This is a genomic window from Microcystis sp. M144S2 (assembly GCF_020246065.1).
In the GTDB taxonomy this organism is placed as follows: Bacteria; Cyanobacteriota; Cyanobacteriia; order Cyanobacteriales; family Microcystaceae; genus Microcystis; species Microcystis ichthyoblabe_A.
Map to the genome: position 1 here is coordinate 1 of NZ_JADBTR010000017.1, position 51,250 is coordinate 51,250.

Consider the following 51,250-nt stretch of genomic DNA (forward strand, 5'->3'; position numbering starts at 1 on the left):
GTCAATAGGAACATAAGCTCCACCGACTTTAAGAATAGCCAATAATCCCACAATCATGTCTAAGGAACGCTCTAGACAAATCCCCACTAATTCATCTGGTTTTACTCCTAATTTCCGCAAATAATGGGCTAATTGATTAGCTCGACAATTTAATTCATTGTAGGTTAATTTTTGCTCTGAACATACCACTGCTACCGCGTCGGGTGTGCGTTTTACCTGTTCCTCAAATAACTGATGAATACACTTATACTCAGGATAGTCAACTTGAGTATTATTCCACTCAATTAATAACTGATTAGTCTCGCTTTCTGTCAATAGGGGTAATTGGGAAATCCGCGCTTGAGGATTGGCTACAATTCCCCCTAATAAGTTGAGAAAATGCCCTGATAATCGCTCAATAGTGCTACTCTCAAACAAATCAGTATTATATTCCCAGACACCTTTTAAGCCATCATCGGTGTTAACCATAGCTAAGGTTAAATCAAATTTAGCTGTAGTATTTTCCGGTGGCAAATCTGTCACCGTTAATCCCGTCATTGCAATCTCAGACTTAGGTGTATTTTGCAGGACAAAAGCGACTTGAAATAGGGGAGTATGGCTCAAATCCCGTTCTGGTTGCAACGCTTCGACTAACATTTCAAAGGGTAAGTCTTGATGCGCGTAAGCATCCATTGTCACTTCCCGAACACGGGTTAATAACTGACTAAAACTCGGATTATCTGATAAATCCGTCCGCATCACTAAAGTATTAACAAAGAAGCCGATTAAACCCTCAATTTCGCCGCGATTCCGGTTAGCGATAGGAGTTCCTACCAAAATATCACTCGACCCTGTATAACGATACAATAAAGCATCAAAAGCAGCCAACAGCGTCATAAATAATGTCACCCCTTGTTGGCGACTCAATTCAGTCAAAGCTTGGCTAAGTTTGGGGGAAAGGGAAAATTCTTGCTGAGTACCGACAAAGCTTTGCACCGCAGGCCGAGGGTGGTCTGTGGGAAGCGATAATAAAGGGGGTGCAGCTGTTAGTTGATTTTGCCAGTAATTTAATTGAGTTTGCAGGACATCCCCTTGTAACCATTGTTTTTGCCAGAGTGCAAAATCTGCATACTGAATCGGTAAAGGAGCTAAATTTGCGGGATGATTTTGAGTGTAAGCATTATATAAGCTGGTCAGTTCGTGAATAAATACTTCGATTGACCAACCATCACTAATAATGTGGTGCATACACACTAATAAGAAATGTTCCGTCTCCGATAGCACCACTAAAGTGATTCTGATTAAGGATTCTTTGGCTAAATCAAAGGGTTGAGTGGCTTGTTTTTGCTTTAATTGCTGTGTTTTTTCTGCTTGCTCCTGGATGGGTAAATCTTGTAAATCAACGACCGATATTGTCTCCCTTGTTGTTTGAATAACCTGAGTCGGTTGTCCATCAATCGTGACAAAATTAGTCCGTAATACTTCATGGCGATCACAGATTTCTCGTAAACTTTGTTCTAAGGCCTTTTGATTGAGGTTGCCTCGGAAATGCAACCCCATCGGTATATTGTATAAAGCGCTATTTGGTTGCAATTGATCTAAAAACCATAAACGCTGTTGAGCAAAAGATAGAGGTAGTTCTGTATCCTTAGTTCTCGGTAAAATCGGGGGGACTGTTAGAGTGAGATTTTGCTGCTGTAATTGTCCAATAAGATGCGCTAATTCGGCTACCGTAGCTGCACCAAATAAACTCCGCAAAGGTAGTTCTATTTTAAATAAACTCCGAATCCGAGAAACTAATTGAGTTGCGAGGAGAGAATGGCCGCCAATTTCAAAGAAATTATCATAAATTCCCACTTGCTCTACTTTGAGTATTTCTGTCCAAATTTGCACCAACATCTCTTCAATTCCATTGCGTGGTGCTACATATTGATCCCGGCGATTTCCTATTTTATCTGGTGCGGGTAAAGCGCGACGATCTACCTTACGATTAGTAGTAAGGGGTAAAGATTCCAGAAAAACAAAAGCTTGAGGAACCATATACAAAGGCAATTTACTGGACAGAAACTGACGCAGTTCACTAATCATCGGTATGCGTTCGTAATGAGCTACTATGTAGGCGACTAAATATTTATCCCCCGGGGTATCTTCCCGAATAATCACACAAGATGTTTGTACATCAATATTTTGGTTAAGTACCGCTTCAATTTCTCCTAACTCAATACGGAATCCGCGAATTTTAACCTGATTGTCAATCCGTCCAAAACATTCAATATTACCATCGGGTAAATAACGCGCTAAATCTCCCGTTTTATACAAATGATTGAACGGTGAATGAGCAAAGGGATTGTCAATAAATTTTTCAGCAGTCAATTCGGGCCGATTCAGATAACCCCGCGCTAAACGAACACCGCATAAATGCAATTCTCCCTTAACTCCAATGGGTACGGGTTGCAGATTTTGATCCAAGATGTATGCTTTTGTGTTAGCAATGGGACGACCAATCAGCACCGAATTGATTTTTTCTGACTGATAATCTAGCAAGTCATGAACTATGGCAGTTACAGACGCTTCTGTGGGGCCATAAACGTTGATACATTGAACCCGTTTTCCGACCATTTGTCGCCAAATATTGACGGTTTCTGGTAACACTGCATCCCCTCCCACGGCCACAACCCGCAGACTGGATGGTACAGTAGCTAATGATTGGGAAACGGCGATTGCCCATTCATGCCAATAGGCAGGGGTAATATTTAAAACGGTGAGGCTTTCTTGTTCAATAAAATCGGCAAAATCAGTCAAAGTTGGGAACATTTGCCCTGGTCTTAAAACCACTGTGCCACCTTTTAACCAAGTGGGGAAAATTTCTTCGGCGGCGACATCAAAACCAAAGGAAGCAAACTGTAAAACGCGATCAGATTCTGTTAAACCGAATACTTCACTAATGCCCCAACTATGATTAACTAAGGCCGCGTGAGTTAACATCACTCCTTTAGGTTTACCGGTTGAACCAGATGTATATAATAGGCATAGTAGATTTTCTGGTGCTACTTCACTGAAGGGATTTTCTGGACTTTGAACTGTCAAAATCTCGGCTAATTTATCTAAGACAATTACCCCCACATCTTCTACTGGCAAAGAATCGAGTAAACTTTCTTGAGTTAGCAGTAGAGAAATTTGGGCATCTTCTGCCATATAAGTCAACCGTTGCTGGGGATAATCTGGATCTAAAGGTATATAGGCTCCTCCAGCTTTGAGAACTGCCAATAATCCGACAATAACTAACAGCGACCGCTCTAGATAAATACCAACTAAAACTTCTGAATTTACTCCCAAAAATTGGAGATAATGGGCTAATTGATTCGCCTGAATATTTAAGTCTTGATAGGTTAATTCTTGACCTTCAAAGACCACTGCTACTGCAGCCGGTGTTCGTGCTGCTTGTTCTTCAAATAAATGATGAATACACTGATGGAAAGGATATGCTTTTTCGGTAGCATTCCAGTCTTCTAATAATTCTTTTGCCTCTACTTCGGTTAATAATGGTAGTTGGAAAATTGGCTGCTGCGGGTTAACAACCAATGCTTTTAGCAAGGTGATGAAATTCCCTGTTAATCGCTCAATGGTGCTGCGATCAAATAAATCGGTATTATATTCCCATACCCCTTTTAATTCTGCACCTGTATTCTCCATCGCCAGGGTTAGATCAAATTTGGCCGTCTCATTTTCTGTGGTGAGGGGAGTGGCGGTTAATCCTGTTAGTTCTAAGGGAGACGGGGGACTATTTTGCAGCAGAAAATCCACTTGAAATAAAGGCGCGTGACTTAAATCTCGTTCAGGTTGTAGGACTTCTACTAACATTTCAAAGGGCAAATCCTGATGAGCATAGGCATCCATTGCCATTTCCCGTACTCGACCCAATAACTGATTAAAATTGGGCTTACCTGACAAGTCAATTCGCAGAACCAAAGTATTGACAAAAAAGCCGATTAAACCTTCAAGTTCACCGCGATTACGGTTAGCAATGGGAGTACCAATTAAGATGTCTTCCTGTTCTGTATAACGGTAAAGTAAGACAGCATAAGCGGTTAACAGGGTCATAAATAAGGTGACACCCTGTTCCTGGGTTAATTGGGTCAGTTTTTCGGTTAATTCCCAAGAAAGGCTAAAGGGTAAATGTCCCCCAGCAAAACTTTGTTGATTGGGTCGAGGTCTATCTGTTGGTAAAGATAGGAGGGCTGGTGCGCCGGCTAACTGTTTTTGCCAGTAGTCTAGTTGCTGTTGCAATACCTCTCCCTGCAGCCATTGTCTTTGCCAAAGGGTAAAATCTCCATACTGGATAGATAGGGGATTTAGAGGCGAAGATAAACCCTGAATATAGGCATTATAGAGGGCGGTTAGTTCCTGAAGAAATACCCCCATTGACCAGCCATCACTGACAATGTGGTGCATACAGACTAATAAGAGATGTTCCGTTTCAGATAACACCACTAAAGTGATTCTGATTAAGGGTTCACCGGCTAAGTCAAAGGGTTGAATCGCTTGATTTTGTGCTAACTCTTGAGACGCAATTACTTTTTCACTACCAGATAAATGCTGTAAATCCACAACCGTAACTGTCCAGGTTCGTGCTTGTATAACCTGGGTAGGGATACCATCAACAGTAATAAAGTTGGTGCGTAAAGCTTCGTGGCGATCGCAAATTTCTTCTAAACTCTGGATTAAGATTTCTGAGTTTAAAGTTCCCTCTAAACGCAAGGCTAGGGGGATATTATAAAAAGAACTATTCGACTCAAATTCAGCCAAAAACCAAAGACGAGTCTGAGCAAAAGATAGGGGTAATTCTGCTGTTTTGTCCCTGGGTAAAATCGGCAGTTCAGTTAGTTGTTCTCCTTCGGAAATCCGTTGTATTTCCTGGGCTAATTCGGCGATTGTCGGTGCAACAAATAACTCGCGTAAGGGCATTTCTACCTGAAAAGCCTCACGGATGCGCGAAATTAGTTGCGTTGCTAATAATGAATGTCCACCCAACTCAAAGAAGTTGTCGTGAATTCCCACCTGTGCAACTTTTAGCACTTTTGCCCAAATCGAGGATAATATCTCCTCAATGGGGTTACGCGGCGCGATATACTGCTCTTGGCTTTGGAATTCGGGGGACGGTAAAGCACGATGATCGATCTTACCATTGGGCGTTAAGGGTAGGGATTCCAAAATGACAAAGGCACTAGGAATCATATACTCTGGTAACTTGGCTTTCAGGAATTGCCGCAGTTCAGTAACATTAAGCGAATTTTCCTCTTTTGGGGCGGAAATAATCTCTATTTGGGGAATAATATAGGCGACTAAACGTTTCTGATTTGTCTCATCTTCTTGGGCAATAACAACAGCCGTTTTTACCCCACTGTGCTGACTAAGAACGGTTTCAATTTCTCCCAATTCAATGCGGAAACCGCGAATTTTTACTTGATTGTCAATCCGTCCTAAATACTCAATATTGCCATCGGGTAAATACCGACATAAATCTCCCGTTTTATATAATTTTGACGGCTCATTGCCCCCCTTATTAAGGGGGGTTGGGGGGATCACTTCATCCTTCTCAAAAGAATTAGGGATAAATTTTTCTTGGGTTAATTCGGGACGATTGAGATAACCCCGGGCTAACCTGACACCGCCAATATGTAATTCTCCAGCTACCCCCACAGGAACAGGTTGTAAGAAAGCATCAAGAATATAAACCTGAGTATTACTGATGGGTCGCCCAATGGGAACATTGGTTATAGTTGGTGAAGTAAATTGGTATAAAGTCGTCGAAATGGTTGCTTCCGTTGGTCCGTAAGCATTTAATAGTCGAGGAAGAGGGGAATATTGACCCGTAATTGTTTGCCATTGCTGGATCTTTGCGGGTTGAATGGCTTCCCCACCAATGACAATTAGTTTAATATTTGAGAGAATTCGCAGATTATCAAGGGTTAATTCAGCGGCTAATTGATGCCAATAGGCAGTAGGAAAACTTAAAACCGTTAATTGCCATTTTTGACAACATTGCCAAAAATACTCACTAGAGCGCAACATCTCTTCTGTTCGCAATACCAAGGTCGCACCCGATAACAAACTAACAAAGATTTCTTCAACGGAAGGATCAAAGCAGATAGAAGAAAATTGCAGAATTTGATCCTCTGAGGTAATACCATACTCTCGAATAGTAGTCAGGATATAGTTGACTACTGAGCGATGTTCAATCATTACCCCTTTGGGTTGACCTGTTGAGCCAGAGGTGTAGATAATATAGGCTAAATTGTGCTGCTCAACTGCTACCAAAGGGTTAACTGTACTCTGTTTGGCAATTGTTGACCAGTCTTGGTCTAAACAGATGGTTGTTCCTTGAAATGCTGGTAATTGTTCCAGAAGTTGTGATTGAGTCAGGAGAATACTAAGTTGAGTATCTTCAAGAATATAGGTAATTCGCTCTTTTGGATAATTAATATCTAAAGGAACGTAAGCTCCCCCTGCTTTAAGTATTCCCAGGATTCCGATAATCATCTCTAGGGAACGTTCAACAAAAATCCCGACTAAACTCTCGGATTTTACCCCTAAAGATTGTAGGTAATGGGCTAACTGATTAGCCTTACAGTTTAACTCCTCGTAGGTTAAAAATTCATCTTCTAGTCTAACAGCGATCGCCTGTGGATTCTGTTTTACTTGTCGTTCAAACAACTGATGCAGACACAAATCATTTTTGTAGTCAATTTTAGTCTGATTCCAATCAAATAATAACTGATTAGTCTCGCTTTTTGTTAGTAAAGGTAATTGACCAATTACTTGTTCTGGATTAGCAATGATCCCAGTTAATAGGTTAACAAAATGCTCTGATAGTCGCTCAATTGTGCTTTTATCAAACAGATCTGTATTATATTCCCAAATCGCAGTTAATCCAGCTTCTTTTACCTGTATAGATAAACTTAAGTCAAACTTAGCTGTCTTAAATTCTAAAGGCTGACGAGTGGCTTTTATTCCTTCTAAATCTATGCTATCTACAATTTCATTATCTAAACCAAACATCACCTGAAATAAAGGAGTATAACTCATATTTCTTTCAGGTTGTAGGGCCTCTACTAACATCTCAAAAGGTAAATCTTGATGGTCGTAAGCATCCGTTGCTGTTTCTCGTACCTGTTTTAATAACTCGCTAAAACTGGGATTTCCTGCTAAATCTGTTCTTAAGACTAAGGTATTGACAAAAAAGCCGATTAACCCAGCTAATTCGCTACGAGTACGGTTAGCGATGGGAGTACCGACTAAAATGTCTGTTTGTCCTGTGTAACGATAGAGTAAAACCTTAAATGCGGTCAAGAGGGTCATAAATAAGGTGACACCTTTTTCCCGACTCAGCTTATTTAAGCCTTGACTAAGTTCTGGAGAAAGGATACATTTTATGCGATCTCCCTGAAAACTTTGTTCTAGAGGACGGGGATAATCGGTAGGTAGATGTAATAAAGCGGGTGCTGCTGCTAACTGTTTTTGCCAGTAATTTAACTGATTTTGTCGGATTTCTCCCTGCAAATATTCCCTTTGCCAAATTGCAAAATCTGCGTACTGGATTGGTAACTCTTGTAAAAGAGGTTCTAAACCTTTAGTATAGGCATTATAAAGGGTTGTCAATTCCTGAATAAATACCCCCATTGACCAACCATCAGAGACAATATGGTGCAGACAAATCAGCAAAAAATGTTCTGTGTCTGATAACTTGAGTAGGGTGGCTCTAATTAGGGAGTCATTGGCTAAATCAAAAGGTTGATGGCTGCCAATTTCTAGCCATTTTTTTATTTCCTGCTCTTCTCGATATTTTGGGCTGTCTTTCCCATTGACAAGCGTTAATTGCCAATTACTTTCTGGTTTAATTACTTGTACAGGATTTCCCTCAATAGTGGCGAAATTTGTGCGGAGGGACTCATGGCGCTGAATAATTTCTTGTAGGCTTTTTTCGAGGACATCTACCTGGAGATTTCCTGCTAAATGCAAGGCCAGGGAAATATTATAAAAGGGACTGTTTGGTTCTAATTGATCTAAGAACCATAAACGCTGTTGGGCATAAGATAGGGGTAATTCTTCAAAATTCATTTTCTTTTTCTTGGTAAAATTGCTGGAACGATGGTATCGGATTTTTCCTGTTTTAACTGTTCAATCCCTTGGGCTAATTCTGCTAGTGTGGCCGAGTTGAATAACTGACGTAGGGGAAGTTCAACTTTCAAGCGATCACGTATCTGTGCTACTAATTTAGTGGCTAGTAGGGAATGGCCTCCCAGTTCAAAGAAGTTATCATTTATACCCACTTTCTCGACTTTTAGCACTTCTGACCAAACAGTTACTAATATATCCTCGATCGGGGTACGCGGAGCAACATATTTGTCTGATGGTTCACTACTAGATTCTGGTGGGGGTAAAGCACGACGATCTATTTTTCCATTAGCAGTAAGGGGTAAGGCATCTAAAATAACGAAAGCATTAGGTATCATGTAACCGGGTAATTGAGCTTTCAGGAATTGCCGTATTTCGTTAATGGTAATCGTTTTTTCCGATTGTGGCACAATGTAGGCCACAAGACGTTTATCTCCTGTGGTATCATCCCTCACTATTACTACTGTTTCCCAAATCTGGGGATGAGATGCTAATAATGCTTCGATTTCCCCCAACTCAATCCGAAAACCCCGAATCTTAACCTGATTGTCAATGCGTCCTAAATATTCTAATTCTCCCTTGGGTAAATAACGGGCTAAATCTCCCGTTTTATATAATTTTGACGGCTCATTGCCCCCCTTATTAAGGGGGTTTGGGGGGATCACTTCATCCTTCTCAAAAGGACTAGAAATAAACCTTTCTGTTGTTAATTCAGGACGATTGAGATAACCTTTTGTTACTCCTGCACCTCCCACATACATCTCCCCGGGTACACCAACCGGTACAAGTTGTAAATGTTGGTCTAGTAAATATACCTGTAAGTCGGGAATGGGACGACCAATCACACTAGCTGTACTATCCAAGTCGGTCATACTTAATGGTCGATAGGTGACATGAACGGTAGTTTCTGTAATTCCGTACATATTAATTAATTGGGGGCATTGGTCGCCATGGCGCTGAAACCAAGGTTGTAAGCTGTTAATTTCTAAAGCTTCTCCTCCAAAAATAACTAAACGTAAGCTTAAATCGTTATCTGTTGTCGATGAACGATCCCCCCTAAGCCCCCTTGATAAGGGGGGAAAACTTCCTTTTAAGGATTCTTCAGCTTGAATTAACTGACGGAAAGCGGTAGGAGTTTGATTAAGAATTGTTACTTTTTCTTGACATAATAGCTGATAAAATGCTTCGGGGGAACGAGTTATTAAGTAGGGGACAACTACCAAGCGTCCACCATATAACAAAGCTCCCCACATTTCCCACACCGAAAAGTCAAAAGCGTAGGAATGAAATAGAGTCCAGACATCTTGACTACTAAAATTATACCAAGCATCTGTAGCGGCAAATAATCGCACGACATTGGAGTGATTGACTAACACCCCTTTCGGTTTACCTGTGGAACCGGAAGTGTAAATAACATAAGCTAAGTTATCTGGAGTGACGGTGTTTTCTGGATTTGAATGGCTGTTTTCAGCAATTTTTTCCCAGTCGGCATCTAAGCAAATAATCGAAGCTTGATGTTGGGGTAGAGTTTCTCCTAGCTTTTGTTGCGTTAACAGCACTGATAATTGAGCATCTTCTAACATGAAGCTTAACCGTTCAATCGGATATTCTGGGTCAAGAGGAACATAAGCACCACCCGCTTTTAATATCCCCAATAACCCCACAATCATCTCTAAAGAACGCTCAAGACAAATCCCCACTAATTGATCAGGTTTTACTCCCAAAGATTGCAAATAATGGGCTAACTGATTAGCTCGATGATTTAACTCATTATAGGTTAATTTTTCACCTTTAAATACTACAGCTACAGCATCAGGAGTCCGTTTTACCTGCTCTTCAAATAACTGATGAATACACTGAGTATAACTGTATGGTGTATCAGTATTATTCCATTCTACTAACAGTTGATGACGCTCTTTTTTTGTTAGTAATGGCAAGGTTCCTACCGACTCTTGCGGATTAGTAACAATTGTCTCTAATAATGTCTGAAAATGACCAGTCATGCGAGCAATTGTATTTTGATCAAATAAATCTTTATTATATTGCCAAAATCCTTGGAGAGAGTTGCCTTCTTCTGTATTTGTTTCCCACATTTGTAAGGTGAGATCAAACTTGGCGTTAACATTATCTAGAGGTAGATGCGATATTTTTAACTCAGGATTTTCTAATTCCTCCATTGCCACATTTTGTAAAACAAACATCACCTGAAACAAAGGACTGTGACTAAGACTGCGCTCTATTTGCAAAGTTTCGATAATCTGCTCAAAAGGAACGTCTTGGTTAGCATAAGCATTCGTACAAACAGAACGCACTTGTCTTAATAATTCTTCAAAACTGGGATTACCTTCTAAGCGAGTTCGCATCACTAGGGTATTCACAAAAAAGCCAATTAATCCTTCTAATTCTTGATAGTTGCGATTGGCAATCGGTGTTCCTACCAGAATATCATCTTGACCACTATAGCGGAATAATAGAGTAACATAAGCCGCCATCAACGTCATAAATAGGGTAGTTGCTGATTTGTGGCTGAGTTCTTTTAGAGATGCTGTCAGTTTGGCATCTAACTGGAAGGAAAAACATCCACCTCGGAAAGTTTGCACAGAGGGACGGGGTCTGTCCGTAGGTAATTCTAGCAAAGGAGGGGCTGCGGCTAACTGTTGTTTCCAGTAATTAATTTGGTTTTGGATGGTGATAAAACCTTGAGTTTCTCCTTGTAACCATTGTCGTTGCCAAATTGTAAAATCGGCATATTGAATCGGCAATTCTGAGAGAACAGAACCATCATCAAGCAAAAATCCTTGATATAAACTTGACAATTCTTTGAGCAATACTCCCATTGACCAACCATCACTAATAATGTGGTGCATGGTCAATAACAAAGCTGATGATTCTGATTTAAGTTGCACTAAGGTGACTCTTAGCAATATTCCCGTAGTCAGGTCAAAAGGTTGTAATTGATCCTCAGTTGCTAAAAGTTGTAATTGTTGTGACTGTTCTTGTCCTGATAATCCTTGTAGGTCCACAACCGAAATTTTCAGAGTTGCGCGGGGAGCAATTACCTGTACTGGAGTTTCTGCTACTTCCTTAAAATTAGTGCGTAGAATTTCGTGACGACGGACAATTTCGTTAAGACTAAGTTCTAAAATTTCTATATTTATGCGTCCCTGAAGATGAACCGCTTTAAACATATTGTAAAAAGAGCTGTCTGGTTCTAATTGCGCTAAAATCCATAGTCGCTGTTGAGCAAAAGAAACCGGGAAAGTCTGAGGTTCGGCGGGATTTTTTCGACTAATTTGAGGAATATTATTGTTATTTTTCGGATAGCCAAAAGACTCTGCTAGTTGCCAAGTTACATTACCTAAAAAGTCAGTGTTGTAGTAATCTTTCCATTGCTCAATGGTGTTAGGATTAATGCTTTGATGTTGATGAAATTTTACATCTCCTAGCATTCTAGATTCGGCATAAATACCGTCAGTCATGCGATGCTTTTTCTCTTGGTAGGGTTGCAGCATATCAGGATTAAATTCTACTCCTAAAAACTGACATAAACTCTCTAGGGTTTTCTGTGGCTGCTTAACGATGTCTTCAAATTTAACTTGATACTGACGTTGGGGAGAAACTTGTTGTAGAAATTCGCAGATATTTTGATGGCTAATCAGCCAAATGAGTTCGGCAAGTTCTCGATCATTGAAAGGATTTTGATAGGGAAATATTTGCTCAATTTTAGCTTCTTCATAAGAGTGAATCATTCCTAAAGGATGACGCACCAGATGAATATATAGAGGGTTATCAAAATTTATTTCTGCTCGTTTTAGAGTTTCTAAATCTAGAGAATAGGATGGAGTTTTATCCACTAAGATTTTATCTCCCAACCATCCCTGTAGAAGACGGTAAAACTGTTTGCTAGTCAGATTTTTCTCTTCTAATTCTTCCATAATTGCGATCGCTTTTTCAGCATTACACCCCTTAATTTCCATGATGGTGCGAACTGTTCCTTCCATCCAGAATTTGTAACGGCCAGAAAATTTCGCCTTTCTTTCCCTAAGAATATTAAACCCTAGTAGCTCCAATTCTGGAGGTGCAAAAAGCTGTGGATTTCCTCCTAAGATAACGCGGAGTAAGGTGGAACCGCTACGATAAGGAGAAAGGATAAATATAGCTGGTGGATTTTTGCTATTGTCATCATCTATTGGGCTGCTAAGAGCAGGAATTAGGGAGCGCATTTGTAACACTTTAGCTTCAGCAATGCGCTCCTGTGGTAGGTTGTTAATTTCGGTTCTTTCTTTACCTAGTATTTTGGTAACTGCTTTTGGATAATGTTCCTCTATATATCCGGCTAATTCCTTAACAGTCTTTCTGTCAAATAAAACAATAAAGTGAATAATTTCGTTTAGTTGTGCTTGCAGTTTATTAATTAGAATTGCTCCCCGAATTGAATCACCACCAAGCTCAAAAAAATCGTCATCTCTCCCCACTCTGTCAAGTTTAAGGACTTCTGCGAATAGAGAAGCAATCACTTTTTCTAGAGGAGTACGAGGAGCAATAAATTCTGTGTCTAACTGAGTCCGTTGACGCTGGTTTTGAGAATTAATTGTTCGCAGAATTAGTTGAGCATCATATAAGTTATTTCCAATCTCTTCAAAAAACTCTGATCGGATAATTCTCTTAACTGTTTTAGATGAATTTTTAGTAGCTATTTTATGTTCATCACCGAGAGGAGTGAAATTAACTTTAGACGCAATATAACTAGGAAAATTAAATAAATATCTCTCCTCTTTTTCCTGCTGAAATTCTTGACCAACAGTCCTTAAAAAATCCCAAATTGGTTGATTTTTGGGGGTAGGTTTATAAATAAGTTTGAGTTGTTCTAACCCTTTTTGTTGAGCAATTGTACCCAAATAAGCTAACATTTTATGTTCTACACCGCGACCCAATACTCGACAACTGAGCAAAAATGTATCGACAATCAGGGATTTTTCTTGAGCAGTAAATAATAGCAAACCAACTAAACCATAATCCCCAAAACGATCTTTTACTTTAACCACTCGACAGTCTAATTCCCCTAGACCACAAAGTTTTTGAATTTGGGATTCTGAGCGTCGGATAGTTGTTAAGTTAAATTGGTTAGTACGTTGAGTAAGTTGGGCAACTCGCGTCAATTCCTCCGTTTGCATCGGGGAAATCTCTATTTCTAAGTTGAGTTGGCCGAGAAAATCCTCAAAAGAAAGGGAATATTTTTGTAAATTCTGACGCTGAATATTCTGTTGATAAAGATTAGTTCTTTGTCGGTCTTCTTGAGTGGTTTTGAGTTGATCAAAAGCCCAAATATGTTCTAAAAATTTTGGAATATGATCGCAATTTTCAGGAAGTTGTAATGTCAAAACTTCTGGACAGTTTGCTCTAACTTCCGCACACTCAACCGGATTATCATCAATAAAAATAAAGCTATCTAATCCTAGTTGTAATTCCTCCGCTAAGGATTGCAAATTCTGAGATTTTTCTTGCCAGTTAATGCGCCAATTTACTAAATGATTTTCCTTAAGCAACATATCGGGATGTCTTTCAAAAATGGCAAAGACATCCTCTGGTTGATTCTTACTAGATAAACAGATTAACTTTCCTGCTGCTTGCTGTGCGATGATAAATTCTTGTAAAGCTCGAAATGGAGCATCAATTTTCACTCCCTTAACTCCATCTTCTCCACAAACCCCATGCCATAATGTATTGTCGCAGTCAAGGACAATCACTTTGTAAGGAGAGTTTATCAAGGCTAAGATTTTTCGCGCTAATATTGTCCCCAAAGCCGCAAAAAAAGCCAAGGTATAGGGAATATTTCCTAGTTCTTCTCCATAAGGATCATAATACTCTTGTACAGGATAAGTCTTGAGTAATGCTTGACTTTTAATTAGATATATGCTAGGGATATTCTGGAGATCACGGTCTAATTGTTCTTGTAATTTCTCATGTAAACTATTGAACGTTGTATCATGGGTTGGAGAGGGGGGACAGACACAGACTAAATAGGGAATTGGTGAGCGCATTGTCGCCGTTTTCAAGGCATTACCAAAGTCTCTAAGGGTTTGCTCTAAGGTCAATTCGGCCTTGTTTTTACTTCCTTCCCAGTCTTCAAACCTAACCAGAATCACATTAACCCCATTTTGATTAGTCGCTAAAAGACTAGCAGGATTGAGTAATTCTTGAAAGACTTGATTGTACTGAGCAAATTCTATTGAATAAGGAAATCCTATTTTTTTGAGCCAATATGACAGGGAATCCTCCACTGGTTCACTGGTAAATGTAGCTGTAATAACGATTTTATGATTAGCAAGTGCTTTCATTATTGGCATGGGTTACTCTGTTGGCAGCGACAATACGAAGTCTATCTGATTTTATCTTCAAACGGTTTTCCTAGTTAATCCAATATATCAAAATTTATAGCCAAATTTCTCTATATCTCTGCTAAAGTATTTTGCGATAATCTCAATAGTATCATCATCGTAATATTCACGGTAGTTGCCATGTTTTGAGGAATTAATATGAGGTAAAGTCGCATTTATACCAAGTTTTTCACATAGGACACTGAAGTCGTTATTAAGATTTTCAAAACGGCAGATAAAATCTACTAAAATTTTCCCTTCATGATCTGTAATCCAATCCAACTGAGGCATAAACATTTTAGGGATGTCATAATACAAAGGATCTTTATTCCCGTAGGTCAACTTAACCCACTCTTTAAATTTTATTGGTTTTGTCCTTAAATTTGTCTGATTGGTTTCAACACGATAATGAAAGTGAGAAATAACTTTGTCCCAAGGATTTCTAACACTTGTAAATTTATATACTCGCTCCCACCTTTGTTTGCCCATTTCGTCAATTTTTTCTAAAGCAGTTTTATGCTCAAAAGGTAAATTTAGAGATTTCTCAATACTTCTGCCACCTGTCTTATTAATATGAATAAAGACAACATTGCCAAAATAGCGTTGGCGCAAAAGTTTAACTTGTTCACCGACATAATAGGGAATATATAGTATATCTGTAAACTCTATTTTCTGATTAGCAAAGGCTGGTATTACTGGCATGGGTTAGTCTGTTAAAGGCGACAGAAAGACAAAGTTGAGAAAAGCAAAAAAAGAAGCTAAGGCGAGCAAGTCAGACAAGCAGGTCATAGCCGTCCCTTGTGTCCTGACATCCTATCATAGGAAAGGAAATTTGTCATGGAAGAGAAAAGAAAATTTGTCATGGTCAACGAAATTCGGTAATATGTGGTAGTCTGAGAAGCGCTCACTAGCTTTAGCTATCAAAACAACGGTTACTTGTAGTAAGATAACGAGGGTTAAAAAAGCAGTAGCAGGGGGGCTGAGAAAGCCATCGCTCTATGCTGACAGATAAAGCGACGGGAGTATGTTACCACAACTCAAGCACAATAACCTTAAAATTGTCGGGGAGCTTTATATTTTCGCCAATTGCCTTCTACTCCGCCAATCCAGCCAAAATCTAAAATCATTCCAGCAAAATGTCCACAACTCAAATATAAATGCTATATGTCCGCCAAAGTCCCTCAAGATCGATCGACGACTAATATTATCTCCGATGTCAGCAAATTTTGGCACAGTGTCAAGCTGATCGCTGCTCCCTATTGGTATCCTACCGAGTCGGGGGGAAGGACTTTTGCCGATGTGATTCAAGCTTGGGCAATGCTCATCCTACTAATCGGGGTAATCCTAGTAGTTGTGGGATTAAATGCCTTCAATAGCTTTGTTAGTAATTACTTAGTTGATGTCATTCTTGAAAAAAGTGATTTTGATAAATTTGTCAAAACTTTGGTAGTTTTTGCGGTTGGACTGCTCTTTATCACCCTTTTGGTTGGCTTGCTTAAATTTCTCAGGAAAAGAATCGCCCTGGATTGGTATGCTTGGCTCAATGACTGGATTCTCAACAAATATTTGCATAATCGCGCCTATTACAGAATTAATTTTAAATCCGATATCGACAACCCAGATCAGCGTTTATCCCAGGAAATTGAGCCGATTACCAGTAAAGCTCTCTCCTTTTTTGCCGTTGCCCTAGAAAATGTCCTAGATATGATCACTTTTTTAGTGATTCTCTGGTCAATTTCTTCCTCTGTCGCCATTATTTTAGTCGTTTGGACAATTCTCGGTAACGTCATTGCTATCTATTTTAACCAAGCTTTAAATAAAATTACTCAAGAAGAATTAGAACTTAAGGCTAACTACAATTATGCTCTAACCCACATTCGTAATCATGCGGAGTCAATCGCTTTCTTTGAGGGAGAAAATCAGGAATTAAATATTATTCAGCGGCGATTTAATAAACTCTTAGACAGCGCTAAACGTAAAATTGATTGGGAGAGAGGCACAGAAATTTTTAGTCGGGGCTATCAGGCGGCAATTCAAGTATTTACTTTTGTCATTTTGGGTCCTTTGTATATCAATAGTGAGGGCATTAGTTTCGGACAGGTCGGGCAAGCCTGTTTAGCGGCTAATTTGTTTGCTACGGCGCTGGCGGAATTAATTAGTGAATTTGGCACTTCGGCACAATTTAGCAGTTATGTTGAACGTCTATCGCAATTTTCCCAAGCCTTAGAAGAAGTCATTAAACAACCAGAAAATTTAAGCACGATTACAACTATCGAAGAAACCCAATTTTCCTTTGAAGATGTCACCTTGCAAACTCCCGATTATGAACAGGTAATTGTCGAAAACCTCTCCCTTTCTGTTCAGCCTGGACAAGGTTTATTAATTGTCGGGCCGAGTGGTCGGGGTAAAAGTTCTTTGCTACGCGCTATCGCCGGTTTATGGAATGCAGGAACCGGCCGATTAGTGCGTCCCCCCCTAGAAGAAGTATTGTTTCTGCCCCAACGTCCCTATATAATATTAGGAACCTTGCGAGAACAGTTACTTTATCCCAATCGCAATCAAGAAACCAATGAGATAAAATTAAGGGAAGTTTTGCAAGAAGTCAATCTCCAAAATTTACTAAATCGAGTCGATAGCTTTGATACAGAAGAGCCTTGGGAAAACATTTTGTCCCTGGGAGAACAACAACGTTTGGCTTTTGCCAGGGTCTTAATTACCCGTCCCAGTTTTACTATCCTCGATGAAGCCACAAGTGCTTTGGACTTAAACAATGAGGAAAATTTATATCGGCAATTGCAGAAAACTCACACAACTTTTATTAGTGTCGGACATCGGGAAAGTCTCTTTAACTATCATCAATGGGTTTTAGAACTCTCTAGTAATTCCCATTGGCAACTGCTTACAGTAGAGGAATATCGCCGACAAAAAGTGAAAGAAATTATTAATATTTCTGTCGATAATTCTCAAGATAGGCTCGAAGATTTAGCGAATCAGGAAACCGAAGTCAATCCTAAAATCAATTCTGCCGGGGAACCCCCCCCCGAATCGCCAACGACAACAATCTTAACAGAAGTCGAAGAGGGACTTTCCCATGCACAAATGAAGGAATTAAGCGACTATTCCCTTAGTAGCATCAGAAGCAAAGCCAGTCAGGGAAAATCAATTACGGGGAAAGATGGACTGACCTATCGCTATGACAAAGACCCTAAAATCTTAAAATGGCTAAGAGTTTAGCCGATGAGAGACCGGTCAAAAAACAACGTTAAACCATTACACCAACTTAGCTACCCAAAAAATGAATCAAACCCTGGTCAATCAACAACAGTTGTTCCAAGAAATCGTCCAAGATATCGAGCAAAATAAAATTGCAATTGCGGCGAAAAAACTGCGTCAACAGGAAGCAGATGGCTGTGAAATTCCGGCTCAGTGGCTGTGGAAAACAGCAGAGGCTTTAGAAACCAACGACTGGAGCATTTTATCAGAAGATTTCATTAATCTGAATTTTATCGGTAAAAATGGTTATTTTCTCATGATTGCTCCCTATCGCATCAATCGTCAGGGAGAACGACAACTCACTTTGAGTGCGATTTACGGAAAAATTCACCAAAATAGTCAACCTTCTATCGAACAACTAGAAAGCTTGACTCGTGAAAAATTTGGCAGTCTAAGACAACCGATTCCTAGAAATTTATCCTTTACTGAAATTGCCAGTTGTGGCACGATTAAAGGTGAAAAGGGGGAGGCTTTTATCGTTCCCCATAGGTGGACTTTTCCCAATAGTGTTCAGGGGCCAGCTTTAAATAATGCCAGTGAGCAAAAAAGACGCTTTTCTGGCTCTAGCTACGAATGTATCCGAAAAATTTTTGAGCCAGAAACGGCCGATTTGCTATTAGGACCCCTGGAGGATCAAATTAATGGTGAACGCTATCGTCATCTCGATACCCAATTCCATGAAGCGGGTCATGCTAGTGGGTTAGGATTTGACTTAAAACTCAAAAATAAACTGTTTCAAAACTATACCTATGCCGGAGTCGAGGAGTGGCGCTCAGATAGTTTAGGCTTTGAATTTGCCGACTGTGCTTTACCTGCCGAAGAAGCGGGAAAATTAGTCGCTGTTAATTTCTGCATTCGCTTTGGTTTAGATGCTCACCGTTTAGGGGGTTTAGAAAAAGATGTGGATGTCCATGCTAGTTTGATCAGTTTGGAATATCTCTTGCAAAATGATGCCATTTATCTCACAAAAAATGGTCAATTGGCCCTGCGTAATGTCAGTTATCCAGGCTTACTAAAAGCGGTGGAAATGCACCGAACAAAAGCCTTATCTCTAACGCGAAGGGAGTTAAATCTAAATAGTCCAACAGGTCTTTTTGCTCTGTATAAAGTAGAGATTCATCCCGCAACCCAATTAATTTTTCAGGGACTAATTGTAGAGCGCTGCCGAGGAATTTGGTTAGAGTTACAATAAGTACCTAGGGTTTGCTGATGACCAGCCCGGGGAGGGATGTCAGGCAGCCATGAGCATCCCACCAAAGCCTATTGATGGCGATAGGGATTGGGGTCAACTCCTCTGAGTTTCTGGCCCCAGCAAGTGCCGGCTCTGGAATATTAGTCGTTGACTCCTAAGTAGCTGTTTGCAATTAAATAGAAGATAGGTTTTGCACTCGATCCCCCCTGCCCCCCTTAATAAGGGGGGTGCCGACAGGCGGGGGGAGCTTAGAGTTTTTTACGCCCATCTACTTACACATTTATTTATATATATCGCTAGACAACTAAAATGTGTTAAACTAGGCGGTAGCATTCCCTCTTTTTCCCCCAGTCGATGACAAAACCAATGGCTGAACAACGCTCTGTACTAAAATTTAATGGCATCGATGATCACATGGATCTATCCCACGGATTTCTCGATATTGATCAGAGTATTACCATTACATTTTGGGCAAAAGGGGAAAATAATTTAGCTACAGAAACGACTCTTTTAGAAGCTGTTAATCGGGAAAATAACCGCGTTCTACACATTACCCTGCCTTGGGGCGATCCCGTGAAACCTGCTATTTTTTGGGATGCGGGAAATGAAGAAGGTTTTGATCGAATTGAAAAAAAAGTCAAGCTTAAGGATTATAGTGATTGGACTCATTGGGCCTTTGTCAAAAATGCGACCACAGGCCGAATGTTGATCTATCGCAATGGGATCATTTGGCATCGTGGCAACGGTCATAACCGTGCCTTAACGGGGATTGAAAAAATCATCTTGGGAGCCTCTGTTAATCTCTCCCATTATTGGCAAGGTTGTCTCGCCGAATTTTCTCTTTGGAATCAAGCGCGTAGCCAAGAAGAAATCCAAAAAACGATGTATCAATCTCCCGGGGTTGATGACCTTGGCCTAGTCACTTATTTATCACTCAATGGCAATGCAGAGGATCAAACAAGTTATAGCAATCATGGTATTCTTTATGGGACAACCTGGCAACTAGATAGTCTTCCCTCTAAACCGACCTCGATCCCTAAATCAAAAACTCAGACTAGCAGTAAAGCTAGAAGGAGTGCGAAAAGGATAACAATGGTCAACGCAATTTTTAACTCCCTTGAAGAAGAAGAAGTGGTTGAACAGGATGCTCCAGCAGAAAATCAAGAACCTTCCCGCGAAGATAATTCAGAATCAATTATAATTGCCGAAGAAGCGGCTCTTGCCAGCAATGAAATTGAGGAGATTACTGAAACTGCAATTTCTCAACCGGATATCCTCACTTATTCAAGCCAGAAAAAACGGTTAATTATTTGTTGTGATGGTTCTTGGGAAGACTCTACCAGTGCCTATCCCACCAATGTGGTTAAATTCGCCGAATCTATTAAGTATATTGCCGAGGATCAAACCCCCCAAATCGTCTTTTTGTCAGGTTCTGGCACCCCCGAAGATAACGAATTTATTAAAAGTTTAGGGAATGAAACTTTTGGCTGGGGCCTTGATCGGATGATTCAAGATGCCTATCGTTTTCTCGTCCTTAACTACAATCCCACAACCGAGGATGAAATTTATTTGTTAGGTTTTAGTCGAGGAGCATATATCGTTCGTTGTTTGGCTAGTTTTATCGATAAATGTGGAATCCTAAAACGCTCTAAGATTAAAGAAATTCCCCTAGCTTATCAACTCTATCGAGACCACACCGTTAGTTCCGATAGTGCCAAAGCTCAACAATTCCGTGCCGCTAATGCTAAAAAAATTGAGACAGAAAAGGAAGATTTTCAAGATCGTATTCCAGTTAAGATGTTAGGTTGTTGGGATACAGTTGGTAGTTTTGGTATTCCTGATTTAACTCCTTGGTTTCCCCTGGCTAAGTTTTATCATAAAAAATATGAATTTAGTAATACAAAATTAAGTCCGATTATCCAGAATGCTTTTCATGCTGTTGCCATTGATGAAAAACGGAAAAACTTTCCTTCCACTCCGATAAAAGCCAATCCAGAAAATCCCGAACAAGTTGTTAAAGAAGTTTTATTTGTGGGTGAACATACCTGTCTAGGTGGTGGCAAAAAAGAATATCAAGGACTTTCCGATTACCCCTTACAATGGATGATTAATCAAGCCAAAAAATTGGGATTAGAGTTTGACTCAACCACCTCTGAATCCGAGGAATTCCAAATTAAACCAGACCCGACCATCAAGTTCGATAATACGGTTAAGGGATTATTGGGAGGTGAGCAATGGCGATATTTCAATACAAAAGTTGTCACTGTTCATCACAGTGTGGTAAAACGATTAAAGGCTTTTTCCGATTATCGTCCCAAAAGTCTTGAACCTTTTCTTCAAGCTTTACTTGACGACGATCAACAGACAGATTAACCTTGCTTTAGAATTAAACTAATCCTTCGCTAGAAATTTGAGGTGATTTTTATGGAACTCGATAACATTATCAAAAAAGTGGCAGGTACTTATTTAGCTTCGGCTATTATTGCTGTCATCGTGCTAATTCTGACCCTCGGACAACCCTTTGTAGTTTTTCTGGGTATTGGAGCGATGGGGTTGGTTACTGTCCTAGGAGATGCGATTGCTCAGTACGGAATTGAAGCAGTTCTGAATGCTTTTTACGCCGAGCGAAGTAAACAAGAATCCCTGGAAACACTTTTGTCTGAAATTGATGCTTTACCTCTGACTGATGACCTGAAATTAAAAACTAAAAAATACTTGACTGACCATCAAGAACAGACAGTAAAACAGGAAGAAACGGTAACTGAGCCAACTCCTGAAAGTCCTCAAACAGTTGTTATTGAAAATGAACCAGTTATTGAAAATGAACCAGTTATTGAAAATGAACCAGTTATTGAAAATGAACCAGTTATTGAAAATGAACCAGTTATTGTTGAAGTTGAAAATGTTTAATTAGGTATTGCTCCCTCTTGCAAGAGATGGGAGCAGCGAATGATTATTGCTAAGTAATGAGGAATTTTTTGGTCTAAGATAGCTATGCTAAATAGGAACTCTCAACATCTGATGACCTATAAAAAAATTGCCATTTATGAGCAAAGCTATCAACTTCCTGTTTTTAAAAATAGATACTTAAAAAATTTTCAGAAAATCATCAAGGAACGTCGGAAATTGATTCAAGAAGGAGTTCGCTACCATTACTATTTTGGTAAGATTATTAAACGAAAAGAAAAAATTACTCAACAAGAAATCTTGATCGAGACTCAGTTATTAATTAAAGACTATAATTTATTAATTAATGGACTAGAAATCTATCAAGACGGATATTATCGTTTTTTACTCCAACTCAGTGACAATCTCAAAATTTTATTTTCCCAAAAATATCAAGAATTAAAAATCTTAGACTACGAGAGAATAAAGTTAGAAATTAAAAATAATAATAATCAAAATATTCTCGATCAACTCAAGCTAGAAAAACAGGAAAATTTTCGGGCAATTTTGCTACTGGGAAAAACATCTTTTTTGATGTTGAGAAAAACTAAATTACTAGGGGAAGGAGTTCAGAAATTAGCCGAGGATACTCAAAAGCAGAAAAAAATTGTGCAAGCAATTATTCAAGAACTCAAAATTTATGAGGAATTAAATCATTATCAACTCAAATCTCAACGAGTTCGCCAAGAAATTGCTGATCTTGCCCAAAATGCGATTAATTTTGAAAACTACTTACAGGACTATTTTGCTCCTTTTCAATTATTAATAGAAGAAGTGATTAAGGTGGATGAAGAATTTTATGCAACAGTTGGAGAAATTAAGTATTTGGTAGATAATATTTTTCCACCTCAGCCTGCTATCTTAGAAACGTCAGATTCAGCAATAAATTCTGAGTTTTTGCTGAATTTTCTGGCGACTGGTTACGAGAAAGAAGCAAGGTTAAAAGATGCTTTTTCTTCTGATCAATTTAATGATTACTTATTCAATGAAAGTGAATGGTCAGCACAATTTATTTCCCTAGAAAAAACCATCAATAAATTATCTCATTATTTAGCAGAACAAGAGGTTTGTCAAAAAGACACTATTCTAAAAACTCCCCTAGAAATAGTTGTCTCTCAATTCACTCAAAACAATATTGACAAATCTTCTAGTTCCAAAAATCCCCAGACTTCCCCAAATATCTTAACTCAAGAATCGACGGATCTTGATTATAATCAATTACAAGATTTGCTAAGAAAGCAACAGTGGCAAGCGGCTGATCGCCAAACGACTAAACTACTATTGAAAATTTTGGGTAGGACCTACTGGAATGAGGTTTATCCTCAAGATATTGCTCAATTACCTTGTTCGGAACTGAAAAAAATTGATCAACTTTGGCTGCATTATAGTAATGGTCATTTCGGGTTTAGTATTCAGCAGGCCATTTTCTCTAGTCTCGGTGGTTTAGTGGATTATGAAACCCAAAAGAAACTTGGCGATCGCCTAGGTTGGCGGCAGCAGGGTCAATGGCTCAATTATGAGCAACTAAACTTTCAATTAGAGCCGAATTCTCCCCTCGGTCATTTACCGGTTCATTGGTTGATTTTTGAAGAAAATCTTTGTTATCCATCGGCCGAGGTTGCTGACAATCAAAACTCCGTGGCTTTCTGGAGAGTTGGCAATTGGTTATTGTGGCAACTTCACCTCGTTTTCAGCAAAATTCAAGCCTGTGGAATTATTCCTCTGTCTGACTTTTAAAGCCATTATCCTATTAAAAACTGATTTGCTATCACTACCAATTTCTTGACCGATAGTTAATACTAAATCTGGTTATTAAAGACTGATTATTTATTCCCCTTTTTGCATGAGTGCATGAGTAGAAAACGGGTTTCTCCGAGAAACCCGTTTTCTGTGCGTTACTCAACGGATTTAGTATTAACTCTTAATCAGAAAAATATCGGCAAAAAATCCCCCCTTTGATCACGAAGAAAAGGAGGGAAAAGCTCTTAAGTACCTGGCGGTTTAGGCCATCCATTCCGTATGGAAAAACTCACCTCTGGGTTTATCGGTACGTTCATAGGTATGAGCGCCAAAATAATCCCGTTGTGCTTGGGTGAGATTTTGCGGTAAATTGGCCCGACGATAACTATCAAAATAGTCCAAAGAAGAACTAAAAGCTGGGACGGGAATTCCCAACTTATTAGCCAAGACTAACACCTCACGCCATGCTTCTTGGCGATCGAGGATACTTTGCTTAAATTCCGGCGCTAACAACAAATTCGGCAGGCCCGGATTTTCCGCAAAAGCTTTGCGAATTTTATCCAAGAAACCGGCCCGAATAATACAGCCGCCCTTCCAGATACGGGCTGATTCCGGCAGACTGATATTATAGTTAAACTCCTGAGAAGCTTTAGCGATTAAAGCCATACCTTGGGCATAGGAACACATTTTCGAGCAGTAAAGAGCATCACGCACCTTATCCACAAATAGTGCCGCATCCCCCGGATAGGTTTCCCCCGGTCCGGGTAACTCTTTTGAGGCTGCCACCCGTTCATCCTTATAAGCGGACATCACGCGAGCATTAACCGCAGCATAAATGGTCGGAATTGGCACCCCCAACTCCAAGGAACTTAACACTGTCCAGCGTCCTGTTCCCTTTTGTCCCGCCGAATCCAAGATTAAATCTACCAGATGATGGCCGGTTTCCGGGTCAACATACTTAAAGATATCGGCGGTAATTTCAATTAAATAAGAATTAAGCTCATCGGTGCGGTTCCACTCGGCGAAAGTTTCCTGTAACTGCTGATTGCTTAGTCCTAGACCATTTTTCAGCACATCGTAGGCTTCCGCAATTAACTGCATATCGCCGTACTCGATGCCATTGTGAACCATTTTCACATAATGGCCCGCCCCCCCGGATCCCACATAGGTGACACAGGGACCATCATCGACTTGGGCGGCAATTTTGGTTAAAATCGGCTCTAATTCCCGATAGGCGAACTCTGTACCCCCCGGCATCAGGGAAGGACCGTGCAGAGCGCCTTCTTCGCCACCACTGACTCCCATGCCGACAAAACCGAGTTTAGTGGTCGATTCTAGGTCCCGGGTGCGTCTTTCCGTGTCCTCGTAGAGGGAGTTACCGCCATCGATAATCATATCTCCTTCTTCGAGAAGGGGTTTTAATTGTTCAATCACGGCATCCACCGGCGGGCCAGCTTTTACCATGACCAGGATTTTGCGGGGACGCTCTAAAATTTGGACGAATTCTTCTAAACTATAGGCCGCCTTGACATCTTTGCCGACGGCGCGAGTTTCCATAAATTCTTTAGTTTTGCTGGCGGTGCGATTGTAAACAGCTATAGGAAAACCCCGACTCTCCACATTGAGAGCGAGATTTTCTCCCATGACAGCTAGTCCGATAACACCGAAGGTACGTTTAGTCATAGAAATTCAGTCTCGGCTGATGCGTTCTTCCTCCCCTTTTAGCGCCTACTTTCCCTAGGATAGCTAAACTTTCCCTATTTCTTAAGCCTTGACTAATCAGTGATCAGTGATCAGTAATCAGTAATCAGTAATCAGTGATCAGATTTGGGTTTTCAGTGACTGGCATTGAGTGAGGAGTGTGACAGCGTTTCTCCTCAAGATGAAGTGTAACCTAAGTAGATAGGTATTAAAAACTTTCAGATCCCCCCGCCTATCGGCACCCCCCTTATCAAGGGGGGCAGGGGGGATCGAACCTAAAATCCATTTTTAATTTAATTATAACCAGCTACTTAATTTGCTATCACCCCCTGACGACTGGCTACTGTTGCCCGTTCCCTCAAACCAGAGACTTCCTACCTCACCATTAAGATAACTGCTATAAATGGCATTCACTGATGACTGAAAAACCCCCAAGCGTAGAAAAATTAATGCTAATGTTAAATTAAATTAAGAAAATCCCCATTATTCCTCGGCTTATATGCAGTTAACTTGGCTTGATAGTAATTCTTGGTTAATCGAAATCGGGGGAAAACGCCTGCTTCTCGACCCTTGGTTGGTAGGTTCCCTGACTTTTGGTAATTTAACTTGGCTATTTGAGGGCAAAAAAACCGCTAATCATGCCATTCCCCAAAATATCGATCTGATTCTTCTCTCCCAAGGTTTGGAAGATCACGCCCATCCTCCTACTTTACAGGTACTCGATCGCCAAATTCCCGTGGTAGCTTCTCCAAATGCCGAAAAAGTGGTTCGAGCGCTCAATTATACCCATCGCATTTCTTTAACCCACGGCTCTAGTTATATCTTTGACAATGCGATCGAAATTACTGCCGTCCCCGGTTCTCCAGTCGGGCCGACACTGGTGGAAAATGGTTATGTTATCAAGGAATTAGCGACAAATCAGAGTATCTACTACGAACCCCACGGTTATCATTCTCCTAGCCTCGATTCTCTCGGTAAAATTGATGTTATTATCACTCCTTTGATTGACTTAAAAATACCTTTCCTCGGACCGGTAATCAAAGGACAAGAAAGCGCCTTGGCAGTCTGTCAACGCTTGCAGCCCGAATATATTATTTCTACGGCTGCCGGTGGTGATATCGAGTTTAAAGGTTTATTGATGGCGGTGTTAAGTGCCGAGGGTAGTCCCGAATCTTTTCAAGAATTATTAACATCCCATGCCTTACCGACAAAAGTAATCGATCCTCGCCCTTGGCAACCTTTTACAGTGGAATTAGGCGAATGCGTCCCTGGTTTGAGCTAATCTGAGTTAAGGGAAGAATAGAAAAAAGTCAAAACTTTCTTCCCGATTTTTATCTAAAAAAGTAGAATTTTTGTTATATCTTTGCTGGCTACAGATAACATTAATTGTTTAAAAAAACTGGCTCTCTTGCATATTGGATGTAAAATGGGTAAAACCCCACACCCCACACCCTGCCCCCAGGAAAAACTTTTTCAGCAAACCCTAATTAAAAGTGGCTCTTCTTTACTAAATTTTCTATGAATCAGTTGCCCTTATTTTCTCAATCAAAATCAGTACGAGACTTTTATCAACCTGATGCCGAAATAATTCTTTATCAAGGAGATAGCAATAATTTTATCAAGACTATACCAGATAATTCTGTGAGCTTGATTATTACTTCTCCTCCCTACAATTTAGGAAAAGACTACGAAAAAAAAATCTCTTTGGATACTTATCTGGAAACCCAAACCAAAATTCTGCGAGAATTCTCTAGAATCTTGCAAGATAATGGCAGTATTTGCTGGCAGGTGGGAAATTTCGTTCAAGAGGGAGAAGTTTATCCTTTAGATATTTTTTATTATCAGCTATTTAAACAAATGGGCTTCTTTTTAAGAAATAGAATTGTCTGGCATTTTGGCCATGGACTACATACCTCTAAAAGATTTTCTGGCAGGTATGAAACTATTTTGTGGTTGACAAAAACCGATAAATATATCTTTAATCTTGATCCAGTGAGAATCCCCGCTAAATACCCTGGTAAGCGCCATTTTAAAGGTAAAAATATCGGTAAACCCTCTGGTAATCCTTTAGGAAAAAATCCCAGCGATGTTTGGGAGTTTTTAGCACAAGAATGGGATGAGTTACTATGGGATATTCCTAACGTTAAATCTAATCATCCAGAGAAAACTATTCATCCTTGTCAATATCCAATCGAATTAGTAGAAAGATGTGTTTTAGCCTTGACAAATGAGGGGGATTGGGTTTTTGATCCCTTTGCCGGGGTTGGAACTTCTCTGATTGCTAGTATTATGCACAATCGTCGAGTGATGGGGAGTGAAAAAGAAGCAGAATATGTGAAAATTGCCAGGGAAAGAATCGCCGCTTATTTGCAAGGAAATCTCAAAATTCGTCCTTTAGGAAAACCTATTCATCAGCCTAATGGTAAGGAAAAAGTTGCTCAAATTCCCGAAGAATGGCACAATAATATATAGGAAGTCATACTAAATCTCCCCCCCAGGTAGATGGATTCATGAATCCATCTACTATGCTTTGATACTAAATCCGGTTATTAAAAACTGATTATTTATTCCCCCTGTTGCCTCTTGCCTTTTGCCTGTCCTTATAAGTAGCCTATGCTCAACGGATTTAGTATAACCCATCCTGCAATGATTGATAAGTTTTTTTGTCACCATTTTTAGAGAAAACTTTGCAGAATTGTGGCGGTTTCTTGACCAGTTTTTTCCCAACTAAAAAGCTCGGCGCGTTGGCGACTCAGGGATTTTAATTTAAGACGCAATTGGTTATTTTTAGCGATTTGCTGCATTGCCTCCCTCATCTCATCGATACTATAGGGATTAATTAAAATTGCCGCCTCTCCTGTGACTTCTGGGAGAGAGGAAAGATTAGAAGTAATGACAGGAGTTCCACAGGCGATTGCTTCTAGTACAGGTAATCCGAAACCTTCCCAAAGGGAGGGATAAACTAAAGCAGTTGCTTGGTTTAAAAGTTGCGGCAATTCTTCATAGGAAACATAGTTTAAAAATTGCACTCGTTGAGAGATTGATAATGCTTCTACCTGTTGCTGTAGAGCAGGGGTAAAACGGGGGTCAAATTGACCGACAATTAATAATTGATATTCGGAATCGATTTGGGAAAAAGCAGTAATTAAACGACCGAGATTTTTATGAGTATCATAACGACCAAGATAGAGAAAATAGGGACGAGTCGCCAGATTTAGCGGACGAAAATTATCAGCATCATATCCAGAAAGAATCACGGTTATTTTGTCAAGGGGTATGTTAAAAAACTTATTAATATCGGCGGCAGTTGCTTGGGAAACAGCGATAATATGTGTGGCTTTTTTTAGGACTTGGGGTAAATAGTATTTATTATAAAAAGTTAAAGGAGAAAATTTCGGAAATCGCAGGGGAATTAAATCATGAACTGTGACAATATAGCGGCAATTTCCATAAATAGGTGCTTCGGGAATGGGGGTAAATAGCAGGGAAGACTTTAATTGTTGATAGGTTTGATAGAGTTTGGTTTCTGTCCAAATTAAGCGCCTAATATTGCCTTTAGTTCCCTGCTCTTGGGTGAGGTTTGCCGAGACAGGATAGGTGTTAAAATCTGGGTAACTATTAGAAGTGATTAGGGTAGGATTTAAGTTGGCTAATTGGGGAATGAGATTTTTAGTATAGGTAGTCAATCCAGTATATTTAGTACCGAGAAAAGCGAGATTGATTAATAATTGTTCATTTTTATTCATAGATATTAGCTAGTTAAGTAGGTAGGTGTTAAAAGTTGTCAGACACCCCCCTTATCAAGGGGGGATTAAGGGGTGATCAGCACCCCCCTTATCAAGGGGGGATTAAGGGGAGATCCATCTTAAATTTAATTATAACTACTTACTTATTATAAAAGAGAACGATAAGCTTTTATAGTAGCTTGTGCAGTTTTTTGCCAAGAGAATTTTGCCGCTTGTTTTTTTCCTTTAGTGATTAATTCTTGACGGAGAGAGGTATCACTAATAACTTGATAAATTGCTGCGGCAATTTCCAGGAGATTATCGGGATTAATTAATATTGCCGAATCCCCAGTGACTTCGGGTAAGGATGCAGTATTAGCAGTTACCACAGGACAACCTAAAGTCATCGCTTCTAAAACTGGTAATCCAAAACCTTCATAAAAGGAAGGATAGACAAAAACATCAGCTTTTTGATAATAATCCGCAACTAAGTCATCAGCAAGATAATCAAGATGTTGGATACTATCTCGAAAGGGAGACTGAGATATTTTCTCAAAAATTGGTTGATACTTCCATCCTTTTTTGCCAATCAGAATCAGATTATGGTCTAATTTATACCTGTCCTTGAGATAGTTAAAAGCATCGATAAGATTAATAATATTTTTTCGTGGTTCTAGGGTACTAACAAAGAGTAAATAGGGTTTAGTGATGGTTAGAGATGAGGGATAATTGGGGAGAGAAGAATAACGACTTGCGAGGGGAGTAACAAAAATTTTCTCTGGGGTTACATCTAAATATTCAATAATATCTCGTTTGGTACTTGCGGAGTTAGCAATAACTAAATCTGTCCATTGTAGAGATTGTTTAATGCGTTGGGTGTAGGTTTTGACAATCCCCGTGACAAACTCAGGATATTTAATAAAAGTAACATCATGAATAGTCATAACTTGACGACTCTGACGACAAGGATACACCACATGATCCAATCCGTGGAGAATATCGGGAGAATCAAGAAAGTTTTCTAGATAGGGAATTAGAGGATTAGGAAATCTGGTTAAAATATTGCTAAGACTGACGGGAATTGGTAAACATTTAACCTCTGGATAGGATTGCAGTTTTTCAGGGATAGAAAGATTACCCCGCAGCCAGTTTTTTACCGATGGTTGAAAACAGAGTGACAGGGAAAAGTTTTCTTGGTTTTGTAATTTAGCTAATTCGGCAATCAGGTGATAAGCATATAATCCAATTCCACTAGGATTTTGTCTTATCGGTGTACCATCAACTAAAATTTTAAGCATTTGCGGTTAGATGAGATTGACGGGATAGGTATTTTTAAAATTACAGATTCAATTGTCAATCTTGTTCGGTTAGGACAAGATTAAAATCGGCAATAGTTAATCTTACCCTATAGCGATCCTAAATGGCAGCCTTTTTTGGCTAGGTTACAGCCAATACTTAATTTATCGGGCAATTTTTTCGATTATTGTCCCCTCACCCACCCTACTACTATGATTGTCAACGGGTACTTATCAGCTATGAATCTCCTTGACGAAAAACACTGTAATTAGTTATAATCATGGAAGAATGGCTTCCTCGTACTTGTGGTGATCGGAGATTTCTCAAAAGTTATCTCAGGGATGGCTTAGTCCCCTACAGAACAAGCAAGATCGGGTAATGCCGAAAAATCTTGATTAACTAATGTTTTCACTATGTTTAATCGCTTAGTATCTTTTAAATCCTTAGAAGGCCATGAAGGTGAGGTTAAATGTCTAACTTTTTCCCAAGATGGTAAACTTTTGGCTAGTGCCGGAGATGATGGGAATATTCTAATCTGGGAATGGAGAAAAAATCAGAAGTTTTCTTTAACTAAAAAAATTGATGAAGTTTTTGAAGATGATATCAATAAAATATTTGGAGATCTAGAGGAGGGGATTAGCAATATATTTGGAAATAAGGGTGAAATCGCTATACCTAAAATTAATGATATGTTCTCAAAACCTCCTCAAGTAAAGGTTTCGGAGATTGATGATATATTTTCAAGACATAGACATAAAAGAATCAATTCTGTTGCTTTTAGTCCCTGTCAAGGATTTTTGGTCAGTGGAGGAGATGATCAAACCCTAAGAATTTGGTCACTGGAAACTAAAAAATTAATCTCTACCTTAACGGGACACCAAGACAAAGTTACAGCAGTAGCTGTTCATCCCGATGGGCAAATTATTGCTAGTGGCAGTGAAGATAAAACGGTGAAAATATGGTCAGTAAAAACTGGAGAAATTCTTTCTACTTTACAAGGTCATAGCGATAAAGTTCTAACAGTTAAATTTAGTCAAAATGGTCAACTTTTAGCCAGTGGTGGCGGCGAAAATGACAAAACGGTAATTATCTGGAATCTGGGAGAAAAGAGCAGTATTACCTTAAAAGGTCATTCCGATTGGTTTGGAGGTATTTTATCGGTAGATTTCGGCAGTAATAACAAATTTTTAGCCAGTGGCAGCAAAGACAAAACTATTAAAATCTGGGATATTAAAAGAGGTACAGAGGTAAAAACTCTCAGCGAACATAGTGATCATATCAATTCAGTTAGTGTTAGTCCTAATAATCAACTATTAGCCAGTGGTAGTGATGATAAAAGCTTAAAATTATGGGATTTAAAAGCAGGAAAAGCGATTATTTCTATTCCCCATCCCCAGAAAATCTATTCCGTTTGTTTTAGTCCCGATGGTAATTATATCGCCACGGCCTGCCAAGACAAAATCGTGAGAGTTTATGCCACTTCCGAACTACAATCTTTAGCAAGTTGAGCAATCTTTGAGCGGGTGCATCTCATTTTTGTAAATCTACTAAGTTGGGATTTTTAAAGGGAAACTATCTGCCAAAATTGATCGTTACTTCCGATTTTATTCCTCAATCCAAGCTTTTGGGGGGTTCTACCCCCCAAACCCCCCGTCGGGGGACGAAGCGCCTCCCCCGAACCCCCTGCGCATGAGCTTTTCGGTGGGATGCTTACACGCGGCTGCTGATATATTTGTAATAATTTAAGAGTCACTGATAATTGCTGATTGTCGATATTTCTGCAAATGTGATAGTCAATCCGGTTATTAAAACTGATTATTTATTCCCCTTTGCATGAGTGCCTCTTGCATGAGTGCCTCTCCTCGTAACTAGCCTGTACTCAACGGATTTAGTATAATTATCCACTAGAGATCGCTGCTGGTCTGTTCCTCTCGGAAGTAAAGCTGATATAATTGACAGCTAGGCTGGGCTAGGTCGCCTTTTAACTGAATTAAACCCATACTTTCCAGTTTATAGGCAGTAATCGGTTCTAATCGCACTCCCTTATCGGAAGAATTAACCACTTCCCCCATCGCTGTCAATAATTCCGGCTGTTTTTGCAGATTATCCCAGTGATGACGCAAGTGTGCCGCATAAATTCCCCCTTGGGTAGCAGCATTAGGGAGAATATTTTTTTCCCCGCGCACCCGCGCTTCCAGGGCCAAACGGCTAAGATAGGGATGACCAGCAACTAGAGTGATTAAATCCCCGATAAAACGCTGATTATCGTCATTTTTAGGCAATCCGTAGCTACTAGCCAAGTTTTCCAGTTGTTCGAGGTTAAAACCGGGTAATTTAATCGCACGGCCGACATTAAAGGGAGATTGATTAGCGTCCAATTGAATATAGATTTCCGTGGAATTAGCAATCGCTAACCGCAAATTCTGCCAGATTTCCAAATTATTAGCTTCTTCGTGCCAACAGCGCAAAAGCGGCAGAAAATCCCTAGCGATGTCGGGATACTCGAAAATTCTGTCTAAATTATCTAGGGCCAAAAAGAGCGGCCCGTTAATCTGTTCCAAAAGATAGGACTGAAAATAGGTTTGACAACTGATTAAACTGCCAAATAGTTCCTCATCCCAATATTCATCTAATTGCGGCTTTAAACCCAATTCTCGGCTAACATTTGCCGAAAACCAGCGACAAAATCGGTCCAAACTGGCAAACATCGCCTTTTCTGCCACTTGACAATTAATATAAACTGTGCTATGTCCCCAACTATCTGCTTGAGCGAGCAGATGTTTAAGGAGAGAAGTTTTACCGGTCTTTTCGGGGGATTTAATGTGAATGAGTGACCCCGGGCGATTAATTTCTTGATAACAGTCGCTTTCGACGGGAGGGCGGCTAATATAAGTATCTATGACTGATTTTTCTGCTAGTATCGGGGTGGGGTGATTTTTCCATTCAGGATATTTGATATCTTTGAACCATTCTCGGAGGATTTGGAACTTACCCGGCCCTTTACTACCTAATTCTAGTTCGGGACAACCATTATCTTTATCTGCCGAGAAATAGCTATAGATTTTAGTCATTTGTTTTTTATAGGTTTCATGGCTGGCGGCCTCGGCCATTTCCCAAATTTCCTCATCCGGTTTGCGCCAATTTTCGTAGGCAAAACGAACTAAAAAAATCTCCTTTAATTTGCCTTGAACACCGTATTCTCTAGCTAGATGTTTAAGAAACTCGTCCCATCCCTGTGGTTTCATTGGGTTCTACTTTATTCTACTTATATTCCCTTTTTTTCCATGTTAACCCCTTTTTCCCTCTTGGCAATGGGACTGACATCCGAGCGGAAAAGCCCTATGGTAAAAATAGGTCAATTACCTGATGGTGTCTAAGGGAGTAAAAGCCATGAAAATCTCGTTAACCTTGTTTGTTGTGGTCTCCTTGCTGTTAGGTTCTCTTCCTCACACTTTAGCGGTTAATAGTCAAGATAACCATTTTGACCATTCCTCTTGGCCGCTAAGTTTACAAAACCGTGACTGTAAGGGTGATAAGGACGATAATTGCAATTAGTCCTGATTATCTCGGTTAAGGTTGTTAGTCTATATCCCCCACCGATGAAAAAATCGTGGTCGGGATTTTTTTTTATCGAAAATTTTGGTTTTAAAATCCCGACTTTTAAGGATGGCTTTGTCATTTTATTTTTTCATGTTTCTGAACGATGGAATTGTTATTTGTCGTCGATACCATAGACGGGAAGAGTTGCTTACAGATATAGCCAAGGCATAGTTTGGCGAGTCAAGACACGAATTGCGTATTTCAACTGTTCGGAACGACTATTATAGTCTTTTCCCCCAAAATGTCCCGCAATACCAGAAAATTTCGGTTCAACGGGAAACCTTTTACAAACATTAGCCGATTGTGATGCTAAATTAATAGCTTGATAATATTGATGTTCACTGTAAAAACACCCCTGCTGATGATTTTTGTGCATCGGCTGCAGGTAGCTTTCATAAAAGCATTTGCTAAAGACAAGAAAACGAGTATCTGCATAGGAAGGATTATTTTGTTTGTTCTGTAATTGTTGCCAAATCGGCCATTTAAAATCACATAAACACTCAAAGGGACTTTTAACCCTCTCTAAAATATCGGTCATATTGAGAAGGTAAATTCTCCCAGTTATCTTGGCAATATAAGAAGACTCTTTGACCAGTGCTGATTTTAAAATTCCCTGCTCTATTAATAGGGTTTCGCCGTAACCTTTGCCAAAATTACGAGGAAAATCATTGGCATCTAGTGAAATAAATTCAATTTGTTTGTTATGGGGATTTTCTTGAGTCGTTTCCTGCAATCGATCAAGAGGCCAACCAGAATTTTCCACAAATAGTATTTTTTTGATACGAGGATGAAAATTAATATAATACTTCAGGGAATTATAGTAATCTTCCTGTCTTTGATCGGGAACATTTGGATAGGCTTTCGGCATACCTTTAATATTAATTGTTGCTGTTAAAAGTAAAACTAATTCCTGCTCTATATTTAACCAACCAGCTTGAAAACTTGTTCGTGATCCATTCATAAGCTATTGTCTGTATTGATTGTCTAATTATTGAACCATTTGTTCAGAGTGTGCTGCCATTATCTAGAAAATGAGGATTGATTGAGCGACTATAGATAATGCAAACCGTAGTTAGCTTATCATCGTAACTAACCGACCAGAATAATTTCTAGATTCAAGACCAATTATCTCAAGAAGTCGCCTGTAATTCCTCTAAACGTGCTAAAACTTCGGCGCTGTGAATGGCAGGATTTACCCCTAAATAAATCTCTTTTAAAATCCCCTGCGGATCGATAAGATAGGTATGACGCAGGGAAACATAACCCATCCAAGAACCATAGGCTTTACTAACATCTCCGGTAGTATCTGCCAGTAAGGGAAATTTTAACCCCTCCGAGTCACAAAATTCCGCATGAGAATCGACATCATCGGCACTTACCCCTAAAACTTGCGTATTTTTAGCCATATATTTCGGCAAATCCTGCTGAAAACGCCGCGCTTCTAGGGTACAGCCGGGGGTAAAATCCTTGGGATAAAAATACAAAACTACCCATTTACCCCGATAGTCCGATAGGGAAATATTCCCTTCTCCCGTGTTAGTCGGTAGGCTAAAATCGGGTGCCGGTTGATTTAAAGGGGGTTGGGGGCCACCTAAAGCGTTAGCATCGGGAATCAAGGCAAAAAATGCCAGAATTACTGCAATTAAAAAACTCAACAGTTGACGACGAGACATAATCAGTTATCAGTTATCAGTTATCAGTTTCTTGGTGTGATAAGTTTAACCTAATACGGGAGCGATCGATCTTTGTGTCCTTTCCCTCGTTCCTGTCACACTGGGAAAATCAACTGTCACTCTAGCTTAATATTCTTTACATAACTTGACAAGGAAAGGGCGAGGTAAAGAGGGAAAATAGATCGAGCTTGTCTTCATCTGCCTAACGATCATGTCTATTGTCACCCTTAACCCCCTTCAATCCCATCAAGATTTAGTCATCGATCCAGCCAAAATCACGGGATTACGGGGAAAAATCACCATCCCAGGCGATAAATCTATATCCCATCGCTCCCTGATGTTAGGAGCGATCGCCGAAGGAGAAACCGTTATTCATGGGTTATTATTGGGCGAAGATCCCCGCAGTACCGCTAGTTGTTTTCGTGCCATGGGTGTGGAAATTTCCCAACTCAACAGCGAGAAAGTGATCGTCAAAGGTAGGGGTTTAGGCAATCTTCAGGAACCCTTAGAAATCCTCGACGCGGGCAATTCCGGCACGACGATCCGCTTAATGTTAGGATTATTGGCCGGTCATCAGGACCGTTTTTTTGTCGTTACCGGTGATGCTTCCCTGCGATTGCGTCCCATGTCCAGGGTGGTGAAACCCCTCAAGGAAATGGGGGCGCAAATTTGGGGCAGAAAAGCCAATTCTTTGGCTCCTTTAGCCGTTTCTGGGGAATCTCTGCAACCGATCCACTACTATTCTCCCGTCGCTTCTGCACAGGTGAAATCCTGTCTTCTCCTCGCAGGACTGTTAACGGAGGGGAAAACTACGATCACGGAACCCGCTTTATCTCGCGATCACAGTGAACGGATGCTGCGCGCTTTTGGGGCAAATATTGAGGTGGATGGGGAGACTAATAGCGTCACGGTGACGGGTTATCCCACTTTAACCGGACAAACGGTGATCGTACCGGGAGATATCAGTTCGGCAGCTTTTTGGTTGGTAGCGGGGGCAATCGTGCCTAATTCTGAGTTATTAATCGAAAATGTGGGAATAAACCCGACTAGAACTGGAGTTTTACAGGTTTTACAGGTAATGGGGGCAGATATCACCCTCGAAAATCAACGGGTGGTGACGGGGGAACCGGTGGCGGATCTGCGGGTGAAATCCAGTCCACTACAGGCAACCACGATCGCTGGTGAGATTATACCCCGTCTGATCGATGAAATTCCCATTCTGGCAGTAGCGGCGGTTTTTGCCCAAGGAACGACAATTATTAAGGATGCCGAGGAATTACGGGTGAAAGAAAGCGATCGCCTGACGGTGATGGCCACCCAACTCGATCGCCTAGGGGCAAAAGTAAGGGAATTACCCGATGGTTTAGAGATTACCGGCGGTACGGGCCTAGTCGGCACGGAAGTGGACAGTTTTACCGATCATCGCATTGCCATGAGTCTAGCGATCGCTGCCCTCAATTCCCGTCAACCCACCACTATCCATCGCGCTGAAGCAGCTGGCATTTCCTACCCCGATTTTGTTGGCACCTTACAGCAAATTTGTCAAGAGTAGAAATATTAAGTTTTTCTGCGAGTGGGCGAGGAGTAACTGGTACAATTGCAGGATAAATCACAGAGTAGTAGGCCGCCTGTGTGATAATCAAGTTCATCGATCAAAATAGCGGAAAATAGAAGCGTCCCTCATTCAAATTTCCCTGAAAAATATCTCCCCATCTACCCCACTCCCGTCTTCTATTCCCCACCGATAATGGAAATCATTGCCCAATTAGAGAAAGTTTCCTATATTTATCCCGAATCCTCCAATCTAGTGCTTAAAAATATCTCTTTAGCAATTCATCGAGGAGAATTTTTAGGTATTATCGGGCCCACAGGTGCGGGAAAAACTACTCTCTGTTTAACTCTTAACGGTATTGTCCCCCAATTCTACGGAGGGCGTTTTTTTGGTTATGCAACAGTAGCCGGTTTAGATACTTTAACCCATCCCGTTAGCACCCTGGCCCGCTATGTGGGGGCAGTATTTGAAGATCCCGAAACGCAACTTTTAGCCACTTCGATAGAAAATGAAATCGCTTTTACCTTAGAAAATTTACGGCTACCGCGAGAGGAAATTAAAGCGCGCATTCCCAAAGTTTTAGCGGCAGTCCGGTTAGAGGGAATGGAAAAAAAATCGCCGGGGGAATTATCAGGAGGACAAAAACAACGATTAGCGATCGCCGCCGCTCTCGCAGTTCAGCCCGCTTTGTTAATTCTCGATGAACCCACCTCCCAACTGGATCCGGTAGGCTCTCAGGAAGTTTTCGCCACCATTAAGGAATTAAATCGCCATCTCGGTGTCACTATTGTCATGGTCTCCCACGCGGCCGAGGAAATGGCCGAATATGCCGATCGCCTGGTACTATTAAGGGAAGGTGCGATCGAAGCCATGGGAACCCCAGCAGAGATCTACTCCCAAGTACAACTTTTACATGAAAATGCCCTGCGTCCCCCGCAAGTGGCCACTACTTTTGCCTTGATCGAGCAGAAAATCGGGGCGATTGAGTCCATTCCTGTCACCCTAGACCGCGGTTTTGCCCGTTTAAACGAGCTTAAATCCTTTTATCATCAAATAACACCAAACCCTCCCTTATCGTCGGTTTCTGACCCCTTAAACCCCCTACTGAGCGTTAAAAATCTCTGCCATACCTATCCTGATGGTACTACCGCTTTGCGGGATGTGTCCCTCGATATTGCCGAAGGGGAATATCTGCTGATTATCGGTCAAAATGGCGCGGGAAAAAGCACTTTAGTCAAGCATTTTCTCAATCTTCTCTCGGCAACCACCGGTCAAGTTATGATTGACGGACGTTCGATCACTAGCTTTTCTGTTAGTGATTTAGCTCGTTCGATCGGTTATGTAGCCCAAAATCCCGATAATCAGATTTTTAACACCACTGTGGAGAAAGAAGTATCATTTGCCCTGACTAATCTCGGTTATTCTCCAGAAATCGTCACCCAACGCACGGAAGCAAGTCTAGAAGCCATGGGATTGCTAGAATATCGATCCTATCATCCTCTCTCCTTACCGAAAGGCGATCGAGCGCGGGTAGTGATTGCGGCAATTTTAGCCATGGAACCGCGTATAGTTGTTTTCGATGAACCCACCACCGGCCAAGATTACCAAGGAGCTAAGGCAATTTTAGAGGTGAGTCGTCAATTACACCAGATGGGCAAAACCGTGATTGTGATCACCCATCACCTCTATTTAATGCCAGAATACGCCGAAAGAGTAATTATTATGGGTCAAGGAACTATCCTTTTAGATGCCCCAATCCGGCAAGCTTATCATCAAACCGATCTCTTAGCCAAAACCTATCTAACTCCACCCCAGGCAGTTTTATTAGCACAAAAATTAGGACAACTTTCCGGTTATCCTAATTCTCTTTTAACTCCCCAGGAAATTGCCGATTGTTTTCAGAGGATTTAGCCGTGAGGCTATTTAGGGTTTGCGGCAAAAAGTTATTCGTGGGGACAGGGTGTGGGCTTCGGCCGTGAGCTCAGCGTTCGACCGAGCTCACGCCGAGGTCCGAACGGGTGTGGGGTGTGGGCTTCGGCCGTGAGCTCAGCCGAACGGGTGTAGGGTTTTACCGATTTTCACCTGGTCAATTACCTAATTTTCAGGGAAAAAGTCCCTGAATTTTCCCCCCGATCACTCCCATCTCTGGTACTTTTTGATTGATAAAAAGTCTAAAAGTTTTACCCAGCAAGGTTTTTAGATTTATTCAGCAACCCCTATTTAACTGTTTCTAAAATCAACTTCGATCGCTTAACATTATCGGGTACAGGAATCGGATAATCGCCATTAAAACAAGCAGTACAGAAGGTTTTCGGATCTTCCTTCGTTGCTGTTAACATTCCATCTTGACTGAGATAAGCTAAACTATCCACCCCGATTTGTGCCTGAATTTCCGCCACCGATTTAGTTGCCGCAATTAACTGCTCTTGATTGTCCGTATCAATGCCATAAAAACAGGGATGAGTCACCGGAGGAGAAGATATTCTCATGTGAACTTCTCTTGCTCCGGCATCGCGTAAAGCTTTAACTAATTTCCGGCTAGTGGTTCCCCGCACGATCGAATCATCAACAATAATAACTCTTTTTCCCTGTAAAACATCCTTTAAAGGATTCAATTTCATCTTAATCCCCGACTCTCTCATGTGTTGGGTTGGTTGAATAAAAGTCCGTCCCACATAACGATTTTTAATCAATCCTTCCGCGTAGGGAATATCAGAAATGCGCGAAAATCCGATCGCAGCCGGAATACCCGAATCGGGAACTCCCATCACCATATCTGCTTCTACCGGCGACTCTTTGGCTAATTGTTCCCCCAAACGTACCCGATAAGTATATAAAGATTCCTCGTGAACAATGCTATCGGGACGGGCAAAATAAATCATCTCGAAAACGCATAATTTTTTCTCTGGTTTCATGGCCCAATCCACCGAAGATAAGCCATCTTCACTAATCCAAACTAATTCCCCCGGCTGCACATCCCGCAGATAATCGGCCCCGATAATATCTAATCCGCAGGTTTCCGAAGCTAAAACATAACGGGGGGGATTGCCTTCTTCTTGCAAAACCCCAATTACTAAGGGTCTGACACCATTGGGATCCCGCGCCCCGATAATTCCCGTCGGTGTGCCGATAACAAGGCTATAAGCCCCGCTACAATAGCTAAAGGCATCGATCGCCGCTTGTATCCAATCCTTGCCACTATCCACCTCCTGACCGATAGCGACGGCGATCATTTCCGAGTCGGTGGTGGTGACGAGATCACAACCGCGCTTTTCTAATACATTTCTTAACTCAAAAGTATTGACTAAATTGCCGTTATGTGCTAGGGAAAGTTTACCCAAACGGGTTTCGATCACAGCAGGTTGGGCATTGGCGCGACGGCTAGAACCGGTGGTAGAGTAACGAGTATGACCGACGGCGTGAGTACCGGGCAAGGTTTTAAGGACAGTTTCGCTAAAAACTTGGGAAACTAAGCCCATTTCTTTGTAACAATGCACCGTTTCCCCGTCGTAGGTGGCAATACCTGCCGATTCCTGTCCTCGGTGTTGCAGGGCATAGAGTCCGAAATAGGTCAGTTTTGCTACTTCTTCCTCGGGGGCATAGAGTCCAAAAACTCCACAGGCTTCTTCAGGCTTATCGACACTGGCAAAAGATACAGATGAGTCGGGATGGCTAGACATGGGAGGGTTGGGGCTGCAGAATACTTTGGTAACAAAATCTTAACCGATCTTAATCTTCTTTTAACGATTTATTTATCAGCTATCAGCCTTTATTTACCGATATAATCGGCCATCTTATCTAGCTGACGGCCTCAAGATTACAGCCTTCTTTCGATCGCTTTTGACCAAACTTGCTGTATAGTTTCTAGACTAACATCGATCGCCGGTTGTTTATCCCGGTCAAAAATCCGAAGATTATCGCTTTTTTCGCTAACTTTGCCAGTTATTTGCCAATAGTCTCCTAATTGTGTCTTTAGGTATTCTTCCCAATCTTGCCGATTTTCGGAGGAAACGGAGACGATAATGCAACTAGCTAATTCTCCGAATAACACCGCGTCAAAACGGCCCTGATGCTGCCAAGAAAGGTCAATTTCCGCCCCTAATTGGCCACTAATACAGCATTCTGCCAGAGCAGTGGCTAAACCTCCCTCCGCGCAATCGTGGGCAGATTTCACCCAACCAGCGCGAATTCCCTGACGACAGGCCGCTTGTACCTTTCTTTCTAACTCAAAATCAATTACCGGCGGTTTTCCCGTCACCAAACCGTGAATAACGGCTAAATATTCCGATGCGCCGATAGTTGGCAAGGAGAAACCCAAAATATAGATTAAATCCCCCGCTTTTTGCCAACCTTGGCCGCAAATTTGCCCGATATCCGGCACTAATCCCACCATCCCAATCACGGGAGTCGGATAAATAGACTGGGGGCTGCCAGCTGCATCAACGGTTTCGTTGTACAAAGAGACATTACCCCCAGTTACTGGTGTATTCATTTCCCGACAAGCTTCGGCAATACCCTGACAAGCAGTGGCTAATTGCCAATAACCGATTGAATTCTCTGGACTTCCGAAATTGAGATTATCCGTGACAGCAATGGGGTCAGCCCCAACACAGCTAAGGTTTCTGGCCGCTTCCGCCACGGCCAACTTAGCTCCGTTATAGGGATCAAGATAAACATATCGCGGATTACAATCTGTAGTCGCCGCTACACCTCGCCGAGAATTGGCGGGATTAGCACCCAGAGGACGCACGCGAATCACGGCCGCATCGGCTCCTCCGGGGAGAATAACGGTGTTATTCTGGACTTGATGGTCATATTGACGATAAACCCAGCGTTTTGAGGCAATCGAGGGACTATCCAGTAGTTTTAATAAAATCTCGTTATAGGATTCGGGAATAGGAATCGTGCTATCTTCCCATAATTGAGCTTTTTGGGCGTATTCTGGCGGTTCTGTTAGTAATTCCCGATGATAAATCGGAGTATTATCCGCTAGGGCCGTGGCAGGAATTTCGGCGGCAATTTCCCCTTTAAATAATATACGGACGATCGGTTCTGCAATTACCTGGCCAGCGACCACAGCCTGAAGTCCCCAACGATGGAAAATCTCGATTAATTCGCCTTCTCGTCCCGATGCTGCCACAAATAACATTCTTTCTTGGGATTCCGATAGCAGATATTCGTAGGGGACCATCCCAGTTTCCCGGACGGGGATTTTATCGAGGTCTAATTCAATTCCCACCCCTCCCTTGGCCGCCATCTCGGAGGTAGAACAGGTGATCCCGGCGGCCCCCATATCCTGGGCCGCCACCACCGCGCCGGTCTTAAATGCCTCTAAACAAGCTTCTATCAGGGATTTTTCCAGAAAAGGGTCGCCCACTTGCACCGCGGGCCGGTCATCCATAGATTTATCGGTTAATTCGGCGCTGGCAAAACTCGCCCCTCCCATACCGTCGCGGCCGGTGGTAGAACCAACGTATAAAACCGGATTTCCCAGTCCTTTTGCCCCGGATTTAACGATTTCCTCGGTTTCCATTAGCCCTAAAGCCATGGCATTAACGAGGGGATTGCCATTGTAGGCATTATCGAAGTATATCTCACCGCCCACCGTGGGAACGCCGACACTATTGCCATAATGACTTATTCCTTCCACGACTCCGGCAAAAATGCGACGATTGCGGGCATCTTGCAAGTTACCAAAACGGAGGGAGTTGAGGATAGCAATGGGCCGGGCCCCCATGGTAAAAATATCGCGCAGGATGCCTCCGACTCCGGTAGCGGCACCTTGGAACGGTTCCACCGCAGAAGGATGATTATGGGACTCGATTTTAAAGGCTAATCGCAATCCATCGCCTAAATCCACTACTCCGGCATTTTCTCCCGGTCCGACGAGAATTTTTTCGCCAGTGGTGGGGAATTGTTTGAGCAGCGGCCGGGAGTTTTTATAACAGCAGTGTTCCGACCACATCACGCCAAACATTCCTAATTCGGCTTTGTTGGGGTGTCTTCCCAGTCTTTTGACTATTTCTTCGTATTCTTCGGGTTTGATGCCTTCTGAGGCAATTTCTGCGGCAGTGAAGGGGGTAGTCATGGGACAATGCGATCGAGGGACAAGATTTATTGTATAACGTCTGATGAGATCGAGTTATACTGCTTAGTGAAAGACAAAAAAGTTAAAAAGGTTTGCGCTAGTAAAGTTAAGCTAAAGACATAGTTTTATGATCAGTGGGAACGAAACTATGGCAGTAGAAACAGCTTTATCAATGAAAGCCTTATACGATCAGGATTTTGTTCTCTGGGCTTCAAAAACCGCCGAACTTTTAAAGCTAAAAAAGTTTGATGAGGTGGACTGGGAAAATCTGATCGAGGAAGTGGAGTGCATGGGGAAAAGTGACAGACGGGCTGTAGAGAGTTTATTAACCCAGCTTATCGAACACCTGTTTAAGTTAGCTTATCACAAATCGGAACGGGAGCGAGAACGCAACGTCTGTCACTGGGTAGGAGAAATTGCCAGTTTCCGAACTCAACTAGGAGAGTGGCTAGAAACCACTACTCTCAGTAACCATGCGCGGGATTATTTTCAAAAAGCCTACTCGAACGCTCGAAAAACCCTAATACAAGCGAAAACCGTCACTCGCGACGCGATTCCTCTAGAGCCTCCTTTCTCCCTCGAACAGGTATTAGATGGGGAATGGTTCCCGATTGATATCGATCATTACTTCGACATATAAGGACAAAAAAGTTAAAGATGAATATTAAAGTTATTGTTTGGCAAGAAGATGATTTATGGTGTGCCACCCTTCCAGCTTTCCCCGGTTGTCATACTTGAGGAAAAAGTATAGGAGAAAATCTATCCAACCCCCATCATACCCTATTTAATCTTGGTTCCGATGGTGTTGGGTAACAGTCGTCATCCCAATTGCTCAAAAATAGGAGCTTACTGAAGAACACAATAAAAAACTTCTGCTAAACTAGAGGACTCTTTTTGAGTTTAATTGTGTGAAAACTGACAGTATTTTCTATCAACTCTTACAAAGATTTCCCGCTTGTTTCTTTGATTTGTTGAACCTTCCCCCCGAAACCGCCAATTCTTATCAATTCTCCTCGGTGGAAGTTAAACAATTGTCCTTTCGTCTCGATGGAGTCTTTTTGCCTGATACACCCAATCAGCCTATCTATTTCCTCGAAGTACAATTTCAGAAAGATAATAGTTTTTATTCCCGTTTCTTCAGTGAAATCTTCCTCTATCTCCACCAAACGGACTTAAGCAACAACTGGCAGGGAGTAGTTATTTATCCTCGGCGTTCAGTGGAAAGCGTAGAGACGGCTCGTTATGGGGAGTTAATCAACTCAGGCAGAATTTTACGTTTTTATCTCGAGGAATTAAGGGAAGTGGAATCCCTGGGAATATCGATGTTACAATTAATTATGGCACCAACCGCCAGAGCGATCGAGCAGGGAAAACAATTAATTCCACGGATTAGACAAGAATTCCCTAAGGTCAAACAACAGCAAGAACTTTTAGAATTGATAGAGACAATCTTGGTTTATAAGTTACCCCAAGTCAGTAGAAAGGAGATAGAAGCGATGTTTAGTTTAAGTGATTTAAAACAAACTAAAGTGTATCAGGAAGCTTTAGAAGAGGGTAGAGAAGAAGGTAGAGAGGAAGGTAGAGAGGAAGGTAGAGAAGAAGGCCGACAAGAAGGCGAATTAGCGGCAAAATTAGCCTCTATTCCTCGTTTATTGGCCTTAGGATTAAACTTTGAACAGATAGCACAAGCTTTAGAATTAGAGATCGAACAGGTTAGACAAGCAACTCAAGGGGAATAGGAAAAGTTCAAGGTGATCGCATTTTAATAATGGTTTCCCAATCTCGATCGCTATCAATCGACAGTAAATTATTCTCCCAACTTTGATAAATTGATGTAATTCCTGGGGCCTATCTATTTAGCCATCGAGGTGGCTACATTAGGACTATTAGGGTTAATATCAATAGTCCGGGTTGCGGGAATAACGATTAAGTCTAAATCTTCCATTGGGATAGCACCAAGCAATACTTGATCCCCCATCACCAAAGCACCGACGAAACCGACGCGGTTTTTGAAACGAATTTCGATCGGCCCAACGTAGGGAACCAGTTGACGGGAACCATCGGCTAAAATTACCTCCTTGCGATCGATTTCAGTTAATTTTAACTGAATTTGAATATGTGCAGGAATGCAGAGATGCAAGGCTCCCGTATCAGCCAAGGCTGGGGTTTCTAGAGGCGATAGGGAACGATCAACGGGGTTACTAAGTTGTATTTTGGCTGAAACTAAACCCATTTTATCCTGTTGAGTTGGAGGAGTGATCTGTCAATTAGATTATACTAAATCCATTGAGTATAGGCTACATATCAGGATAGGCAAAAGGCAAGAGGCAAAAGGAGGAATAAATAATCAGTTTTTAATAACTGGATTTAGTATCATAGATTTCTTTCTGGACGCTGAAGCCAAATTTGCCGTTACTGTAGTGCGGACAACATGAAGCGCTAAAGCGCAACTACGAACCCTAACTCAAACTACAGATTATCCTAAATCCCTTGAGTAACCCACAGAAAACCGGTTTCTCGGAGAAACCCGTTTTCTACTCATGCTACCTCAATTTTTTCAAAAAAAAAATCGACCCGCCGCTAGGCGGGAAAAAAAGAGAAAAAGGGTAAAAAGGGTAAAAGGGTTACAGAGTCCTCCCAGCACCGCACACCACCCGAAAACCGTTGTTGAGGCTGCTGTCGCGGCGGCTGTTGAGGTCGCGGTAAGCGGAACGGCAGTTATCTGGATTGCTGAACCAAGAACCCCCCCGCACTATGTAATAATCATTATCCTTTATCAGCCAAGCACTGCCATCCCTTGGCGCATTCTCATTGGTATTATGCCAATTGTCTTCGCACCACTCCAAAACATTGCCACTCATGTCATACAGTCCCCAAGCATTGGGCTTTTTCTGACCCACAGGATGAGTTGTCTTCTGAGAACTTCCGTCATACCAAGCGTAATCTCCTAACTGATTAGCATCATCACCAAAATAAAAGCGAGTAGTAGTCCCCGCACGACAAGCATATTCCCATTCCGCTTCCGTCGGTAGGCGATAGGTTTTTCCTGTTATTTGACTCAATTTCTTACAAAAGGCTTGAGCGTCATTCCAACTAACCTGTTCTACCGGATTTTGCGGATTATTTTTAAACCGAGAGGGATTTTTGCCCATTACCGCTTGATATTGTGCCTGAGTCACTGGATATTTGCCAATCGCAAAACTGTTTAATTTAACTTGGTGTTGAGGCTTTTCGTTCTGGTAAGCATCGGGATCACTGTCAGGGGATCCCATAAGAAATTCACCTGCTGGTAAGCTCACCATCTCTAGTGTTATCCCATTGGGTAGGTTTTCGATAAATGAAGTTTTATTAGACCTCTTGCATAATTTTTTTATGGTACAATATAAGGTTTTGCTTTTTTCTCAATTCTTAGATTGAAGTGGAAAAAATAATAAAATGTGATCTTAGGTCAGGAAATCATCTATAATTTTGCTATGTTTATTAGCAAAATTATGGATTATCAAAACTTATCAGTGGAAAGGCTTATCCAATAAGGAGTTGTCCGTGCCACATGGATAGAGGAACCTCCGTATATGGAATTTCGGTAAGAACTTTAAAACAATTGACTGACACGATAACACTACACACAATAGCACGAAAGACTATTTTGAGCAAGCGAACTAATAAACTATCAGCAATTCTCAGTTTTAGACACAGCAAGCTTTTTAGGGATTTAGAGAACATTTTAAAGGGGGATTTTTGGGGCAACTTTGGGTATACTATCACGTCAAAAGCCCGAAGACTCGTGAAATGAAATTCGCCATCCCATTGAATTTTACCCCGTATTATGCGAACTAACTCCCAAAAGCCTTGCTACAGGGCAAATTTAGAATTGCTGATAAACTATGGTTCATCTGAGTTTATTATGCAAATCGATGTTCCACTTAGCTGGAAACCCTATCTGGCCAGAGATTAAGCTAAACGGCTGGCGTTGTCAAATTGAAAGATGATCAGAATCAGCTGGGAACTGAAATCACTTTGATAGCAAGGATTGCATTGCATCTTTCATATTCTGATCTGACAACGCCAAACGGCGCTTTCGGTATTAGGGAATAGGCAATCTTACGGCTTTTTCCCCCTTCCCTAGTCCAGTCTTAACCGGTGTTTAGATGTGCCGACAGCTTACCCCAAAGCAGACCAAACTTCTAACTTACTGACCACACGACGAATCACCTCATCGGTAAACTCACTCATGGTCATTTGGCCCCCTAAATCGGGGGTTTTTTTGCCCTCGTGAATAGTTTCAAAGACACTTTCATAAATTGCCCTGGAAGCTTTACGCGCCTCGCTAGTTTCGATATAACCTAACAAAGCTGCCGAGGCTAAAATCATCGCCATGGGATTAGCGATATTTTTGCCCTCTAAAGCGGGGGCCGTGCCGTGGGGAGCTTCTGCCATAATAGTTTTAACCGCTAAGGTCTGCTCATCAAATCCCAAAACTAAACTTTCGGCCCCGGCAATACTGCCATAGAGTTGCAAGACAAAATCAGATAATAAATCGCCATCGCGATTAAGTGCCGGAATCACCAAAGCTTCGCCGTCGGTTTGTAAAAGTAGGGCAAAAGTTGCATCAATTAACAGGGGTTGATAACGCACTTCCGGATGTCTTCGGGCTGCCGCGTCTAATTCCTCTTTAAACATCCCTTCGTAGGTGGCACTAACGGTGAATTTTGGGCCGCCAAATACCCGCGCCCCGGTTTTTTTGGCCTGTTGAAAGGTAAACTCGGCCACAGCGCGACTGGTAGCCCTAGAAATGCGCGAGGTGCGATAGGCAATTTCATCGCCGGTGGCAGTGGTTTCTCGCCATTCTTTGGCCCCGTAGGCATCATCAACGGCCATGCGGACAATGGCAATGGGAGAATAAACGCCCCCAATCGGACGAATACCGGGGATACGGCGACCGATGCGGAGAATTACCTGAGAATTCATTGCTTCTCTTAAAATAGCGTTAGGACTGCCCACATCTCCTTTAATTTCTGGGGTGATGGTGGCGGCTTTGAGGGCTAATCCGGTTTTGAGAGTCGTTTCGGCGGCCTCATGAACCACTTGATTGTTACTCTGGCGACGCTGGGCTAAACTAAGATCAAAATCGGCAAAGTTAAGCGGTTGACGAATTATCGAGGGTTGTAATACTCTCAGGGCTTCTAGTAATAGTTCTTCTCCAGTTTGGTCGCCGTGCATGACCACAATGGTGGGGATATTTTCAGTCATAATTTTTGAGTTTTAATAAAAATTTTCAAGTATATCTTAATGCTTAATTGGCTGGTTAATCGGCTAAAAAAGATACTTTTTACCTTAATTAATTCTGTAATTTTATCAATCTTGCAGAAAAAGATATATAATACCAAATCTGGTTATTAAAAACCGATTATTTATTCTCCCTCTTGCCTTTTGCCCCCCTTGATAAGGGGGGTTTGATCCCCCCTGCCCCCCTGCCCCCCTTGATAAGGGGGGTGCCGGTAGGCGGGGGGATCTACCCTTAATAAGGGGGGTATCTGAAAGTTTTTAACACCTAGCGACTTAGAAGAAAATATATAATTAATATTATGCCCGATCGCTAATTAAATTAGCAATCGGGCAGTGGTGAGAATTAATTAACCCAAGATTTAGAAAGCTTGTTCAACTTCGGCAATTTCGGGAATCACTTCCCGGAGACGACGTTCGATGCCCATTTTTAGGGTCATGGTGGAACTGGGACAGGAACCGCAAGCGCCTTGAAGACGCAGTTTGACGACTGGCCCGTCGATTTCGACTAATTCCACGTTACCACCATCCGCCATCAGGTAGGGGCGCATTTCATCTAAGACTTGTTCGACGTTATTGGGAGTCAGTGTTAAAGACATAATCAGCTTCTGGTCAGAGATTTATTACAGTGTAAGTAAGTGGTTTCAATTAAATTGAAGATAGATTTTGTCTTTGATCCCCCCTGCCCCCCTTGATAAGGGGGGTGCCGATAGGCGGGGGGATGTACCCTTGATAAGGGGGGTGCCGATAGGCGGGGGGGGATGTACCCTTGATAAGGGGGGTGCCGATAGGCGGGGGGATGTACCCTTAATAAGGGGGGTGCCGATAGGCGGGGGGATCCGACAATTTTTAACACCCACCTACTTAGTTACTTCGATCCTAACGCTTTTTGGGCGGGAATAACCCTTAAGATTCTAAAAGCTGTAGATTGATAAAAGTAAATTCTGTGGTGGATTTTTCGCCCCCGGCATCGATTGCGTTAATCACTTGACAGGAGGGTAAATAATAATTACCGATTTTTTCGTAGGTTTCCTTAAAGTCACGTTTTCCCTTTAATTCATCGGTTTTGGCATTGCGGAAAATGGCATTATAGCGAATAGAAATATAACCTTCTCCCGTATCGAGACTTTCCTCGGTATTAATAGTAAAAGCCATCGGTCCCATGACTCGACTGACTTGACAGATTTCCTGGCCGCGCACTTTATAATTAGACCCCATAGCATCGCCGGTGACAAGAATTTCTACTGCACCGGTGGGATCATCTTGCCCAAAATTAAACTGGTTTTTGCCGTGGGAAGCATCAAAATTGCCTCTTTTGCGGTGAGTAACAATGTCGCGCATTTGATTATAGATACTTTCTTGCACTTTCTCGTCATCAATGCCCGTTACTTCCACACTATAATCGGCATTAACTTGAATTTTGCCCGTATGGACTTCCTCCCCTTGGGTGAGGATAATATCAGCAGTGTAACCGGGGAATCCTTCATCCCAAGTGTAACGGTTTTCGTAGGCGGAGCGGAAAATATCTCGGGCGTTCGTCGTGGCTACAGTCATAATCGCTTTACTTGTGTTGATAACTCCATTTATATCATTGTCGCTGATTTTTTCGCCTCTGGCCGAGATTTCTAGAAAACTAGATGAATTCCACAGCTTAGGGAAAAGTCAGTTAGAATGGGTCAATGACCAGTCCCTTGCTCGATTGCCATAAATCTAAATAAGCAAAAAATAAACATGAGCAATTATGACAAAATTAAGTCCAAAAGTTACCGCAATTATTCGTTCTGGTGAACAACAAGGATATGTAGGTGAATGCGTGGAAATTTCGATTGTCACCCAGGGAAATACCTTAGATGAGGTGGTTAATAATCTCCAAGAAGCCATTTTACTGCATTTAGAGGGAGAAGACCCCAGGGAGTTCGGTCTAGTTGCCAAACCTTCTCTACAGATTATATTTGAGTTACAGCCAGAATATGCCTAAGCTGAAACAACTATCCGGCAAAGACATTATCAAAATTCTTGATCGATTTGGTTTTACTATTAACAGTCAACGAGGAAGTCACATAAAATTGCGTCGTGTCATCTCGGAGAGAAAGGAGACTTTAACTATTCCCAATCATCGGCAACTTGATCCCGGAACCTGTTACGCTATTTTTAGGCAAGCAAGTCAATATATTCCAGAATCAGAGCTTTATCCTTACTTCTATGACTTATAGAAAAAGTTAGGTAGTTGCTCGGGGCGTATCCCGATAGTATTTGATGATCAAAAAATCGGGCTAAAATAGAAAAAACTCACCCTCAGCGACCACGGCGATGGCAGAAGAAACGGCGAAAATCAAGCTTTATCGGAAAACCTATCAACTTCCCCAACTAAATCGCCCCGATTTATTAGTTTTGCAGGATCAGATTCAAGAAAGACAGCAACTGATTAAAACCGGAAAACGGGTCCGCAATACATGGTTAGGATTGAGGAAAAAAGAAGAACCCCTCAATTTCGAGGAAACTTTTCAAGAATAGATCTCTTGCAAAAGTAATCAAGATATATCCTTTTGTCGGTAACGAAGTTCGTAATTGTAGATACCAGCAATCAAATTCAATCTCAGACCAAATCGCCGTCTGCGATTTCTGTATCTTGATGAAAGTATCCGAAATA

At 41.4% G+C, this 51,250-nt stretch carries 29 protein-coding genes and 4 pseudogenes; 16 read left to right on the plus strand and 17 right to left on the minus strand.

All coding sequences use genetic code 11. The features are described from left to right. From IM462_RS02520 to IM462_RS02530, 3 genes are all read right to left on the minus strand, one after another. Positions 1-8,097: non-ribosomal peptide synthetase (locus IM462_RS02520; RefSeq protein ID WP_287700006.1), on the minus strand; the 8,097-nt coding region annotated here is incomplete at its 3' end. Next, entirely contained in the window at positions 8,094-14,492 is a 6,399-nt protein-coding gene (locus IM462_RS02525; RefSeq protein WP_287700007.1) for a non-ribosomal peptide synthetase, read from the minus strand. The genes IM462_RS02520 and IM462_RS02525, both read right to left, overlap by 4 nt. A gap of 87 nt (positions 14,493-14,579) precedes the next feature. Beyond that, a complete protein-coding gene (locus IM462_RS02530; protein ID WP_287700008.1) occupies positions 14,580-15,233 on the minus strand; it encodes a sulfotransferase family 2 domain-containing protein in 654 nt (217 codons plus the stop codon). 462 nt (positions 15,234-15,695) lie between these two features. Between IM462_RS02530 and IM462_RS02535 the strand changes: the two genes are divergently transcribed. The 5 genes from IM462_RS02535 to IM462_RS02555 all read left to right on the plus strand — a co-directional run bounded on the left by IM462_RS02535 (position 15,696) and on the right by IM462_RS02555 (position 23,679). Further along, positions 15,696-17,765, plus strand: coding sequence for an ABC transporter ATP-binding protein/permease (locus IM462_RS02535; RefSeq protein WP_287700009.1), 2,070 nt, complete (start codon positions 15,696-15,698; stop codon positions 17,763-17,765). Between the two features lie 61 nt (positions 17,766-17,826). Further along, the gene (locus IM462_RS02540; protein WP_287700010.1) at positions 17,827-18,996 is read left to right on the plus strand and encodes a DUF6014 family protein; all 1,170 of its coding nucleotides are present in this window, start codon (positions 17,827-17,829) and stop codon (positions 18,994-18,996) included. Positions 18,997-19,362: 366 nt separating this feature from the next. Further along, positions 19,363-21,369: a phospholipase effector Tle1 domain-containing protein gene (locus IM462_RS02545; protein ID WP_287700011.1), complete on the plus strand. Its 2,007-nt coding sequence runs from the start codon at positions 19,363-19,365 to the stop codon at positions 21,367-21,369. A gap of 51 nt (positions 21,370-21,420) precedes the next feature. Next, positions 21,421-21,906, plus strand: coding sequence for a hypothetical protein (locus IM462_RS02550; RefSeq protein WP_287700012.1), 486 nt, complete (start codon positions 21,421-21,423; stop codon positions 21,904-21,906). Positions 21,907-22,017: 111 nt separating this feature from the next. Continuing rightward, the gene (locus tag IM462_RS02555; RefSeq protein WP_287700013.1) at positions 22,018-23,679 is read left to right on the plus strand and encodes a GUN4 domain-containing protein; all 1,662 of its coding nucleotides are present in this window, start codon (positions 22,018-22,020) and stop codon (positions 23,677-23,679) included. Positions 23,680-23,943: 264 nt separating this feature from the next. Here the strand turns inward: IM462_RS02555 and gnd are convergent, their stop codons facing one another. Next, positions 23,944-25,365, minus strand: coding sequence for a decarboxylating NADP(+)-dependent phosphogluconate dehydrogenase (gene gnd / locus IM462_RS02560; RefSeq protein WP_287700014.1), 1,422 nt, complete (start codon positions 25,363-25,365; stop codon positions 23,944-23,946). A gap of 517 nt (positions 25,366-25,882) precedes the next feature. On the opposite strand from gnd, the gene IM462_RS02565 reads away from it, so the two are divergent. After that, a complete protein-coding gene (locus IM462_RS02565; protein WP_287700015.1) occupies positions 25,883-26,665 on the plus strand; it encodes an MBL fold metallo-hydrolase in 783 nt (260 codons plus the stop codon). A 236-nt stretch (positions 26,666-26,901) separates the two neighbouring features. Further along, on the plus strand, positions 26,902-27,855 hold the full coding sequence (locus IM462_RS02570) for a DNA-methyltransferase (protein WP_287700016.1): 954 nt from the start codon (positions 26,902-26,904) through the stop codon (positions 27,853-27,855). A gap of 203 nt (positions 27,856-28,058) precedes the next feature. On the opposite strand, the gene IM462_RS02575 is transcribed toward IM462_RS02570, so the two are convergent. Together IM462_RS02575 and IM462_RS02580 are read right to left on the minus strand one after the other, a co-directional pair. Further along, the gene (locus IM462_RS02575) at positions 28,059-29,129 is read right to left on the minus strand and encodes a glycosyltransferase family 4 protein (RefSeq protein WP_287700017.1); all 1,071 of its coding nucleotides are present in this window, start codon (positions 29,127-29,129) and stop codon (positions 28,059-28,061) included. A gap of 146 nt (positions 29,130-29,275) precedes the next feature. After that, entirely contained in the window at positions 29,276-30,406 is a 1,131-nt protein-coding gene (locus tag IM462_RS02580; RefSeq protein WP_287700018.1) for a glycosyltransferase family 4 protein, read from the minus strand. Positions 30,407-30,817: 411 nt separating this feature from the next. Between IM462_RS02580 and IM462_RS02585 the strand changes: the two genes are divergently transcribed. After that, positions 30,818-31,912 carry a WD40 repeat domain-containing protein gene (locus IM462_RS02585; protein ID WP_287700019.1) on the plus strand — a complete coding sequence of 365 codons (1,095 nt, stop codon included), beginning with the start codon at positions 30,818-30,820 and terminating at the stop codon, positions 31,910-31,912. Positions 31,913-32,308: 396 nt separating this feature from the next. Here IM462_RS02585 and IM462_RS02590 read toward each other — a convergent pair whose 3' ends face one another. From IM462_RS02590 to IM462_RS02600, 3 genes are all read right to left on the minus strand, one after another. Then, positions 32,309-33,649 carry an AAA-like domain-containing protein gene (locus IM462_RS02590; protein ID WP_287700020.1) on the minus strand — a complete coding sequence of 447 codons (1,341 nt, stop codon included), beginning with the start codon at positions 33,647-33,649 and terminating at the stop codon, positions 32,309-32,311. Positions 33,650-34,152: 503 nt separating this feature from the next. Continuing rightward, positions 34,153-34,965 carry a hypothetical protein gene (locus tag IM462_RS02595; protein ID WP_287658667.1) on the minus strand — a complete coding sequence of 271 codons (813 nt, stop codon included), beginning with the start codon at positions 34,963-34,965 and terminating at the stop codon, positions 34,153-34,155. 169 nt (positions 34,966-35,134) lie between these two features. Continuing rightward, entirely contained in the window at positions 35,135-35,677 is a 543-nt protein-coding gene (locus IM462_RS02600) for a peroxiredoxin (protein ID WP_104397294.1), read from the minus strand. A gap of 211 nt (positions 35,678-35,888) precedes the next feature. On the opposite strand from IM462_RS02600, the gene aroA reads away from it, so the two are divergent. After that, positions 35,889-37,229, plus strand: a complete 1,341-nt coding sequence (gene aroA, locus IM462_RS02605) for a 3-phosphoshikimate 1-carboxyvinyltransferase (protein ID WP_287700022.1) — start codon at positions 35,889-35,891, stop codon at positions 37,227-37,229. Between the two features lie 195 nt (positions 37,230-37,424). Further along, the gene (locus IM462_RS02610; protein ID WP_287700023.1) at positions 37,425-39,140 is read left to right on the plus strand and encodes an ABC transporter ATP-binding protein; all 1,716 of its coding nucleotides are present in this window, start codon (positions 37,425-37,427) and stop codon (positions 39,138-39,140) included. 305 nt (positions 39,141-39,445) lie between these two features. Here IM462_RS02610 and purF read toward each other — a convergent pair whose 3' ends face one another. Beyond that, complete coding sequence (purF, locus tag IM462_RS02615; protein WP_287700024.1) at positions 39,446-40,909, minus strand: amidophosphoribosyltransferase; 1,464 nt, start codon at positions 40,907-40,909, stop codon at positions 39,446-39,448. A gap of 137 nt (positions 40,910-41,046) precedes the next feature. Beyond that, positions 41,047-43,317 carry a phosphoribosylformylglycinamidine synthase subunit PurL gene (gene purL / locus IM462_RS02620; RefSeq protein ID WP_287700025.1) on the minus strand — a complete coding sequence of 757 codons (2,271 nt, stop codon included), beginning with the start codon at positions 43,315-43,317 and terminating at the stop codon, positions 41,047-41,049. A gap of 148 nt (positions 43,318-43,465) precedes the next feature. Between purL and IM462_RS02625 the strand changes: the two genes are divergently transcribed. The 3 genes and pseudogenes from IM462_RS02625 (at position 43,466) to IM462_RS02635 (ending at position 45,056) form a co-directional block, all read left to right on the plus strand. Beyond that, positions 43,466-43,957, plus strand: a complete 492-nt coding sequence (locus tag IM462_RS02625; protein WP_287700026.1) for a DUF29 domain-containing protein — start codon at positions 43,466-43,468, stop codon at positions 43,955-43,957. Between the two features lie 17 nt (positions 43,958-43,974). Further along, a pseudogene (locus IM462_RS02630) lies at positions 43,975-44,052 on the plus strand (type II toxin-antitoxin system HicB family antitoxin); the annotation flags it as partial. A 173-nt stretch (positions 44,053-44,225) separates the two neighbouring features. Further along, positions 44,226-45,056 (plus strand): Rpn family recombination-promoting nuclease/putative transposase, encoded by an 831-nt coding sequence (locus IM462_RS02635; protein ID WP_287700027.1) that lies wholly within the window; start codon positions 44,226-44,228, stop codon positions 45,054-45,056. Positions 45,057-45,169: 113 nt separating this feature from the next. Here the strand turns inward: IM462_RS02635 and IM462_RS02640 are convergent, their stop codons facing one another. The 5 genes and pseudogenes from IM462_RS02640 to IM462_RS02660 form a co-directional block, all read right to left on the minus strand. Beyond that, entirely contained in the window at positions 45,170-45,550 is a 381-nt protein-coding gene (locus IM462_RS02640; protein WP_287700028.1) for a pepsin/retropepsin-like aspartic protease family protein, read from the minus strand. A 391-nt stretch (positions 45,551-45,941) separates the two neighbouring features. After that, positions 45,942-46,664: pseudogene (locus tag IM462_RS02645) on the minus strand (formylglycine-generating enzyme family protein); the annotation flags it as partial. Positions 46,665-47,478: 814 nt separating this feature from the next. Further along, entirely contained in the window at positions 47,479-48,567 is a 1,089-nt protein-coding gene (locus tag IM462_RS02650; protein WP_287700029.1) for an isocitrate/isopropylmalate family dehydrogenase, read from the minus strand. Between the two features lie 395 nt (positions 48,568-48,962). After that, a complete protein-coding gene (locus IM462_RS02655; RefSeq protein WP_002735229.1) occupies positions 48,963-49,199 on the minus strand; it encodes a NifU family protein in 237 nt (78 codons plus the stop codon). A 307-nt stretch (positions 49,200-49,506) separates the two neighbouring features. Continuing rightward, positions 49,507-50,154: a DUF3386 domain-containing protein gene (locus IM462_RS02660; protein WP_004268696.1), complete on the minus strand. Its 648-nt coding sequence runs from the start codon at positions 50,152-50,154 to the stop codon at positions 49,507-49,509. Positions 50,155-50,341: 187 nt separating this feature from the next. Here IM462_RS02660 and IM462_RS02665 point away from each other — a divergent pair, with 187 nt between their 5' ends. From IM462_RS02665 to IM462_RS02675, 3 genes and pseudogenes are all read left to right on the plus strand, one after another. Continuing rightward, complete coding sequence (locus tag IM462_RS02665; protein ID WP_002753114.1) at positions 50,342-50,578, plus strand: type II toxin-antitoxin system HicB family antitoxin; 237 nt, start codon at positions 50,342-50,344, stop codon at positions 50,576-50,578. Then, entirely contained in the window at positions 50,571-50,813 is a 243-nt protein-coding gene (locus tag IM462_RS02670; RefSeq protein WP_072927660.1) for a type II toxin-antitoxin system HicA family toxin, read from the plus strand. Before IM462_RS02665 ends, IM462_RS02670 begins: the two co-directional genes overlap by 8 nt. Positions 50,814-50,910: 97 nt before the next feature. Beyond that, positions 50,911-51,111, plus strand: a pseudogene (locus IM462_RS02675) (formylglycine-generating enzyme family protein); the annotation flags it as partial. A 20-nt stretch (positions 51,112-51,131) separates the two neighbouring features. On the opposite strand, the pseudogene IM462_RS02680 reads toward IM462_RS02675, so the two are convergent. Beyond that, positions 51,132-51,250, minus strand: a pseudogene (locus tag IM462_RS02680) (IS5 family transposase); the annotation flags it as partial.

Coding starts and splice junctions, on each gene's coding strand:
- IM462_RS02580 (WP_287700018.1), bottom strand. CDS start 30,406: ATGCTTAAAATTTTAGTTGATGGTACACCGATAAGACAAAATCCTAGT.
- IM462_RS02535 (WP_287700009.1), top strand. CDS start 15,696: ATGTCCGCCAAAGTCCCTCAAGATCGATCGACGACTAATATTATCTCC.
- purF (WP_287700024.1), bottom strand. CDS start 40,909: ATGTCTAGCCATCCCGACTCATCTGTATCTTTTGCCAGTGTCGATAAG.
- IM462_RS02595 (WP_287658667.1), bottom strand. CDS start 34,965: ATGAATGGATCACGAACAAGTTTTCAAGCTGGTTGGTTAAATATAGAG.
- IM462_RS02590 (WP_287700020.1), bottom strand. CDS start 33,649: ATGAAACCACAGGGATGGGACGAGTTTCTTAAACATCTAGCTAGAGAA.
- IM462_RS02525 (WP_287700007.1), bottom strand. CDS start 14,492: ATGAAAGCACTTGCTAATCATAAAATCGTTATTACAGCTACATTTACC.
- IM462_RS02640 (WP_287700028.1), bottom strand. CDS start 45,550: ATGGGTTTAGTTTCAGCCAAAATACAACTTAGTAACCCCGTTGATCGT.
- IM462_RS02585 (WP_287700019.1), top strand. CDS start 30,818: ATGTTTAATCGCTTAGTATCTTTTAAATCCTTAGAAGGCCATGAAGGT.
- IM462_RS02575 (WP_287700017.1), bottom strand. CDS start 29,129: ATGAATAAAAATGAACAATTATTAATCAATCTCGCTTTTCTCGGTACT.
- IM462_RS02540 (WP_287700010.1), top strand. CDS start 17,827: ATGAATCAAACCCTGGTCAATCAACAACAGTTGTTCCAAGAAATCGTC.
- IM462_RS02555 (WP_287700013.1), top strand. CDS start 22,018: ATGACCTATAAAAAAATTGCCATTTATGAGCAAAGCTATCAACTTCCT.
- IM462_RS02650 (WP_287700029.1), bottom strand. CDS start 48,567: ATGACTGAAAATATCCCCACCATTGTGGTCATGCACGGCGACCAAACT.
- IM462_RS02670 (WP_072927660.1), top strand. CDS start 50,571: ATGCCTAAGCTGAAACAACTATCCGGCAAAGACATTATCAAAATTCTT.
- IM462_RS02600 (WP_104397294.1), bottom strand. CDS start 35,677: ATGTCTCGTCGTCAACTGTTGAGTTTTTTAATTGCAGTAATTCTGGCA.
- IM462_RS02665 (WP_002753114.1), top strand. CDS start 50,342: ATGACAAAATTAAGTCCAAAAGTTACCGCAATTATTCGTTCTGGTGAA.
- IM462_RS02570 (WP_287700016.1), top strand. CDS start 26,902: ATGAATCAGTTGCCCTTATTTTCTCAATCAAAATCAGTACGAGACTTT.
- purL (WP_287700025.1), bottom strand. CDS start 43,317: ATGACTACCCCCTTCACTGCCGCAGAAATTGCCTCAGAAGGCATCAAA.
- IM462_RS02550 (WP_287700012.1), top strand. CDS start 21,421: ATGGAACTCGATAACATTATCAAAAAAGTGGCAGGTACTTATTTAGCT.
- gnd (WP_287700014.1), bottom strand. CDS start 25,365: ATGACTAAACGTACCTTCGGTGTTATCGGACTAGCTGTCATGGGAGAA.
- aroA (WP_287700022.1), top strand. CDS start 35,889: ATGTCTATTGTCACCCTTAACCCCCTTCAATCCCATCAAGATTTAGTC.
- IM462_RS02610 (WP_287700023.1), top strand. CDS start 37,425: ATGGAAATCATTGCCCAATTAGAGAAAGTTTCCTATATTTATCCCGAA.
- IM462_RS02565 (WP_287700015.1), top strand. CDS start 25,883: ATGCAGTTAACTTGGCTTGATAGTAATTCTTGGTTAATCGAAATCGGG.
- IM462_RS02625 (WP_287700026.1), top strand. CDS start 43,466: ATGGCAGTAGAAACAGCTTTATCAATGAAAGCCTTATACGATCAGGAT.
- IM462_RS02545 (WP_287700011.1), top strand. CDS start 19,363: ATGGCTGAACAACGCTCTGTACTAAAATTTAATGGCATCGATGATCAC.
- IM462_RS02655 (WP_002735229.1), bottom strand. CDS start 49,199: ATGTCTTTAACACTGACTCCCAATAACGTCGAACAAGTCTTAGATGAA.
- IM462_RS02530 (WP_287700008.1), bottom strand. CDS start 15,233: ATGCCAGTAATACCAGCCTTTGCTAATCAGAAAATAGAGTTTACAGAT.
- IM462_RS02660 (WP_004268696.1), bottom strand. CDS start 50,154: ATGACTGTAGCCACGACGAACGCCCGAGATATTTTCCGCTCCGCCTAC.